41 protein-coding genes, 1 tRNA gene and 3 pseudogenes are annotated in these 43,523 nt (G+C 34.1%); 21 read left to right on the plus strand and 24 right to left on the minus strand.

What is annotated here, in order from left to right; all coding sequences use genetic code 11:
- Positions 1-746 (plus strand): integrase core domain-containing protein (locus OUY_RS03235; RefSeq protein WP_139686673.1); only part of this gene is annotated, 746 nt, incomplete at its 5' end.
- 29 nt (positions 747-775) lie between these two features.
- Here OUY_RS03235 and OUY_RS03240 read toward each other — a convergent pair.
- Positions 776-1,708 carry a glycine zipper family protein gene (locus tag OUY_RS03240; protein ID WP_179949522.1) on the minus strand — a complete coding sequence of 311 codons (933 nt, stop codon included), beginning with the start codon at positions 1,706-1,708 and terminating at the stop codon, positions 776-778.
- A 141-nt stretch (positions 1,709-1,849) separates the two neighbouring features.
- Here OUY_RS03240 and elbB point away from each other — a divergent pair, with 141 nt between their 5' ends.
- From elbB to dapA, 9 genes are all read left to right on the plus strand, one after another.
- Positions 1,850-2,551, plus strand: a complete 702-nt coding sequence (elbB, locus tag OUY_RS03245; RefSeq protein ID WP_139686674.1) for an isoprenoid biosynthesis glyoxalase ElbB — start codon at positions 1,850-1,852, stop codon at positions 2,549-2,551.
- A gap of 136 nt (positions 2,552-2,687) precedes the next feature.
- Positions 2,688-2,996, plus strand: a complete 309-nt coding sequence (locus OUY_RS03250) for a hypothetical protein (RefSeq protein WP_139686675.1) — start codon at positions 2,688-2,690, stop codon at positions 2,994-2,996.
- 66 nt (positions 2,997-3,062) lie between these two features.
- Positions 3,063-3,989 carry a 4-hydroxy-3-methylbut-2-enyl diphosphate reductase gene (gene ispH / locus OUY_RS03255; RefSeq protein ID WP_139686676.1) on the plus strand — a complete coding sequence of 309 codons (927 nt, stop codon included), beginning with the start codon at positions 3,063-3,065 and terminating at the stop codon, positions 3,987-3,989.
- A gap of 270 nt (positions 3,990-4,259) precedes the next feature.
- On the plus strand, positions 4,260-5,699 hold the full coding sequence (locus OUY_RS03260) for a hypothetical protein (protein WP_179949523.1): 1,440 nt from the start codon (positions 4,260-4,262) through the stop codon (positions 5,697-5,699).
- A 4-nt stretch (positions 5,700-5,703) separates the two neighbouring features.
- Complete coding sequence (locus OUY_RS03265; RefSeq protein ID WP_139686678.1) at positions 5,704-6,312, plus strand: hypothetical protein; 609 nt, start codon at positions 5,704-5,706, stop codon at positions 6,310-6,312.
- Complete coding sequence (locus tag OUY_RS03270; protein ID WP_010407002.1) at positions 6,309-7,097, plus strand: hypothetical protein; 789 nt, start codon at positions 6,309-6,311, stop codon at positions 7,095-7,097. Before OUY_RS03265 ends, OUY_RS03270 begins: the two co-directional genes overlap by 4 nt.
- A 12-nt stretch (positions 7,098-7,109) precedes the next feature.
- Positions 7,110-7,183, plus strand: a tRNA-Arg gene (locus OUY_RS03275).
- Positions 7,184-7,251: 68 nt separating this feature from the next.
- Positions 7,252-7,734, plus strand: a complete 483-nt coding sequence (gene ssb, locus OUY_RS03280) for a single-stranded DNA-binding protein (protein WP_006014313.1) — start codon at positions 7,252-7,254, stop codon at positions 7,732-7,734.
- Positions 7,735-7,743: 9 nt separating this feature from the next.
- Complete coding sequence (gene dapA / locus OUY_RS03285) at positions 7,744-8,625, plus strand: 4-hydroxy-tetrahydrodipicolinate synthase (RefSeq protein ID WP_029237692.1); 882 nt, start codon at positions 7,744-7,746, stop codon at positions 8,623-8,625.
- 127 nt (positions 8,626-8,752) lie between these two features.
- On the opposite strand, the gene OUY_RS03290 is transcribed toward dapA, so the two are convergent.
- Positions 8,753-9,730, minus strand: coding sequence for a quinone oxidoreductase family protein (locus OUY_RS03290; RefSeq protein WP_139686679.1), 978 nt, complete (start codon positions 9,728-9,730; stop codon positions 8,753-8,755).
- Between the two features lie 281 nt (positions 9,731-10,011).
- On the opposite strand from OUY_RS03290, the gene OUY_RS03295 reads away from it, so the two are divergent.
- On the plus strand, positions 10,012-10,542 hold the full coding sequence (locus tag OUY_RS03295) for an ankyrin repeat domain-containing protein (RefSeq protein ID WP_010407015.1): 531 nt from the start codon (positions 10,012-10,014) through the stop codon (positions 10,540-10,542).
- 44 nt (positions 10,543-10,586) lie between these two features.
- On the opposite strand, the gene OUY_RS03300 is transcribed toward OUY_RS03295, so the two are convergent.
- The 3 genes from OUY_RS03300 to OUY_RS03310 form a co-directional block, all read right to left on the minus strand.
- Positions 10,587-11,123 (minus strand): cytochrome c oxidase assembly protein, encoded by a 537-nt coding sequence (locus tag OUY_RS03300; RefSeq protein WP_139686680.1) that lies wholly within the window; start codon positions 11,121-11,123, stop codon positions 10,587-10,589.
- Positions 11,124-11,846: a Bax inhibitor-1/YccA family protein gene (locus OUY_RS03305; protein WP_007302228.1), complete on the minus strand. Its 723-nt coding sequence runs from the start codon at positions 11,844-11,846 to the stop codon at positions 11,124-11,126. It lies immediately after the preceding gene.
- Between the two features lie 201 nt (positions 11,847-12,047).
- Positions 12,048-13,235 carry a cysteine desulfurase family protein gene (locus OUY_RS03310; RefSeq protein WP_139686681.1) on the minus strand — a complete coding sequence of 396 codons (1,188 nt, stop codon included), beginning with the start codon at positions 13,233-13,235 and terminating at the stop codon, positions 12,048-12,050.
- 134 nt (positions 13,236-13,369) lie between these two features.
- Between OUY_RS03310 and OUY_RS03315 the strand changes: the two genes are divergently transcribed.
- Positions 13,370-14,068 (plus strand): alpha/beta hydrolase, encoded by a 699-nt coding sequence (locus OUY_RS03315; RefSeq protein ID WP_010407025.1) that lies wholly within the window; start codon positions 13,370-13,372, stop codon positions 14,066-14,068.
- A 246-nt stretch (positions 14,069-14,314) separates the two neighbouring features.
- Here OUY_RS03315 and OUY_RS03325 read toward each other — a convergent pair whose 3' ends face one another.
- Together OUY_RS03325 and OUY_RS03330 are read right to left on the minus strand one after the other, a co-directional pair.
- The gene (locus OUY_RS03325) at positions 14,315-14,989 is read right to left on the minus strand and encodes an ABC transporter ATP-binding protein (protein ID WP_139686682.1); all 675 of its coding nucleotides are present in this window, start codon (positions 14,987-14,989) and stop codon (positions 14,315-14,317) included.
- Between the two features lie 26 nt (positions 14,990-15,015).
- Positions 15,016-15,462 (minus strand): HesB/IscA family protein, encoded by a 447-nt coding sequence (locus tag OUY_RS03330; RefSeq protein ID WP_139686683.1) that lies wholly within the window; start codon positions 15,460-15,462, stop codon positions 15,016-15,018.
- Between the two features lie 47 nt (positions 15,463-15,509).
- Here OUY_RS03330 and OUY_RS03335 point away from each other — a divergent pair, with 47 nt between their 5' ends.
- Positions 15,510-16,691, plus strand: a complete 1,182-nt coding sequence (locus OUY_RS03335) for a deoxyguanosinetriphosphate triphosphohydrolase (protein ID WP_139686684.1) — start codon at positions 15,510-15,512, stop codon at positions 16,689-16,691.
- On the plus strand, positions 16,691-17,929 hold the full coding sequence (gene ribD / locus OUY_RS03340; RefSeq protein ID WP_139686685.1) for a bifunctional diaminohydroxyphosphoribosylaminopyrimidine deaminase/5-amino-6-(5-phosphoribosylamino)uracil reductase RibD: 1,239 nt from the start codon (positions 16,691-16,693) through the stop codon (positions 17,927-17,929). Before OUY_RS03335 ends, ribD begins: the two co-directional genes overlap by 1 nt.
- Before the next feature lie 69 nt (positions 17,930-17,998).
- Here ribD and OUY_RS03345 read toward each other — a convergent pair whose 3' ends face one another.
- Positions 17,999-18,712: a hypothetical protein gene (locus OUY_RS03345; RefSeq protein WP_179949524.1), complete on the minus strand. Its 714-nt coding sequence runs from the start codon at positions 18,710-18,712 to the stop codon at positions 17,999-18,001.
- A gap of 132 nt (positions 18,713-18,844) precedes the next feature.
- On the opposite strand from OUY_RS03345, the gene truB reads away from it, so the two are divergent.
- From truB to pnp, 3 genes are read left to right on the plus strand one after another with little or no spacing between them, the layout of a single operon-like run.
- On the plus strand, positions 18,845-19,933 hold the full coding sequence (truB, locus tag OUY_RS03350; RefSeq protein ID WP_139686686.1) for a tRNA pseudouridine(55) synthase TruB: 1,089 nt from the start codon (positions 18,845-18,847) through the stop codon (positions 19,931-19,933).
- A gap of 7 nt (positions 19,934-19,940) precedes the next feature.
- The gene (gene rpsO / locus OUY_RS03355) at positions 19,941-20,213 is read left to right on the plus strand and encodes a 30S ribosomal protein S15 (RefSeq protein WP_139686687.1); all 273 of its coding nucleotides are present in this window, start codon (positions 19,941-19,943) and stop codon (positions 20,211-20,213) included.
- A gap of 14 nt (positions 20,214-20,227) precedes the next feature.
- On the plus strand, positions 20,228-22,504 hold the full coding sequence (gene pnp, locus OUY_RS03360) for a polyribonucleotide nucleotidyltransferase (RefSeq protein ID WP_179949525.1): 2,277 nt from the start codon (positions 20,228-20,230) through the stop codon (positions 22,502-22,504).
- 100 nt (positions 22,505-22,604) lie between these two features.
- Here pnp and rpe read toward each other — a convergent pair whose 3' ends face one another.
- The 6 genes and pseudogenes from rpe to OUY_RS03390 form a co-directional block, all read right to left on the minus strand.
- Positions 22,605-23,285, minus strand: a complete 681-nt coding sequence (gene rpe, locus OUY_RS03365) for a ribulose-phosphate 3-epimerase (protein WP_139686688.1) — start codon at positions 23,283-23,285, stop codon at positions 22,605-22,607.
- Positions 23,286-23,531: 246 nt separating this feature from the next.
- Complete coding sequence (locus OUY_RS03370; protein ID WP_139686689.1) at positions 23,532-24,998, minus strand: N-acetylmuramoyl-L-alanine amidase; 1,467 nt, start codon at positions 24,996-24,998, stop codon at positions 23,532-23,534.
- A gap of 74 nt (positions 24,999-25,072) precedes the next feature.
- Positions 25,073-25,899: pseudogene (locus tag OUY_RS03375) on the minus strand (EndoU domain-containing protein).
- A gap of 49 nt (positions 25,900-25,948) precedes the next feature.
- Positions 25,949-27,136 carry a phosphoglycerate kinase gene (locus OUY_RS03380; RefSeq protein ID WP_179949526.1) on the minus strand — a complete coding sequence of 396 codons (1,188 nt, stop codon included), beginning with the start codon at positions 27,134-27,136 and terminating at the stop codon, positions 25,949-25,951.
- An 88-nt stretch (positions 27,137-27,224) separates the two neighbouring features.
- Positions 27,225-28,502 carry a serine hydroxymethyltransferase gene (glyA, locus tag OUY_RS03385; RefSeq protein WP_139686691.1) on the minus strand — a complete coding sequence of 426 codons (1,278 nt, stop codon included), beginning with the start codon at positions 28,500-28,502 and terminating at the stop codon, positions 27,225-27,227.
- Positions 28,474-29,709, minus strand: a complete 1,236-nt coding sequence (locus OUY_RS03390) for an MFS transporter (RefSeq protein ID WP_139686692.1) — start codon at positions 29,707-29,709, stop codon at positions 28,474-28,476. The genes glyA and OUY_RS03390 overlap by 29 nt, the downstream gene beginning before the upstream one ends.
- A gap of 386 nt (positions 29,710-30,095) precedes the next feature.
- Here OUY_RS03390 and OUY_RS03395 point away from each other — a divergent pair, with 386 nt between their 5' ends.
- On the plus strand, positions 30,096-30,608 hold the full coding sequence (locus tag OUY_RS03395) for a hypothetical protein (RefSeq protein ID WP_139686693.1): 513 nt from the start codon (positions 30,096-30,098) through the stop codon (positions 30,606-30,608).
- A gap of 16 nt (positions 30,609-30,624) precedes the next feature.
- On the opposite strand, the gene OUY_RS03400 is transcribed toward OUY_RS03395, so the two are convergent.
- The 3 genes from OUY_RS03400 to hemE form a co-directional block, all read right to left on the minus strand.
- Positions 30,625-30,942 carry a DMT family transporter gene (locus OUY_RS03400; RefSeq protein WP_010403511.1) on the minus strand — a complete coding sequence of 106 codons (318 nt, stop codon included), beginning with the start codon at positions 30,940-30,942 and terminating at the stop codon, positions 30,625-30,627.
- A gap of 48 nt (positions 30,943-30,990) precedes the next feature.
- Complete coding sequence (locus OUY_RS03405) at positions 30,991-32,184, minus strand: pyridoxal phosphate-dependent aminotransferase (RefSeq protein ID WP_139686694.1); 1,194 nt, start codon at positions 32,182-32,184, stop codon at positions 30,991-30,993.
- 254 nt (positions 32,185-32,438) lie between these two features.
- Positions 32,439-33,455 (minus strand): uroporphyrinogen decarboxylase, encoded by a 1,017-nt coding sequence (gene hemE / locus OUY_RS03410; protein WP_139686695.1) that lies wholly within the window; start codon positions 33,453-33,455, stop codon positions 32,439-32,441.
- Between the two features lie 404 nt (positions 33,456-33,859).
- On the opposite strand from hemE, the gene OUY_RS03415 reads away from it, so the two are divergent.
- On the plus strand, positions 33,860-34,678 hold the full coding sequence (locus OUY_RS03415; protein WP_010403535.1) for a transporter associated domain-containing protein: 819 nt from the start codon (positions 33,860-33,862) through the stop codon (positions 34,676-34,678).
- Positions 34,679-34,917: 239 nt separating this feature from the next.
- Here OUY_RS03415 and OUY_RS03420 read toward each other — a convergent pair.
- The 3 genes and pseudogenes from OUY_RS03420 to OUY_RS03430 form a co-directional block, all read right to left on the minus strand.
- Positions 34,918-36,105 (minus strand): annotated as a pseudogene (locus OUY_RS03420) (IS256 family transposase).
- A gap of 245 nt (positions 36,106-36,350) precedes the next feature.
- On the minus strand, positions 36,351-36,806 hold the full coding sequence (mlaD, locus tag OUY_RS03425) for an outer membrane lipid asymmetry maintenance protein MlaD (protein WP_139686696.1): 456 nt from the start codon (positions 36,804-36,806) through the stop codon (positions 36,351-36,353).
- A gap of 2 nt (positions 36,807-36,808) precedes the next feature.
- Positions 36,809-37,114 carry an NADH-ubiquinone oxidoreductase subunit NDUFA12 family protein gene (locus tag OUY_RS03430; protein ID WP_010404196.1) on the minus strand — a complete coding sequence of 102 codons (306 nt, stop codon included), beginning with the start codon at positions 37,112-37,114 and terminating at the stop codon, positions 36,809-36,811.
- 64 nt (positions 37,115-37,178) lie between these two features.
- On the opposite strand from OUY_RS03430, the gene OUY_RS03435 reads away from it, so the two are divergent.
- Positions 37,179-38,627 (plus strand): proton-conducting transporter transmembrane domain-containing protein, encoded by a 1,449-nt coding sequence (locus OUY_RS03435; RefSeq protein WP_029237649.1) that lies wholly within the window; start codon positions 37,179-37,181, stop codon positions 38,625-38,627.
- 45 nt (positions 38,628-38,672) lie between these two features.
- Positions 38,673-39,776 carry a rod shape-determining protein RodA gene (rodA, locus tag OUY_RS03440; protein WP_139686697.1) on the plus strand — a complete coding sequence of 368 codons (1,104 nt, stop codon included), beginning with the start codon at positions 38,673-38,675 and terminating at the stop codon, positions 39,774-39,776.
- Between the two features lie 48 nt (positions 39,777-39,824).
- Here rodA and OUY_RS03445 read toward each other — a convergent pair whose 3' ends face one another.
- The 4 genes and pseudogenes from OUY_RS03445 to OUY_RS03460 all read right to left on the minus strand — a co-directional run.
- The gene (locus OUY_RS03445) at positions 39,825-41,066 is read right to left on the minus strand and encodes an IscS subfamily cysteine desulfurase (RefSeq protein WP_139686698.1); all 1,242 of its coding nucleotides are present in this window, start codon (positions 41,064-41,066) and stop codon (positions 39,825-39,827) included.
- A gap of 170 nt (positions 41,067-41,236) precedes the next feature.
- Positions 41,237-42,103 (minus strand): ankyrin repeat domain-containing protein, encoded by an 867-nt coding sequence (locus OUY_RS03450; RefSeq protein ID WP_139686699.1) that lies wholly within the window; start codon positions 42,101-42,103, stop codon positions 41,237-41,239.
- A gap of 119 nt (positions 42,104-42,222) precedes the next feature.
- A pseudogene (terL, locus tag OUY_RS03455) lies at positions 42,223-43,035 on the minus strand (phage terminase large subunit); the annotation flags it as partial.
- A gap of 28 nt (positions 43,036-43,063) precedes the next feature.
- On the minus strand, positions 43,064-43,523 hold a 460-nt coding region (locus OUY_RS03460; RefSeq protein ID WP_139686700.1), incomplete at its 5' end, for an integrase core domain-containing protein.

Consider the following 43,523-nt stretch of genomic DNA (forward strand, 5'->3'; position numbering starts at 1 on the left):
ATCTTGAAAATTTTAAAAAGAGGTTAAAGGCATTAGAAGCAAAAGTAGCTCAGGATGGTATCATTTTAACAGAAGAACAGATAACAGCTCTAGAAAAGGCTAAGGAAGAAAAAGAGGCCCATGGAGAAATTGAAACAGAGCATCCAGGATACTTAGGTAGCCAAGACAGTTATTATGTTGGTAATATCAAAGGTATTGGACGAATTTACCAGCAAACCTTTGTTGATACCTATTCCAGAGTTGCTTTTGCTAAGCTTTACACAGAAAGGACTGCTATCACAGCTGCAGATCTTCTTAATGATAGGGTAGTACCGTTCTTTGATGAACAGAAAGTATCATTGCTACGTGTTTTGACGGATCGTGGTACAGAGTATTGTGGCAGACCTGAAAATCACGCTTACCAGCTATATTTAGGGGTAGAAAATATTGATCATTCTCGAACCAAAGCTCGTTCTCCACAGACTAATGGCATATGTGAAAGGTTCCACAGAACTATGCAAGATGAATGTTACAATATTATCTTTAGAAAGAAAATTTACACCTCTTTGGCAGAACTTCAGTTAGACGTAGACCATTGGGTGCATTCTTACAATAGATCTAGACCGCATTCAGGTAAATATTGCTATGGTAAGACTCCTATGCAAACCTTTTTTGATAGTATGCATATTGCTTATCAGAAAAATATTGATAGCATTAAACAGGATGCTGATTTTGGTTTTGACTTTGTTAATTCTTCTGTCAGTTAATTCATGCTTGTCAGATTAAGTCTAGACTATTACACTTTAGCTTTATTATTCACCTCTTGTATAAAATCTTCTACTGTTTTGCTATCTGAAGTAATTGCAGCTTTTAATTCTTCTATAGAATCCTCAAGTGCTTTCTCATCACTCTCATGAGTACTGAGGCCCTTTTGTAGAAGTCTTTCCATATCCTTTTCTGAAAATTCTTTAATGTCTCCATCCTTTACTAACTCTCGTATAGCAGATCGCTGCTCTTCATTTCGGAGCATTTCTATTATTTTTACTTTATTATCAAGAATTGTTCTTTCTTCTCCAGTAGCTTTAAGATCCTGTTTTGTCACATTGCTTATTAACTTTCCAAAATTATTCTCTCTTGCTTGAATCGTAGGTAATTTATCGATCACATCTTTCACAAAACTTTTCACCGCTTTTCCTGCTTTAATCGCTCCTTCTTTTATCTCACCTCTATGCTGATATATAGCATAACCAATAGCAACTATAGCAACTAGTGCTACAAACCCTACGAATGCTGCCCCACCACCAATTAATGCACCAGTCACTCCTCCTACTGTTAATAAACCTGCTAGTACACCTGTTAGTGTTGTCACTGCTGCTCCACTTATTACCCCTTGAGCTAACAGTTGATTGCCTAAAGTTTCAAGCTCTTTCTCCATGCCTTTTACTTTATTTCCTTGTTCCAAAAATTCTTTTGATTCAACTTTGTTTTTCTCAAAATTCTCCAATATAAGACCTATTACACTCCCAAAAACATTTTTATTTTCCATCAGAAATTTAGACATATCATCGATAGGTGGTGTATTAGAAATTTCACCTTTCTTTTCAAAGCCACGTAGTTTTAATAGATCCTGCAATTTTTGTAACAAATCTCCTTTTTCACTAATATATCTTACTACATTTTCAATGAACTCGTCCGAATTGGTTGGATTTGTTGTACCACCTTGTACCATATTCAATTCCTATCAATTATAAATATGCCTAATTATATATGCTAATTATTAATTATATTATAATTGACATAAAATAATTACTCCTTTCCAAATATGGAATTTGTATTACAATACCTAGATTATATGAAATCAAGGTATTTTATGGGTGAGAAAAAATTAAGAGCCGCTGTGGTTTTATCAGGATGCGGCCACCTCGACGGCACAGAGGTGAGAGAAGCAGTCTTAACTCTGCTTGTGTTTGATCAGCAGGAAGTTGAAGTCATGTGCTTTGCTCCTGATGTTGATATCACACAAGTTATGAATCACAAAACAAAAGAAGCAGTAAAAGAAAAAAGGAATGTACTTGTAGAATCAGCAAGAATTGCAAGAGGTGAGATAAATGATTTAAGAGAAGCTAAAGCTGAAAATTTTGACATGCTAGTCGTACCTGGTGGATATGGAGTTGCGAAAAATTTATCTGACTTAGCTGAAAATAAAACAGTAATGCCTGAGTTTGAAAGATTAGTCTCAGAGTTCTTTGTTGCAAAAAAGCCAATAGGAACTATATGTATATCTCCAGCCATTATTGTTTTAATTTTAAGTAGCAAGATAGGTAAAGAAGAAAGTAAGATTAAGGTAACTATAGGAAACGACAAAGACCAGTTGATAGAGAAGCTCGGCGGCGAACATATAACATGCGATACAGAGTTATCAATAGAAGATGAAAAACATAATGTATTTTCCTGCTCTGCTTATATGCATAATGACGAAAGTATATACTCTGTATATCAAGGAATAAAACACATGATTGACAGTATGGTGAAAAAAATTAATAAAAAAACCAAACAACAACCATTTCTCTAAAGTGTAGTTTCTTATACAATTAATTATGTTATACTTCCAGTTGCATTATTGCTGTAGCCAAAGTAATCTATAGTTGCTTATTAATGATGAATTGTATTTAGTATATAAATTTAGTTTTTTTTTTATAGATTTAAATATGTTAGATCTTTTTTATATTAAAAGTGAGTGTTGTATAGATGGTCAGTGTGATACTTGTGCAGGAGAAGTGAGTATTAATGATGTCATGTTGGGCAAGTTTAGCCTAAATTCACAAAGTGGGAAAAAGGCTATGGTAAATCTAGACATCGTTACATTCGATATCCATATTGCTATGGATGGCCAAGATGGAAGGACAATAAAAAGAGACCTTAAGGGTCCTGAATTTGTAATTAAAGATGACGGTTCCTGGTATATTAACAAAAATCTTGGTAATGATAAATTTGAAATTATAGTAAAGCAGTCATGATATGAAACATAGTGAGCGGAGCTTGCTTTTTACCAATGTTTATATACTTACTTGATTTGAAAAAAAATGGAGATTATCTTAGCTGAACCACGCGGTTTCTGTGCAGGGGTTAAAAGAGCTGTAGACATATTAGCAATTACTTTAGAGAAATACAAAAATGAACGCCAAGTTTATGTACTACACGAAATCGTTCATAATAAGTATATAGTAGAGGACTTCAAGAAACAAGGAGTGGTTTTTGTAAGCAGCATAGAAGACATTAAAGACAATAGAGGAATATTGATCTTTAGCGCACATGGAGTGTCGAAAAGTATAGAGGATGAGGCAAAAAGAAAGGGTGTTCAAGTGATTGATGCAACATGTCCATTAGTTAGCAAAGTACATAAAGAGGCAAAAAGGTATGAGGATAGTGGTAAAGAATTAATTCTAATTGGACATGAAAATCATCCAGAAGTTAAAGGAATTATAGGAAGAGTAAGTAATCCTATATCTCTAGTGCAAACTATGCAAGACGTATACAATTTACAAATCAAAGATCCAGATAATTTATCTTATGTAACACAAACCACGTTAAGTATTGACGATACCAAAGAAATTATTGCTACACTGAAGCTCAGATTTCCAAGCATTACAGGCCCCGACTTAAAAGATATATGCTATGCAACACAAAATAGGCAGAACGCTGTTAAAAAATTGGCTAAAATTACAGACGTAGTGTTAATTGTAGGAAGCAAAAACAGTTCAAATTCAAACCGTTTATTAGACCTGTGCATTTCCACAGGAAAAAGAGCCTATTTGATTGATAATTATAAATGTATGAACAAAAATTGGTTGCAGGGCGCAGAAAAAATAGGAATTACTGCAGGTGCTTCTGCTCCTGATATATTAGTTGATGAGCTAGTAAATTACTTAAAAATAAATATGAATACAAAAGTTTCAGTCATGCCAGATGGATTCACTGAAAATGTTCAGTTCAAGTATACTAAATGGTAATGTGCAACAACGTGCGTCAAATCAAGTCTTTAGCTCAATTCAATTTTCAGTCTGCTGGAGAATAAAATATCAAGCTGAGATATAATTAATCCTCGTTTGTCAGGTTAAGTTGTGTCTAGCACAAATATAAAAAACCTTCATCATACAAAAGGGTTAATATTACTACTAATTTTATCAAAAACTTATAATATAAGTAATATTGTCATCTAATGTTTAATGAATTTCAATAAATTACCTTTTTAATTCTAGATGAGTATACACTTTGTTAATATGTTTGGGTCAAAACCCAAAAGTAAGTTTATGCTTTCTATAGGAAAAGAAGGCACAATGTTACTATATTTTAAAAATGATACTTTAAATAAAAGATATTTTGCTAAGGACAAAAATAATAAAGTTGTTTCTGACTTAATTTCATGTCTCTCATCAGATAAAAAAGCACCCTTATATCTGGTTCTCAATCACACTGATCAGAACTATTTGCTACAGTCTATCCCAAGAGTAAATAGGATTAGTGCTTATCTATCAGCAAAAACAAAAGTAGAGCATTTTGCTCATAATAACGATATAAATTCTATTCTCTTGGTCGAAAAGCCGAATAAATTTAATCAAAACTGGTGGTATCTATTTGTTTCATCAAAAGCAAATCATTTAATAGAATATTGGTTGGACGTGTTTGTTGAAATAGGCTCTAACTTTAAAGGAATATTAATGTTTCCTATAGAACTAGTCAGTATAGCAAAAAAGATTCTACACAAAGATCCTAGTAACTGGAAAATTATAGTTGCTGCAACTAAAACAGGTGGCTATAGACAAGTGGTTCTTAAAGAGAACAAAATGATATTTACACGTTTAATACCATTTACTAATGATAATTTACCAGGAATCATTGCTGGTGAAATATATCAGGAAGTGAAAAATACAATTCAATCTTCAACTAAGTTTGGATTTGAAAAAAATGACCCTATCGACCTTTGCATCATAGTATCAGAAGCTATTAAATCTAGTTTATCAGTTATAAATTTTTCAGAGAATAGTGTGAACATATTGACTCCATATGAGCTAGGTAAACTATTGGGAGCAGAATTAGCTATATGCGAAAAAGATAGCTTTTGTGATACTACAATTTTGTTCCATAGCTTTAAGAATAAGCCAACAGATGTTTTTAATACAAAAGAAACTAAAGAATTTTATCTATTCAATTACCTTTATTTAAACTCTCCTCGGATTTTTCTATACCTCCTTTTGACTTTAATTGTAATTAACACCTTTTGTTTGCGGAATTTGTATTCGAATTTTAATATTGCTGATAATTTATCTGCAAAGCGGAGTGCTTTAAATAACAAACTAATAAAACTTAGCCAAAGCTATAATGTAAAAAAGATAGATGAAGTTTACGATTTTATTAATATCAATAATATTTTATCAAAAATAGAGTACTCTCCTCTCACACAAGTTAAGTATGTAGAAAAGCTAAAAGTACCAGATGTAGAGCTTCAATTATTTGAGTGGAATTATAATGAGGCAAAAAGTTATATTACCACAACTTTAAGGTTTAATTTTCAATCTGGTAAAGACATTTCTTATCAATACGAGAAACTACAGAAAAATTTAAACGATAATTTCCGTACTCATGATATTAGTATTTCTAGCTTACCTACTACTAAAGAGAAAAATCTATCTATTGATGTTGAAATAGGAGAGGCAATGTAGATTGATGACTATCTCTCAACTAAAAAGAAAAGCTACAATTCAGTGCATATATTACTTATTGTTATCTATTGTATTAATAGGGTTATCAACGTGTTTTATTATCTATAACAAAAAGGTTTATAATAAAAATCAAACTGCAGCTGAGGAAATACGCTCTATTAATTTACAGATCATTGAAATTCAAAAGAAAGAAGTCGTTCTAAATAAAAACCTAGATTTATGGAAAAGAATTTCTTCTTCAAACTTACATAGTAGAAGATACATTACAAATTTAAATTTTGAGCTTAACAAGCTATATAAAAAACACTACATGTTAGAACCTGAAATATCAATTTCTATACCTGAAGAAGCTGAACTCCACAATAAAAGTGAACATACAAAAGTAATAAGAAGTGAAGTGGTTCTAAGTTTAAGCTCAATTAGCGATAAGCATATTTTTTTATTTCTACAGTCTATTCCAAATCTTCCTGGTTATGTTATGATCAGATCTCTTACCTTGAATAAGCATAGAAATATAGATGCTAAAGTTATAAACCAGATTTTAAGTGGTAATATGATAGAGATAGTGAGAGCTAGTATAGTTTTTGATTGGTATACCATATTAAGTAGATGAATATAAAGTTGTTTTTTATTTTTACGCTGCTATTTTTTAATTTTAGTGCATATTGCAATTGCGAAGATCTTGTAGAAAATATAGGGATTTGTAAAAAATATTCTTGCCAACAGCATATTAGTAATGAAGATTTTATTGAGCATAAAATATTAGGGTTAAATAGTGAAAATTTATGTGTATATATAGAAAGACAAGGCAATGATGAAATGGTCTGTCATCATTCTAATGATGGAATGATTATAGAAAAGAAGTACTTAAAAAGTATTTTAAAAGTTGGAAATCAAGAAATAAATGACTTCATTGATATAGCAAATTTGCGTGCGAAGGAGTGTTTTTTTATCAACAATTATTATATAGATCGAGACGATATAATAAAAGAGGCAGCAGAGAGTACTTTATCGCAATATGGTAGCATAAAAAGCATTTTTTTTGATGAAGAGCAGGTTAATAGAATAGTTAGTGAGATGGAAAAGTTTAACTTACAGTCTTCAGGAGTTACAGAGGAAGAAAATTTCAATTGTAAAGTAGTCAGTTTAGATTCAATTTTATACTTTTCCCCCGATACATGGAAAATATGGGTAAATGGAAAGTTGTTTATAAATACTAAGGATTTAAAAGTGCACTCAGTAACTGAAAATTATGTAACTTTTTCATGGGCTGTAAACCAAAAGATAACAAAAGAACGGATAAGCAATTCTAAAAATGTACATTTTGGACATGGAGGTATTATGTTTACGCTTTATCCAGAACAAAAATTTGATTTAGATAGTTTATCTATTAAATAATCTAATACATCTGCGCTTGTAGCTCAGTTGGATAGAGCGTTGCCCTCCGGAGGCAAAGGTCGTGGGTTCGAATCCCTCCAAGCGCGTTTTTAATTAAATTTGACAATAATACTCTCACATAAGATAATAAAGAGATTTATTTTAAAGCATAATTATGTCTAGTGGTACTATAAATAAAGTCATATTAGTTGGTAATTTAGGAAAAGATCCTGAAATTAGGACTACACAAAATGGAAAAGAGATGGCAAGTTTTTCGATAGCCACATCTGAAAGTTGGACTGACAAATTTTCTGGTACGCGCTCTGAAAAGACAGAATGGCATAATATTGTAATTTTTAGTGAAGGATTAGTAAAAATTGTTAAGGATTTTGCGCGCAAAGGTAGTAAAGTTTACGTTGAAGGTTCTCTGAGAACTAGAAAATGGACTGACCAAAATGGTAGCGAAAGGTATACGACAGAGGTGGTGCTATATAACTTTAATAGTGCCCTTACCCTTTTAGATTCACGAAACAGTATGTCAAACTCTGATTACAAGCCAAGTGAATACAAACAAAATGAAACAGAACAAAAAGATAAACACGGAAGTTTTGACAACGATATAAAAGACGAACTAATCGATGATGAAATACCATTTTAATAACTTCAATTGAAATCTACATTTTTATGGACTGCTTGTGTTACTCCTTTTAATTGCAGTGGAGATAGTATAGATTACCAAAGCTTGCAGCGTTTACTAACAATGCAAGCTGAAGCTGAAAATGGTGTAGTGTTGCTAGGTAGCACAGGTGAAAGCTTATCACTTACTGATTCTGAAAAGCGCACATTAGTTGAATTTGTATGTGAGCTAAAATTAAATACGAAAATTATAATTGGTGTACCAGGAGTGAATCTATATCAGACTCTTGAATGGCTTGATTTTTGCAAGGGTATGCCTATTCATGGCTATCTAATGACAACTCCCATTTATGCAAAGCCTGGAATCATGGGGCAAACTTTATGGTTTGAAAAGCTGCTTGAAAAAGCACATGTGCCAGCCATGCTTTACAATATTCCATCAAGAGCAGGAGTGAGTCTTCACGCTGAAACTGTACGCAACTTATCCAGCCACGAAAAATTTTGGGCTATCAAAGATTCAAGTGGCACCGTTGATACTTTAACTCAGTATAAGAAAGTTGCACCAAATATTGAGGTCTTTTGCGGAGATGATAATATGATACCCGATATGGCTGCTAAGGGTGCGGCTGGTCTGGTTTCTGTTGCTGCCAATGTTTGGCCACGTGTAGTACATGAATATGTTAAGCAATGCATGAGTGGCGAGAACCCTCAGGCAGACAGTTGGCAACAAGCTTGCAAAACTCTATTTACTGCCAGCAATCCAATACCTACTAAAGCACTCTTGCATGACATTGGGCTTATAGAACACAAAACTGTTCGTCTACCACTAAGCACAGAAGACTTGCCTTCTATTGAAACATTGAGGCAAGCTAATAAAATGATTCTTGGATGGAAAGAATTGACTAATAGCTAAAGCTAGGAACACACATCATCAACTTCTACACCTGCATCAAATAAACTAACTTGTTATAAGAAAACTAACCATGTGAAATTCTTGTTGATATGACTTAATGAATAATTATTTTAGGTTACTAAGTTATTTAAGAAACTTTGATAATATTTAGCCCACTTACTTTCCTATTTTCCATGTCACAATGAGCCTCTATTATTTCATCAAATTTATATTTTTTATTAATTCGTACAATTAAAAGTTTTTTTCTTATCATTTCAAAAATTTCCATTGCAGTAAGCACTAACGTAAGTCTATTGTGCTTGTAGTGATATATCAAAGTTCCAGCTGCAAATAACGAACGCGAACTAAGTAAAGAGAAATTAATAGGAGCATTACCTGATATCTGCCCATAGGAAACATATATGCCAAACTTACCTAAAGATTCAAAAGAGAGCTTGCTTGTAGCGTAACCTATAGGGTCATACACCGCACCTACTCCTCTATTTTTCGTAATCTCCATGATTTTAGAAACGAAGTCTTTATCATTGTAGTTTATTGCGTATGTGCAGCCACTTTGTAAAGCTATCTTCATTTTTTCGTCAGAGCTTATAGAACCTATCACTACACCTTTTTTATCCTTTGCCCATTGGCATATTATTTGCCCCAAACCACCATTAGCTCCATGAACTAGTACAAAAGCACCAGGCCTGATTCTATAAGATTGATTAACTAAATAGTGAGCTGTCATACCTTTAAACAATACTGCAGCAGCAACTTCATCAGGTATATCATTCGGAATTTTTATCAAATATTTCTGGTGTACAATGCGCTTTTCACAATATGCCCCTGGAGGAGCTGTGCAATATCCAACTCTATCTCCAACCTTAAGTCCATCACTAATTTTTTTACCAAGCTTTTCAACAACTCCTACTGCCTCTACTCCAAGTACTGATGGCAGATCTTTAATTTTGCGTGTACCTTTTCTGTGTTCTAAATCATAACGATTTAAGCCGATAGTTGTATGACGTATTAAGACTTCCTCATCTTTTGGCTCACCTATGCTCTTATCTACAAATTCTAATACTTCTGGCCCCCCAGTTTTTTTAATTTGTATAGCTCTAACCATGATAAATGTAAGACAAAAACTTTAATTATGTTATCTAGCAATTAATATTTTGCAAAATGTTATTTAGAGTTTATACACTACATAAGCGTATTGTTAATAGTTTTGAGGCACAAATTATGACAAACAGAGAAACTTGGCTTTATGGTGTTTTATTCAATGTGTTGTGTGAAGTGGATGAAGATGACGATTTAGATACCAATAATAAAAATAAAAGAAAGGTTAAAATGTAAAATGCAAAAATCAGATAAAAAAGGAGACTATTGTAAATATTTATATACTTCTTGGGAAAAAAGGGATTTGATATTAATCACAGATTTGACTTGAAAGATTATGATGGCTTTCCAATAGATAGTCTTTTTTCCATCGCCATTAACTATAAACCGTACACTTTAACAAATCTAGCGCAAGTTTTAATAAAAGCAGGAGCTAATGTGCAAAACGAAAAAGGATATTTACATACCTGTGTTTTGACCCATTCTCCGGACATATTAAAGGCTCTCATAAAAGCGGGAGTGAATGATAGCCCAGATGAAAACTACAATGGAAACACTGCTTTAGAGTGTGTTGCTGAATTATATTGTAAGGATAAGTCAATTGAACGCAAAAATTGCTGTGAGATTCTAATTAAGCATACATTAGAAAAAAATCCCAACATAGAAATACCAGATTCTGTAAAAAATAATAAGGAGTTGGCTCAATGTTGGAATGCTTGTGAAGCAAATAATGAAGGATGGGAATTAGCAACAACGAACACTGAAACACAAGTAGTCAGTGTGCAAAAAGCAAATAAGAGCTCCTGCTCAATTCAATAGATGTATCGTACAACCTTGTTCGGATTACAATAGGAAAAGGTTTGTTATTTAAGCTTAAAAAACGTATATGATAGTGTTATTTCACTTAAATCTTTTGTACTATTGTCACGCATTATTTCAGGGTCTACGTAAAAGGATACGGGCATAGCCGCTTTTTGTTTTGGTAGCAGCATTTGCTCTTCAAAACAAAAGCATGCAACTTTATTGAAATATTTACCTGCTTTAAAAGGTGTGACATTATACACTGCCATTCCAAAAGAAGGCTGATCAGATAAATTTTTTGCATAATAAAATACTAAACTTTGTTGCCCTATATTTGTATCGATGTAGTTAGTTTCTGATTTAAATTCCCAAGGCAGACCTGATATTATATCAGCATTAAGGTGAACCCTGATTTTTTGGTGAGTTGCATTTATTGTTGCATTAGTTACTTTTCTCGTTGTGCCACCATATCCAGTAGCTTTACAAAAGATGCTATACAACGGTACTGAAGCATATGCAAGACACAGCATCAATACCACTAAAGATATTAGGAGGAAAACTATAGAACTTTTATTGTTTCCCCTTAAAAAGGAAATCATCTAATCCTTATTGTTGAACAAGTTAAGTAACCTGAGTAAATTGAGGAATATATTGATGAAGTCAAAGTAAAGATTAGTTGCACCAAGTATTGCCAGCTTAGTAGTTGCAACTTCTGAGCCATCATTATATCTATAATAAACATCTTTGATTCTCTGAGCATCGTATGCGGTCATTAAAGTAAACACTATCACTGATACAAACGATATTGCAAAATAGAGAGGACTGCTTCCAAGAAACAGATTAACTATAGATGCAATGATTAACCCCCAGATTCCCATAATCAAAAAAGAACCCATGCTGGTAAGATCTTTTTTTGTAGTATTACCATATAAAGCCATAGAACCAAACATGATCGATGTAATGAAAAATGCTCTCGCTATATTTTCTGCAGTATAAATTATAAAAATATGAGATAAAGAAATTCCCATTAAAACTGAGAATAGAAAAAATACAGTAAGTGTTGACTGAGCACTTAGGTGTTGAAGCCTAAAAGACATATAAAACACCAATGCAACTGGAGATAGCATTACCACAAGCGATAGAACAGGATTGGAATAAATCACCTGGAAAAGACCAGAAAACACTGTTAAAAACGCAACAAGCCCTGTAACACCTAAAGCTAAAGCCATATAATTGTATACTTTAGTTAGGTAACTCCTGAGTCCAGCACTATAATAAACGCCCTGAGAGCGAATATCCTGTTCGTTTTTCATATAAGACATATGTAACTCCTTATTATCTCTTGATGATATATTATAATACAATACAGCGTTTTTATCAAGTATAAAATGACATACTACAATTGAATGGTGTGGTATGCAATTAGAGAATTTCTTCCATAACTATAAGCAAATCGGTTTTCAGCAGCATTTAACTATTATAACAACCTCTGGCAATAGAAATTACTTTCACCATTCCCTCTATCATGATTTAAGGGGAATGGTGAAAGTAGTTTTTGCATTTACTAAAGCATTCTTCTTATAGATACTATACCAACAATCCACTATTTTTTCTATGTCTCGCGGTTTAACCTCCGGACCTATACTGATTCTAATTGAACATTCTGCTTGCTCTTTTGTTGCTCCCATTGCAAGCAAAACATGAGAAGGCCCAACTTTTCCAGAAGAACATGCAGAACCATTGCTGACTGCAATATTATTTAAGTCAAAGCACATGAGCTGCAGATCATTCTTCACTCTCGGCATATAAATGAAACTTGTATTTGGCAATCTTTTAGAATTTCTGCCAAAGATCTTGATATCACTGACAAGACTTAATAACCCATACTCCAATTGATCACGCAGCTTCTCTACTTCATCCATCTTTGATAGAAGATCTGGAATGTTTTGCAATGCAGCAGAAAGACCTACTATTGCAATAATGTTTTCTGTACCACCACGCAATCCTTTTTCTTGCCCACCACCTATTATAGTAGGTTCTATTACAAGCTTTTTGTCAAATATTAAAACTCCACTACCTGCTATACCACCAAATTTGTGAGCAGATAAAGTAAGTAAATCCACTCCTAAATCTTCCATATTTACTTTGATTTTCCCAACACTTTGAGCAGCGTCAGTGTGACAGATTGCCCCGAATTTATGTGCCATTTTAGCTATTTCCTTAACAGGCTGGATAACTCCAGTTTCGTTATTAGCCATCATCACTGAAATTGTTACTTTATTCCCTTCAAGTTCGCTTAGAATTTTCTCTAGCTCTAAAAAGTCAATAATACCCTCTTGATTAACGGGTATTATATGTCGATTACATGCAGAATTAAGAATTGAAGGATGCTCTATAGCTGAAATTACATGCAGATAGCCTTTCATTCCTCTCATGACGAGGTTGTTTGCTTCAGTTGCACCAGACGTAAAAACTATTTCTTTATCATCTGGAATGCTAAGAGCATCACGTACGTTATCTCTTACCTCTTTAAGAATCTTCCTCGCTTCTTGTCCTCTTTTATGCAGCGATGATGGATTTAGTGTTTGTTTCGACAAAATCTCAAGTATACTTTTTTTTACATTTTTACTCACTGGAGCAGTTGCATTATAATCAGCATACACGCAACTACTGTCTTCCAGAGAGAATAAACTCACAGGCTTATTTGTCACTTACCATCAACCAATTATGTATGTTAACTTTAACACGATAAAAATTTATTGCAAAAACAGGGAAATTAATACATAATTAATAAACAATTTACATTATCAACACCTGTCAAAACAGGTTTTTATTAGGAGTTATCATGGTAGAAGTCTTTTTAAATAATTCAACAAAAAAGATAGAAGGTAGATACCATCAAAGCAAAGATACCAATGCACCAGTTGTGCTAATTTTACATCATCACCCTCAATATGGTGGTAGTATGGATAGTAAGATTATACATACTATATATGAATCTTTTATCGATAATAACTTTTCTGCATTGACAATTAATTTTCGTGGTGTCGGAAAATCTACCGGAACTTTTGATAAGGGTATAGGAGAATTAACTGATGCTGCAGTAGCTATTGATTGGCTTCAGGAGCATAACTCTAACAATGTTCCAATTTGGATAGTTGGTTTTTCTTTTGGAGCATGGGTAGCTATGCAATTGACAATGCGCCGTCCAGAGATAGTAAGTTTTGTTGCCCTTTCTCTTCCAGCAACTAAGTACGATTTCTCTTTTCTCTCTCCTTGCCCAGTTCCTGGACTTATAATACAAAGTAATAATGATACAATTTCAGAAGAAAGCGATGTAACAGAATTAGCACAAAGGTTAATAAATTCGGTAAAAAATAACCATATGGAATACCATATAGTAGACGATACTAACCACTTTTTAAGGGATAAAGAAGAGGAAGTAGCTCAAATTATAGATAATTATATAAAACTACGCTTAAACAGTGCAGTCACTTCCTCCAAAAAAGTTAAAAAAGAGATAAGGGTAAAAGAATATGCCTAACTTTACAAATGAGAGAAATGAACGTATTAATATAAATAAAAAAAGTCTTGTTATGTTTAGGCAATTATTATTTCTCGTTTTAGCAATGTTTATGCTGTCAGGATGCTTTCTAAGTAAACAGCGTAAGTTAAAGAGTCCGTGTATAAAAAATAATGAAAGCATTTCATGCGAATTACACTCTGTTAATGACCATTGGTTAAATAAGTACAAGTTATAGGTAGCTTTGTATTGTACTGTTTCTTCCATTTACAGCTTTACTAATGATCGGTTTTTTAACTGAAAAATGTGATCTGCTTTTTCTGCAAGGATATAGTTGTGTGTTACTATAAGCATAGAGCTGTTATTTTCCTTTACATATGAATGTAACAGCAAAAATACATTCAAAGAATTTGTTGGGTCTAAATTTCCCGTTGGCTCATCTGCAAGTAAAAGCTTTGGAGAGTTTACAATGCTTCTTGCAATTGCAACCCTCTGCCTTTCTCCACCAGAAATTTCAGATACCATGCTACTTGCTTTATTTTCCAGACCAAATTTTTCTAATATTGCTTGCGATTTTTTTTTTGCTTCAGCTTTGCTTCTTCTTGCAATAAGCTGAGGAAGCATAACGTTTTCCAACACTGATAACTCTTGTAATAAATAGTGAAATTGATAAACAAAGCTAAGAAAATTTCTTCTTACATGAGTTTTATATTTATTGCTGGCTTGCGTACAATTTATTCCATCTATTGTCACTACACCTAAAGTTGGCTTATCCAATAGGCCTGCAATTTGCAATATAGTTGTTTTTCCTGATCCTGAACTGCCGATCAATGCAACTACTTGCCCTCTTGTAAGACTCAGATTGATATCTTCTACAATAGCAGGACTTTTTTTGAAGCTCTTACTTACAGAAGCTAGCTCTAGTGTTACACCACCACCCATATTATAAAAAGATCCAGGAGGGAGAATTAGACCGAGAAACTGTTACCACACCCACATCGAGACTTAGCGAGAGCATTCTTGATTTGAAAACCAGAACCACTTAGATCTTCAGTATAATCTATAGTTGAGTTATTTAAAAATTTCGCTGAACAATTATCAACCATTAATACAGGGTTTCCATTCTCATCATTAATTACTATATCTTTACCTTTTTCACTAAAACTGGAGTGGCTTCTATAATCCTCGCTATCTTTGTCATCGTCAAAATCGTCGTCTTCATCATCGTCAAAATCGTCATCCAAAGACATCTTCTTATTTATTTGATCCATAAGAAAATTATACTTGAAGCCAGAGCATCCACCACCTGAAACTGCAACCCGCAAAATAGAACTCTCATCTCCTTCCTGTTCTACAAGGGAGTGGATTTTCCTTAATGCATTGTCAGTTAAGCTAATATTGTAATCTGTTGACATAACAACCACCGTTCATTATTGATAACCTATTATAGTAGAAATTTTACATGTCAAACAATAATTTTCTATTAAGTTACGCGTGCTTTCCAAATAAAACAAAAGGAAGAAATTTTAAAGAGCCAGAAGATGAAAATCGCAGCTGCTTTCAGCGTGATAGGGACCGCATTATTCACTCTAATGCGTTTAGGAAATTGGGGTACAAAACACAAGTTTTTATCAATTATGAGCATGATTACTATCGTACTCGGCTAACTCATAGCCTTGAAGTTGCACAAATTGCAAGATCCATCGCACGCAGGCTCAGATTAGATGAGGACATCACCGAATGCATAGCGCTTGCACATGACCTTGGTCATCCTCCATTTGGTCACACAGGTGAGAATGCTCTAGTTCAAATTGATAACGAGAAGTATAAGTTTGATCATAACGTTCAAGCTATAAGGATTTTAACTTATCTTGAACAAAAACATGCTGACTTTAATGGTATGAATCTAAGTTGGGAAGTGATTGAAGGCGTTGCAAAGCATAACGGTCCTTTACTCTGTCAAAATACGGTATCCCACACAAATAATCAGCTACTATTAGAATACAATGAAAAATATGATCTAAAGCTTGAAGAATTTTCAAGTCTTGAAGCACAAGTTGCTTCGATTGCTGATGACATTGCTTATAGTGTTCATGATCTTGATGATGCACTCAGGGCAAATTTAGTAATAACCGAAGATTTGCTCGATGTTCCTTTAATTGGCAAAATGTTCAAAGAAGTAAAAAGCGAATATTCAGAATTGGCTCAAAGCAAACTCATACATGAATCACTGAGTAGAACTATAGGAATTATGATAAATGATGTCATTTTTCAGACTGAAAGAAATATTAAAGACTACAAAATAAAAAGCGTAGAAGATGTAAGAGGTCTAAATACAATGTTAGTCACATTTTCACCAGAAATTGCAAATGCCACAAAAGAGATGAAAAAATTTAACATGGAAAAAATATACAGAAGTTATAAACTGACCAGAACAATGAACAAAGCAAAACGTATAGTACAGGAGCTTTTTCAATGTTTTTATGAAAACCCAAGGTTATTACCCACAGAGTGGAACAAGCTTGCTTGTGAATCTCAGCGTTCAGTAATAATATGTGATTATATCTCAGGTATGACAGATAGATTTGCCATACACGAGCACAGAAGAATTTTTGATACCTCATACGAAATGACTTCTTTCTAATGACCGATGATTATTTCATGTCGATCGCATTAAAACTTGCAGAAAAAAGTCTTGGAAGTGTTGCACCAAATCCCGCTGTTGGATGTATCATTGTAAAAGATGGTATGATAATTGGTGAAGGCTACACAGGAATCGGTGGACGTCCACATGCAGAAGTAATTGCTCTACAAAATGCTAAAGATTTAACTCATGGTGCAACTATGTACGTCACTCTTGAACCATGCTGCCACTTTGGAGTTACAGAACCTTGCACTGCAGAAATCATAAGATCTGGAATAAAAATGGTGGTGATTGCAACAATTGATCCAGATAGTAGGGTTTCAGGTAGAGGGATAAAAGCTTTAGCAGATGCAGGAATTGAAGTAAAACAAGGGATTATGCAGAAAGAAGCAGAGAAACTAAATGTTGGCTTTTTTACCACTAAGAAACTCCATAGACCATTTATAGCTTGCAAAATCGCAACAACTCTCGATGGAAAAATCGCAACGTTTACAGGTGATAGCAAATGGATAACAAGTGAAGATACGAGAAATTGGGTACATGAGCTCAGAGCAAAATATGATGCAATTATGATTGGCAGTAGTACCCTTATCAATGACGATCCACTCTTAACTTGCAGATTACCAGGACTCGAAGACAGGTCGCCAATAAGGCTAATTATCGATAGCCAAGGGAAATTGAAGAAAGAGCATAATATTGCAAAGACTGCAGACAAAGTAATAACTTGGGTAATCACAAATAAGGAAGTAGAGAGAGAAATAAAAGACATTAATTATTTGATAGTCAATTCAAATCACAAACCTCCTGTTATTCCAGATGTTACCCCAACACACTCTCCTGTCATTCCAATGCCTTCTCCTGTCATCCCAGTGCCCAGACACTGGGATCCAGAAAACTTCAAGCAATTGCGTAGTGAAAACTGGATTCCAGTGTCAAGCACTGGAATGACATCAGATCGAAAAGTCTGCCTAAAAGACATGGCATCAAAACTTGTTTCAGAAATTGGTATAACAAGGTTATTAGTTGAAGGTGGAGGAGTGTTGATTACAGAATTATTAAAGCACAATTTAATCGACAGGTTGATAATCTGCCGTAGTGGCAAGATTTTAGGTAATGATGCCACTCCTTTTGTAGGAGATTTAGGAATTCAATCCATCAATGAATGTTATCAGTTCAAAAAAGCAGAGATAATAGAGTTTAGTAAGGATGTAGTTGAGATGTGGGATAGATTACCGTAACCTTTACATACTTGAACGACAGAGAAAAGAAGTAGAGATGACCCTACCTCTTTTTTTCTCGATTTAAAACTACTTACCAATAATAACTTTGGATATAGCTGCATTTACTACAAACTCTCCTAATTTAGTTGAAACTCCATTTTTTAAAGATTCAAGATCTTTATCACTTACCGCAACTTTTAATGGATTAGAATCAGTCATACATAACTCTGTTTTCATATCAGCAGGCTGATCTTTACTATCTACGCTAGTTAATTCCACTTTATAATTATCATTATCGTCAGCAACAGCAACGTGTTTAAATTTAACTTCAACTGATTTACCTTCTGATAATACGTGCAGGACCACTTCACTACCCTCTTTTTTATCATTTGTCAATGCTTGATAATCATCTTTTGAAAGTTTCAGATTTAATTTCTGATTTTCTTCAACAACTGCACCACTCTTTACCACATCACCAAGAAGAACAGAGAAATCTGCATCTTTACCATTCGCGCCGTCTTTACCATTCTCACCCTTTTCACCTTTAGCATTTTCTATTGCATGCATTTGCTGATATGAAGCATAAGCTGCTGCGGCAAAATATACAGCGGCAATAAATAGAACTGCAATTCCAGCAGGGCTAGCAATAAGTGCTAAAGACGCAGGTCCAGCAATTACTTTAGTAGCAATCAATACTGTTGTTATTGCTGCTGCTAAAGATGCAGTTGCAACTGTACTTTCAATACTCATTTTTGTTATATGTGCAGTGTTTTCCCACTTCAATACGTTTTTTATAGTCATAATAGTCCCCTTATAATAAGGCTAATAAAAAGATTGAGTAGTGTGTATTAATAATGCATGTTGGTCAAGCTACTTTTCGCATAAAGTATATATTTCAAGCTAAAATGTTATCAGTTGTATATAATTAAACGTATGAAACATGGTTGGCTGAATCTTGATAAACCAACAGGAATGAGTTCTGCACAAGCTGTAACTCAAATTAAAAGGATTTTTGGAATAAAAAAAGCCGGACATTTGGGAACACTTGATCCTTTGGCTTCAGGTGTATTACCAATCGCTCTTGGTGAAGCAACAAAAACTATACCGTATTTATCTTGTGACTTAAAGGCATACAATTTCACAATAAAATGGGGAAAACAAACAACTACGGATGATTTGGGTGGTGATATCATTAGAACTAGCGATATAAAACCCGAATATAACCAAATAAACTGTGCGATTAAGGATTTTATTGGTGAGATAACACAAACTCCTCCTCAATTTTCAGCAGTGAAAATCAAGGGAGCAAGAGCATATAAATTAGCAAGAAGTGGGCAAAAGGTAAATATAAAGCCCCGGCAAGTCAAAATACATGAACTGAAGCTGATATTCTTGGACACTATAAATAATAGTGCTGATTTTTCTATGACGTGTGGTGGCGGCGTATATGTAAGATCAATTTCAAGAGATCTTGGAATTGAATTAAATTGTTTTGGACATATTACACAATTAAGAAGAACGATGGTAGGTGATTTTAAGGAAGATGAATCAGTGACAATTGAGCAACTTACTAAAAAAAACACAACAACTTACTCTCCCCAGTGCTTGACACTGGGATCCAGATATACAAATACTTACAAATCATGTAATGGACAAAAGATTCTAGGAGCATATGTCAAAAACAATGTTCGTGATGAAATAGGCTTGATCCCAGTGTCAAGCACTGGGATGACATCGGAGGGTGGGGTAACAGAGGGAGGTGGGATGGCAGAAGATGATGGAGGTAATACAAAAAGTTTCATCATCCCCATTGAATCGGCTTTAAAATCGATGTTCAAAGTTGAAATTTCCCTAGAGGAAGCGAAGAAAATCAGAAAAGGTCAAGAAATTATATTAAATAACTTGCGTAATTTAAAGAACTATGATATTTTTTGTACGATAGTGGGTAATGTACCTATTGCAATTTGCAGTTTTACTCATGGTTATGTGAAGCCTATTCGTGTTTTTAATATTTTGAAATGAGGTTTAGATGTCAATAACATCCCAAAAGAAAAAAAGTTTGATTAGTACATATGCAATTAAAGAAGATGATACAGGTTCATCTTTTGTACAGTGTGCAATTTTAACCAAGAGAATCAGTAATTTAACTGAGCATTTTAAAACGCATAAGCATGACCATAATTCTAAGCGCGGTTTACTTGTATTGATAGGTAGAAGGCGCAAGCACTTAAATTATATAAAACGTAAATTTGGTAATGAAGCCTATCAAGAGTTAATAGAGAAGTTAGGCATTAGAAAATAATCGAGGAATTTTGTATGTTTGAAATTATAAAAAAATCTATAGATTGGGAGGGGCGTACCTTATCTTTAGAAACTGGGAAAATAGCACGTCAAGCTGATGGTTCAGTAGTTGTAAATTATGGAGATACTTCTATCTTAGTCACTGTTGTACGAAAAAAGAAGGAAGAAAGTGTTGATTTTCTCCCTTTAAATGTGCAGTTTATTGCAAAAAGTTATGCCGTAGGTAAGATTCCTGGTGGTTTTTTTAAAAGAGAAGGAAAACCATCTGATAGAGAAACTTTAATTTCAAGAGTAATAGACAGAAGTATAAGGCCGTTATTTCCTGAAGGTTTTCATGATGAAATTAGTGTAGTATGTAATCTATTAACTTACGATACAGTCAATTCTCCTGAAGTACCAGCATTGATAGGTACCGTCGCAGCTCTTGCAATTTCTGGTGTTCCTTTCCACTTTACTATAGCTGGAGTTATGGTCGGTTGTGATGAAAATAACAATTATATACTCAATCCTTCCGTTCAAGAGATGAAAGCAAGCAACTTGGATCTGTTTTTGTCTGGTGATGAAAATTCGATCTTAATGGTCGAATCGGAAGTCAAAGAGCTCTCTGAAGAAAATGTTTTGAGTGCAATAAAATTCGGCCATGAACACCTTCAACCTGTTATTAAGCTCATAAAAGAATTTGCTGATACAGTTGGCAATAAACCTGAAAGCTTTGCTCCTATTGATATATCAGATATAACTCAAGGACTTGAAAAATATCGAAAAGACTTTCAAGAAGCATATTCAAAAACAGTAAAACAAGAGCGAGTTCAAGCTCTAGAAGTAGTCAGGAATAATATATTGAATACTCTTAAAGAGGCTGGAAAAGACGAAAAGTTAATTACTTATGCAGTAAAAAGCTTTGAAAGATCTTTAGTGCGTGAAATGATTAGAAGGAAAAGTGTGAGGATAGACAGCCGTAAGTATGATGAAATACGCCAGATAGAAATTGAGGCTGACATTCTACCCAAGACTCACGGTTCTGCGCTATTTACAAGGGGTACCACTCAGGCACTAGTTGTTACTGCTCTTGGTACTACACAAGATGAGCAAATTGTGGATGACATTGAAGGGGATAGACGTGAACATTTTATGTTGCATTATAATTTTCCTCCATTTGCTGTTGGAGAGGCTTCTGCTATACGCGCACCAGGAAGGAGAGAAATTGGTCATGGTAAACTTGCTTGGAAAGCAATTCATACTGTTTTACCTGATAAATCTGAATTTCCTTATACAATAAGGGTAGTATCTGAGATTATGGAATCTGATGGTTCTTCTTCTATGGCAACAGTTTGTGGAACTTCCATTGCATTAATGGATACAGGTGTGCCAATAAAGGCTCCTGTTGCAGGAATTGCTATGGGTCTCATCAAAGACAAAAATGAGCATATAATACTTTCTGATATACTGGGCGATGAAGACTATCTTGGTGATATGGACTTCAAAGTAGCAGGAACTAGCGAAGGGATTACAGCACTGCAGATGGATATGAAAATTCCTGGTATAAGCTTTGAAATTGTTGAAAAATCTTTAGAACAAGCAAAAGTCGGAAGATTACATATCTTAGAAAAAATGAATGCAGTAATTTCAGAACATCGTAAGGATATAAAAGATCATGTACCAAGAGTGTTATCGTTTTATATAGATAAAGATAAAATTTCTGCAGCTATTGGTGCTAAAGGAAAAAATATACGCAGTGTATGTGAAAGAAGTAATGCAAAAATTGAAATAGGGGATGACGGTAAAGTTTCTGTTTTTGCCATTAGTAGTACTGAAGCTGAAGCTGCAAAGAATATGATGATTGATTCAATAACAGAGCTAGAACAAGGTTCTATAATTGATGCTAAAGTTGTAAAGATAGAGAAGTCTATCGTAGAGCTAGAACTTCTTAATGGAAGAAAAGGAAAAATGCATATAAGCGAGGTAGCTAATCAACATGTAGAGTCCATTGAGGATATACTTAAACAGGGTGATACCTTCAAAGCTTTGATAATTGACTTTGAAAAAGGTGGATGTCCAAAATTATCAAGACGTCGTGTTGATCAAGAAACAGGTGAATTTTTTGAAGGTAAGCTTTACAATGAAGAAAGGAGAGATGGTTTAAATAATAGGGATAATTATTATAACAACTCGTTTAATAAAAAACCTGGAGATAATTATCATAGTAATAGACCTACTCGTCCTCGTTCTGGTTTTAGTAATAGAAACAGACCAAAATTTGGTAATAATGACTCATCATCAGGTTTCTATTGAGGTTGAACTTACTTTCTATTATCTCAGTGTCGAAGCACTGGGATAATAGGAATTTTTAAAACTGACAAGATAACAAAAATGGTTTGTGTTATCTGTAGGGTTATAACGAAAGATTTTTAAGATCGTTTATAGCCTTTTTCATGTCTTCAGCTTTAAATATTGCTGATCCAGCAACTAATATATTTGCACCTGCTTTTATTATATCAGCTGCGTTAGAAAAGTTAACTCCACCATCTACTGAAACTTGCGTTTTAAGGTTACGGTCCTGTATAATTTTCTTTATAATAGATATCTTGTGCAGCTGCAAATGAATAAACTCTTGTCCTCCAAATCCAGGATTGACTGTCATAATTAGTACAATATCTAGCTCATGTATTATATACTCAAGCACGCTTGGAGAAGTTGAAGGGACAATTGAAACTCCAACTTGTATTGTTTTTTTTGTATCATTTATGTTTTTATATGATTTTATCCTTTTTACTAGCCTCTCAAGATGTATCTCTGCTTCTGCATGTATAGTGATAATATCAGCACCAGCATTTATAAAGCTTTCAATATGGTCACCAGGAGATTTAATCATTAAGTGTACATCAAAAGGAAGATTGCTATATTTACGTATCGCAGAGATAACATTCGGACCTATTGTAATATTTGGAACAAAATTTCCATCCATAACGTCTATGTGTATATAATCTACATCCAAGTCGCTAATTCTTTTTACTTCCTCTCCTAATTTTGCAAAGTCTGCTGAAAGTATAGAAGGTGCAATTTTTATACCCATGGGTTACTTTCTACCAAAAATAAAAAGTAACTTATTTTTTAAACTCTGTCATCCCAATACCACATGAGTCTCATTTAGAAATTTTTTTATATCCTACGTGTAATTGCAACCTTTGAATTATCTTGTTCAGGTTGAACCATAAATAGTTTTCACCACAAAAAATTGTTAGCATAAGTAAAAAAACGTAGTGCTTGTAATTCATCCAATATTTTCCTCTGCCCATACATCTGGCCATTGTAATACTCATTAGACTTCTTTCTTCGACTTTTCTAAATATTCCAACACAGTTTCATGCAGCGCAGTCCAAGACATTTTCTTTTCCATATTCGGTATAAATTTTTGTTTCCAAGTGTCCTTAAATTCTTGAAACCACTGCTTCTCAAAGTTTTGGAAATCAGATAAAACTTCTGACCTAAACCCATTAATTAAATTCGAGACTTCTATAGCCTTTTCAGGGCTTATAGACTTAAAAGACAATATTTCATTCTTTAAAACATCTAGCTTCTCAAATGAATTAAGCTTAAATGGAATATAAAGCGAGGATCTTATATTATACCTTAGATAAGAGTCGTAATATAGCTTAATCTTGTACATGAGCGTAGCAAATGCACTAGAAGAAATATTATTTTCATATTCTGCAAGAGAAGATAATAAACGCTTGTAATCCTCTTCATTCAAAAATGGTGGTTGTAAACTTGATTCAATTTTATTATTAAAAGATGTGAATCTGTTGAAAATACAATTGCCATATTCGCTTAAAAATTCAGACAAAATATCTTCCTGTTCTAATTTTAGAGGCAAGTCTTTTCTAATCTCTTTCGGCAAATGATGCATTGAAAACTGATTAATAACCCACGCAAAATTCTCATCAAACTCATTTGAGTAATCAGCATTATTGTCAGCGTTACCTTCTTTATCATTCCAAGGCAGTATTTTATAAAAAAAATTGTTCAACCTTTTTTTTAATTTCAAAATACTTTCACTCTTATCGCCTACCTTATATAAAACCTCTTCTACTTTTTGTCTTGCGTCTTGAGAACTGATTCTATCACCTATATGCAGTCCAATGCCATTTCTCTCCAATAACTCCCAATCAAACAACTTATGTGGGTCAGATTTAAGCATTGCGTAGCCTTCAATGGCTGAGTTATATACTATAGTACCTATTTCAGCGTGACTAAATATCATATCTTTTCTAATCTTAAAGCGCTTCATGAGGTACAAAATCAGATCTTTGACAGATTTCATTTGCTCTTCTGGAAAAGGCTCAAGCCCTGTGTTTACAATCTCTATACCCATAGAATAATCATTCAGTTTTCGTAGCTCTTCAACCACATTATCTACTTGAACTTTCGCATAACTTATACCAGCATGCCATGCTCGTTTTTCGAGTGGAACCATCAGAGTAATGCTACCATCCCTATCAACAATAAGCTGTACTGATATACCTGAAGAATTTAATGCGCATTTTGTGCTTTTTAATGTTGGAGATTCGGTATGATGCACTACCACCATCAACACTTTTTTGCTTTCTCTATCATCATAATTTGAACTTGGTGCAGGATCTAAAAATATTGGATTCTTTAATGATGTTTTCAAATCTTGAAAATCGTTCTCGATATCAATTAAGCAAGATTGCTGTCCATATACAAGAGGCGCTACAAGCAGCAACAGAAATAAAACAGACAAACATTTTTTTACTATAAGTCTCATGCAGCTTTACAAATTGCCCACAATATAACTAAATTAACATAATACGCATAAAATGTTTACTTTTTTTCAGCTAATCAAGGCTTGCTACAGCTACAATTAGTACTTTTATCATTACATTTTGGTGTTAAGTCAGGATAGAACGTAAGTATAGCGTCATTCTTTCTCACAAACACTGATTGATAATTGGCATCTTCCATTTTATACAGACACATTCCATCTTTTCCCAATTCCTTAAACGCCTTAGTTGCAGAAACTAAAATATCATCAGCATGAAGGTTATGTGCATACCCATTTGGGCACTTAACTTTTACTTCTCCACCCTTACCTAAGTATTTCATTCCAAACGTGTAAACAGGTGGCTTAATATCTAATTTATTGCACAGAGATTTATTACCCCAAATTGCACCCGCCCACTTATTTTCTTGAGCCTCAACATATCTACCTACAAAATGCATACCACCAAGTCCCAATCTATCTGGTTCACCACAAAAAATATGTCCAAATCCTATAGTTTCTTTCTCAACTCCGCTATTTGTAAACCAAATCTTAGTCAATTCATCTTTAAATAACCCCAAGCCTGCATTTGGTGTAGCCACTTGATGATCGAGCTTATCGTATATCCTTTTCAGCACTTCTTGATGCTGCGGACAATCAAGTAAAATCTGAAATCTTCTTCATCAGGGTGTGTTCCCCAATCTCCACAAACTCTTAATACTCCTCTATCAAAATCAGTCAGCTCCGGAAGTGGTGGAATATAGTCTGGATCTGAAGAATCTGTTTTGAAAAACGGCTCAAAACTAATTCGTGAATTTGTACCATCAAGATAGTGCTCCTTAATGTAAAAAACAAATCCTATTACTGGTATTATCAAGCACAAGATTAACTTAGCTATTTTCGACATAATCATATTCATAAAGAAGCTAGGGTATAAGCAACAACTTAAAAAAGTTTTAATCTAATGTTGATCGCAGTCCTGGCATCTCATCACCACTTAGCCAACTTAAAAACGCTCCCCCACCAGTTGAAATATATGTAAAATCTTTATCGGCAAGACCTGCAGCATTTACTGCAGATAGGCTATCTCCTCCCCCTATTACACTGGTTAATTTTCCTTCGTGTGTCAAATCACTTACTACTCTCATCACCTCTACTGTACCATTTGCAAAAGCTGAATGTTCAAAAACACCAATAGGTCCGTTCCACAGCAGAGTTTTACTGCTTGCTATTATACCGCTTATTGTGCTTAAAGTTTGAGGTCCGATATCTAAAATTATATCACCGTCCAAAATGGATTCAGTTTTTCTTAAAACGCCAGTGCTATAATCAGAATTTACTGCAACCAAAACGTCTTCTGGCACAACTATTTTGCAATTGTTTTTATTTGCCGTCTCAACAATATCGTGCAGAAGATCATCAACGCCATTTTGAAAAAAAGACTTGCCTATATTAACTTTATTAAATAACAAAAAATTATTAGCAATTGCGCCGCCCAGAATAAGGTAATCAACCTTTTCTGCTAGCTTTATAAGCATTTTTATTTTAGTTGATATTTTAGCTCCACCAACTATCGCAGTAATAGGTTTAGCGTCAAACGATATAGCTTGCTCAAGATACTTTAGCTCATCTTGCAAGCAAAATCCTGCATAAGAAGGTAAAAATTCCGTAATGCGTGAAATAGAAGCGTGAGCTCTGTGAGAGCAAGAAAACGCATCATTTATATATATATCTGCTAGAGATGCTAATTGTTTAGCAAAATTTGAATCATTCTGCTCTTCTTCTTTATAAAACCTCAGATTCTCTAGTAATATTATATCTCCTCCATCCATCGCATTTATTGCTCTTTGTACTCTCTCACCAATACAATCATCAATAAATTTCACTTCTTTGCTTAGCAGCCGCAATAAAGTTTCAACTACGTTTTTTAGCGATAGGTTACTGTCTTTTGCTTTTGGACGCCCAAAATGTGAGATAATAATAACTTTTGCACCTGCATTTGCTAAATATTGAATGGTAGGTAGAGCTCTAAAAATACGAGTGGTATCACAAATTCTTTCATTTTTTATAGGAACATTGAAGTCGACCCTGAGTAGAACATTTTTATTGTGAAAATCACAACTCTCTATGCTAGGTACATTTATCATAAAATTAAAGAGCTATAAAGTTACTATATAATAGTTTAACCCAAAGCAAAGTATACAAATGAAGAGATCTTAAATGCCAAATAAATTAATAAATAGGAAAATTACTACAAATACTTTCAACTTTATTTTTTACTGCTCTTTCAATATCAGGGCTATTTCCATCAATTAATCCCTGAATTACTTCATTTATTAGATTAGCTACTTCTCTAAAATCTTCTTTCTCAAGTCCGCGTGTTGTCTCAGCAGCGGTACCAAAACGGAGCCCTGAAGTAATGGTTGGTTTTTCTGTGTCAAACGGCACGGAGTTTTTATTGCAGGTAATGCCAGCTCTTTCAAGGCTATTCACAACGTCTTTTCCAGTCAATTTCCGTGATCTTAAATCAACTAGCACTATATGAGAGTCAGTGCCACCGGTTATAATGTTCAGCCCATGCCCTTGCAGCGCTTGAGCTAACACTTTCGCATTTTCCAAAACTTTTTTACTATAAGTTTTAAACTCTGGCGCTAATGCTTCCTTAAATGCAACAGCTTTTGCAGCTATCACATGCATAAGCGGTCCACCTTGCAACCCTGGAAAAACTGCAGACTGAATTTTTTTATGTAACGCTTCATCATTTGTCATTACCACTCCGCCACGAGGACCTCGTAGAGTCTTGTGAGTTGTTGAAGTTATAACATGCGCATATTTGGCAGGTGATGGGTAACAACCTGCAGCAATAAGACCTGAATAGTGAGCAATATCTGCAAGCAGATATGCACCAACTTTATTCGCAATTTTGCGAAAGCGCTCGAAATCTATTTCTCTTGGATAAGCAGAAGCACCAGCAATGATTAGCTTCGGTTTATGCTCCAGCGCTAGCCTTTCCACCTCATCCATATCAAGCAGGTAAGTGTCTCTATTAACTGTATACTGGATCGACTTAAACCACTTACCAGAAAGGTTTGGTGCTGCACCATGAGTTAAATGTCCACCGCAGTTCAGTGACAATCCAAGTATTGTATCACCCGGAGCAAGCAGTGAAGCAAACACTGCTTGATTTGCCTGAGAACCAGAATGAGGTTGAACATTTGCAAATTTAACACCAAATAGCTTACAAAGCCTTTCTATAGCCAGATTTTCAACTTCATCTACATACTCACAGCCACAGTAATATCTTTTACCAGGATAACCTTCTGCATATTTATTAGTCAGAAAAGAACCCTGTACTTCCATCACTGCTTTACTTGCAAAATTCTCCGATGCAATCAATTGCAACTGCGATCTTTGACGCTGCAGTTCCTTCTCTATAGAGAGATAAACTTCATTATCACAAGACTTTAAATTATTTTCAGAGTTACAAATCCTTTCTGAAGCAATTGTCATAAGACCTTTTCCTTAACCACATAAATCCAAAAACAGCCAAAAGCAGACATACAGGAATAATTGATATTGCTTTTACCAGCAAATCAGTACCATACAAAGGATTTCCTTGTATTACCGTTCCATCCCAACATAAGTCTATTATTTTTGCAATTCCAGTATGAAAAAAATAGCCAAAAAACATAACTATCATGTTTGATACAGCTGTGGCCAAGCCTACCAAGTTATTGTTTACATAACTTATTGCCTTGTAAATAGTAATTACCTGATACCCAGATGCAAAGCCGATAACAAGAAGTGTAGGTAATGCAATATATAAACCGCCAACTTGTGTAAAAAGCAAAAGAAAGCTAGCGATCATTGCAAAAGAACACGCAATAATCACCTCGTAATGTTTGTCTGGATACTTCTCCAGTAAATAAGCAAGAAAGAATGATCCAGCCCCTATGCCTATGAACATGAGAGAGGAAAGTGAAGATGCCAAATCTCCGGTCATTTGATATGCTTCACATAAGAACGCTTTTGCCCAACCATCAGCAAAACCTTCTAGTGGCCCAACCATCAATCCCCCAAAAAAGCTGATTAGAATGATATGTTTATTGAAAAGTACAGTTTTTAAATCTTGAAGTATGTTGTCATTTCTACTCTCCTCTATGTTACTGTTTGGCGTTATTAAAAGCAATAGCAGAGCAAGTAAACAACCAAATGCTGAGAAAGTGTATATAACATAATTCCAACCAAATTTATTGAGCAAAAAGTCTAGAGGTAATCCACCATAAATAGCTCCCAGTAACCCTATTATTATAGATAAACTAGCCATCCTTGCTGATTTTTCTTGTGAGAAATACATACTTGCAACTTTAAAGAGCCCAATTGCCGAAGCAGATGACCCAACTCCAACAATTATTCTACCAAGTATTGAGTAATGCCACTCATCAAAGCATATTAGTGGTAATGTCCCAGCAAACGTTAATACAATACATGCAGGCAAAACAAACTTTGGCCCAAATCTATCAAGGGCAAGACCAACAGGTATGTGAGCAAGCGTATAGCCTATATAATATAGCCCACCAAATTGACCAACATCTGTAATACTTATGTTAAATTTCGTTATTAATTCAGGCGCGATTATATTTGGAATTACACGTAATATATACTGGTATGTATAAAATAGTGATGCTAGCAACCATATGAAAAAGTTTCTCTGCAATTCTAATTACCTAAAAAACAGAATTATAGGTATTTTATCAGCAAGAAGCAACACTTTTGTAAATAGCTACTCTAATCCGAGTATCTTTCTTAAAAGAGACCTTTTAGCATATCTATAACTGGTTCATGGATAAGGTATATGAAAAAAATTATACCACAGATGATAAGGATTTTTATAATTTTACCCTTGTTAATCTTAAGCTTTATTTTTTTTACTATAAGTTTTAGTTTTGTTACAAAATTCATTTTACTTACGCTTTTATTTCGTGATAACAATTATATTTTAAATAATATAATTTTTAGTAAAACTTGGCTTTAGAGACGTCTAAGTTAACTTAATATTAACCTTTTCGCGTGTAAAATATAACATAAAAGCAAGGTGAGTGAATGAACATAGATACAATAGACAATACGCTACAAAACTACATAACAAAATACATTGAACAAACATTTGCCGCACACACAGGCAATAGATACGACAAGTTATACAGGAAACTTTTAAGTAGTGCAGAAGAAATAATAAAACTTACTGTAAACGAAGCAAAACAATATGATAAAATCCTAGAAGAATTACATAACAATTCAATATTTCACGATAAGAAATTTATTCAAGCTGTTGCTAAACACCAGATATTAGAATTTCTGAATACTCATCCAAAGAAGAAAGAAATCGTTGCAGAATTTAAAAATGAACATCATATCAACGAAAGCGATTTAAAAATTTTAAAGGAAGGAAAAGATTTAGTGAATAAGATAAACGACATTAACTTAACTCAACAAAATGAGAAAAATGAAATATTGAACATTAGAAAGGTACTTTCTAAATCAATAGGAATGCCCTCTTCGAGAACTGAAAAATCCAAAGCAACTTTAGTAGAAATTCCTGAGGTGGTAAAATAGACGTACTTAACTTTTCCTAATTGGAAAATACTTTTAATCCTATGATACCCAGCACTACCAAAGCAAGGGAAAATAAACGCCCAAAATTTACTGGGTCATTAAAAAACATTATTCCTATTATCGCTGCACCTATAGAGCCTATACCAGTCCAAACTGCATAAGATGTTCCAAGAGGAATAGACTTCATTGCTAACGATAGCCAGTAAAGACTCACAGAACCGCTAACTAAAATAATTACTACAGGTATAACACGAGTAAAGCCATTGCTATATTTCAGTGCTGTGGTCCATATTATTTCAACCAAACCAGCTAATAGCAAATACACCCAAGCCATAAATCAACTCTATCTTACTGAAATATTATATATAGGAATATTAAAAAGTTAACTTAGCATTTCGCATGCTTTAGTAATACTATCACATCCAATTTCTAATTGTTCCTGAGAGGTTGCATAAGAAATTCTGATAAAATTTTTCAGACCAAATGCAATTCCTGGAACAACAGCAACTAAATGATCTTCTAATAAATATTCGGCAAAATCAAGATCACTATTTATTACTTTATCACTTTTCGTACTCTTACCCAATAAACCTTCACATGAGACAAACAAATAGAATGCACCCTGCGGAATAGATACTGACAATCCTGAAGCAGAATTTAGCTTTTTTACTACAAAATCTCTACGATCCTTAAAGATTTTTGTTCTTTCTTTCAAAAAACTATGATCACCGTTTAACGCTTCAACTGCTGCTGCTTGTGCTATTGAATTTGGGTTAGAAGTACTTTGAGACTGCAGTGTAGAAATAGCTTTTACTATATCACTCCTACCTGCAATATAACCTATTCTCCAGCCAGTCATTGCATAGGCTTTTGATACTCCATTGACCACAAAAACCCTATCGTAAAGCTTTTGCTCAACCTGAGCAATGGTAAAAAACTTTTCATCGTATACTATGTGCTCATAAATATCATCTGTAACAATATTTACATGTGGATATTCAAGCAATACTTGCGCTATGCTTTTCAATTCATCATATGTATAGACAATTCCTGCTGGATTGTTCGGTGAATTAAGAATTAACCATTTAGTTTTCTTAGTTATCTTGCTCTTCAGTAATTCTGGTGTCAGCTTAAAGTTTTGCTTGCACTCTACAACAACTGGCAGTCCGCCAAAAAGATTTACCATATCAACATACGAAACCCAATAAGGAGCTGGTATTATAACCTCATCTCCAGGGTCAATTGTTGCCATAAATAAGTTGAATAACACCTGCTTAGCGCCTGCGCCGACACAAATTTTGTTCAGTGTATATTCTAGATTGTTATCCCTTTTTAACTTATTGATTATCGCCTCTTTAAGCTCATGCGTTCCATCAACAGCAGTATATTTAGTTTTGCCTTCATTTATCGATTGAATAGCTGCCTTTTTTATATGATCTGGAGTGTCAAAATCCGGCTCTCCCGCAGCTAAAACGCAAATTTTCTTTCCTTCGCTTTTTAATCTGTTTGCCTTATCGGTCACAGCAATTGTAGGCGACGGTTTTATCAGAGACATCCTCTTTGCAAGGTCTGACATAATCTCACTAAAGTTAAATAAAAATGATAAACTCTACACAACAAAAAAGCTAGAAATTTTATTATTTTACATAAAGGTTGGTATTTTTGTATTCTTAAATATAGATATTAAAAAGCTTAATAAATTGAAAAAGGCAAATAAATCCCTGTATAGCGAGTTTTAATAATGTAAATTGGCACTGTAATAATGTGCTAACGCTTAAAGTAAGAGCGATTTGGCTGACCACCCTCATAAAGGCTTTTCATAAAAGAGTTTTAGTAGTTTCTTACTAGGTCCACTAATGCAGCAATATTTTCAACTGGAGTATCAGGAAGCACTCCATGTCCAAGATTAAATATGAAAGGTAAACCTCTAAAACAATCTATTATGCGCTTTGCTTCTTCAATTGCTTCTGCCTTATTGTAGGCCAAAAGACTAGGATTAAGGTTCCCTTGCAGAGGAATCTTTAGATTTGCTTTCGCCCATTCTATTGGAACATTATAATCTATACTTACTGCAGATACGCCTGTTTTCTCATAGTAATCCTTATAAAGATTTCCAGCAGAGCGTGGAAAACCTATTATAGGAAAATCAGGAAACTTATTCTTTATTGCTGAAACAATTTCCTTTGTTGGCTTGATGATGTATCTTTCAAACAGTTTTTCCTTCAATACACCAGCATTGCTGTCAAATAACTGAATAACATCTGCTCCAAACTCTATCTGTTTGATCAGATAAATAATTGTCGCTTTCGTTATTTTGTTTATTATTTCCTCTAGTGCCAATGGACAGAAATTTAGCACCTTGGAAAAAGTTTTACTACCACCACCCTCTATGATGTATGAACCTACCGTCCACGGCCCTCCAGCAAAGCCTATAAGCGATTTTTCTTCTGGCAACTGGCTTCTTACTTCTTTTATAGCATTTAGGATTGGTAATGTGTTAGATTCAATTCCTTGTAGACTCTTCAAGTCTTTAGCACTTTCTATAGGTCTTATTATTGGACCCACACCTCGAATAAAATTTACATTACAGCCTAAAATGTCAGCTATTATCAAAATATCAGAAAAAATTATCGCTGCATCCATATTGAACCTTCTTATTGGTTGTAACGTTAACTCTGTCACCAAATCTGTGCTATAACATATCTCCATGAAATTATTCATGTTTTCCACCGCCTTCCGATACTCAGGAAGAGACCTACCAGCCTGACGCATTAACCAAATAGGAACTTTTTCATCTGACTCGTTCTGGCTGATGATTCTTGCTATTTTTGCTTTACTTCTTTTCAATCTACTTTATCTAATTTTTATTTAAACTAAAGTATAACAGTAGTAGTAGTTCTATCAATAAATTGTTATTAACTTAAAATTCAGTAAAAATTAGTATTACTTAGCTTGTGGATAAATATGTTAATAACTTCTCTATACTATTGATTTTCATTTATGATTTATGTGTATAAGTAAGATGTCTAGAATGTTAGTAATTTTCTTTTATGGAAAAAAGCTTTACTATCATGGATTGTTATATAATTATGTATATGTCATTGAAAAAATTGTTGATCAATTGTTAGTATTTTATGTCAACAAATAATTCACAAATTAATTTGACATTATTCACATGATTATTAAACATTTAATAACAGTTTTCTTGATAGACCTTATCTAAAGATATTTTCACCATTAAAGGGAATAAATTGAATAAGAAAAGAACTTTAGTAGAAAAAATAGCATACAGAATTTTTCTCTTTCTCTTCAACAAAACTTCTGTGTTAAAAAAATGTGCGACTGAGTCATTAATGGGTGATCTGTCAGGTCTTGACATACTTAATAGTCTATTAAAATTCCGTGATTGTAGTATCATGGATATAATGACTCCACGTAAGGAGATATGTGCAGTAGACATTGAATCGAGCAAGGATGAGGTAATAAAGAAGGTGAAAAACACTTACCATGCTAAGATACCAACTTATATGAATAACTTTGACAACATAATAGGCTTTTTTTACGTAAAAGATATCATTTTCAATAAGAATAAAGATTTTAATCTGAGGAATATTATAAAAAATGTAATATTTGTCCCAGCCTCAATGAAAGCAACAAATCTTTTTGTTAAAATGAAATCTTCCAAGTCATATTTAGCTATTGTACTGGATGAATATGGCGGAACTGATGGTTTAATTTCGATAAATGATCTTATAGAAGAATTGATACCAAATATTGATAACGAGAATGAGGTAAATTCAGAACACACCATTACTGAATTATCTCAAAATAAGTTTGAAATATCGGCAAGGGCCCTTATAAAGGATATAGAGGAAAATCTAAAAATAGAGTTGTGTGAATCTGAAGAGCATTATGCCACACTTAGTGGTTTGGTTCTTTCAATTGCTGGTAAGGTACCTTCTGTAGATGAAGTTATAAGATATAAAAATGGTATAAAATTTATCATCAAGGATGCAAATGAACGATACATTAACAAAATAATACTAGACTTAAGTGATTACAAAAATTAAATTCAATATTTTTTAGTGAAAGGTACTTTATCTTGGAAGTAGGGGACATAGTAGCCAGGTATACAATTTAAACAATTTCTTAATATACAAAAGTTTGTAGTTCTATACGTTACTGTTTTATAATTAAGGTGGGAATAGTTTTATTGGTACAAAGTTATAAAAATTAGTTGTTTAAATATTTTTAGCGATCTGTAACTTTCAAAAAGGGAGTGTTAAATAAACTGTGTCAAACCGCATTTTTAATTCAACTCAATTTTTAACCTACAAGAAAAAAAAGATATCAAGTTGAGAGATAGTTAAAGCCCAATCATGTATAGGCATAGTCCATTTCTCTCCTGCCTTCTTTATAGCACAATATACCTGTTTATACAAGGCATTTGTGCTAGTAAATGAGCCCTTGGTTTTAGTAAATTTTCTGATCTGTCTATGTAGTCCCTCAATAGGATTTGTGGTATAAATTAACTTTCTTACAGGGCCAGAATATTTTAAATAACTAGACAAATTTTCCCAATTATTCTCCCAAAACTAAAGTATATTTTTCTCCCCATTTTTCCTCTAGCTCAAGCAAATAATTTTCGGCTATTTCTCTACTTGCACGGTATATTTTTTTCAAATCATTCATGAAAATTTTAACATCTTTGCTCGATGCATATTTCAGTGAATTTCTTATCTGATGTACAATATATAGTTGTATTTCTGCTTTAGGAAATACACTGTTTATTGCTTTAGGAAAGCTTTTTAGCCCATCTACACATACAATCAGGATATCTTCTACTCCTTTCTCTTTTAAGTCATTTAACATCCCTAGCCAAAAGTTAGCTCCCTCACTTTCTGCTATATAAAAGCCTAAAACTTCTTTCCTTTCATTCTGCTAATATATTCTACATATATTTACTTACGCAATGCCCGTCTTCTTTGACCTTAAAAAAACATAAACACTATTGGATACACTGATTGCAGTGGACGACTACGCCACTCATTTATTACAGGCAATAATTTATCAGTAATACTTGATATCTCCGCTACAGATATTTTATATCTCTTCTACATGCGACTCTATCTCTATATACCATGCCACTGGCATATGTACTTAAAACCTTTGCTTCAAGTTCGGTTGTTTGCCTTTTTCTGACTACTTGTGGCTCAAAGCTTCCTTCCCTATCTCTTGGTGTCAATAACTCAAATGAACCTGCACTTGTCCGTAAAGTCTTTGAATTTCTTCAATTTCTTCGATTATTTTCTTCGCTTTTAGCCGACAAGTGATTTTTTATTTCACCTTCCAGAATCGCTTCCAGTAGCCTTTTTACAAACGGTGTTAATGCACCATCTCTTTCCGTCAATGGTCTTCCTTCTCGTATAGACGATAAGATATTTGTTTCTAATTCTTTATAGTCTACCAAACCGGTAGTTCTGTTTGCTTGACTGATTGTCAAACCTCCATTTTTTGTTTCTATTTTATTTTTACTTCTCGGTTTGACACAGTTTATTTAACACTTCCCTAAGTACGTAAGAAAAAACACTCCTATACTGAAAGTACAAGCATTTGTTGAGATTATTAGGAATGTAAAACCTAGCAGAAATCTTGATAATTCAAACGCTGAACAACTTCAAGCTATTGATAGAAAAATCCCTTAATTGTACATAGGCCAAGTTGGCTTATGTGTTCTTATTCTCACTTTGTAAACATGCCAATAATTTTATCCATTATTCTGCCCATATTTACTTCAGCTTGAGTGTGTGCTATCTTACCACCGTGTGAAATTAATTTGGGATCTGCGCCAGGTGATATATTAACAAATTTACTACCAACAACTCCACTGCTAGTGATTAGGGCTGAGCTATCAACTGGGAGTTTTATATCCCTACTTATACACATGTCGATTCGTGCTATGTAGGTAGCTTTGTCGAGTGATACACCAGTTATGCTTCCGACTTCCACACCAGAGATCTTGACACTATCACCAACTCCTACACCGTTAGCATCAGTAAAAAGGCCATGTATTTTATAACAATCCTTATAGTTTTTCTTTATGTAAGATAATTTATCAATAGCGAAGGAGATAAGAAAAACAGTAAAAATTAATACAAATGAACCAGCAGTTATTTCAAGTATATTTGACCTTCGCATCTTTAGTTATTAGGATTCCAGCTTTCATAGTAATTTTTCACCTTTTGGTTTGGGTAGTATGCATCTTTTGTACCTGTTAAATTAGGAATTTTTCTTTTGTTATTATTCACTGGTACTGCATTATCAGTATAATGCAGCCATATATGCCATGCTGGAGGAATTGTTGTAGGCTCAGAAACATTGTCATATATTACCCATCTTTTTCCTTTACTTGATTCATAGTAAGAATTTCCGTTTTCGTCCCTTCCTATAAGTTCACCTTCTCTCCGCAATAGGCTCGTTACTGCATTATAAATTTTAGACAACATAAAGGTGTTAAAACAAAAAGTATTATATATACTAATACTTTAACGATGTATTAACAACAGTTTAATGCAATTACCAATTCTACAAGTTATTATACCAATAATTGCATCGATGTTCTGCTTTCTTACCAGGAAACATAGGGTGTCCTGGTTTATCTCTTTTTTTACAACGGCAGCTACTTTCTTTATTTCATTAATGTTGCTAGTGAAAACATACAATGGTGAAATTATAACTTATTATCTTGGAGATTGGGCTCCTCCATACGGAATAGAGTTGAGAATCGACATATTGAACTCCTTGATTCTAACTTTGGTGAATTTTATAGCGCTGATTAGTGTGCTTTATAGCTTTCATATTAATGAAAAAGAGATTAGCAAAAACAAAATCATTGGTTTTTATTCTCTATTTTTACTGTGCTTGAGTGGATTACTCGGAATTTTAGTAACAAACGATATATTCAACCTTTATGTCTTTTTAGAAATTTCATCTCTTTCTTCTTATGTTTTAGTTTCAATGGGAAGGGATAAGAAAGCTTTAGTTGCAGCATTTGAATACCTCATTAGTGGTACTGTAGGAGCAACATTTTACTTGTTTGGCATCGGCCTTTTATACTCTATGACCGGAACGCTCAACATGTCTGACATGGCTGAAAGAATAGTACCATTATACGATAATAACATCATAAGACTTGGTACATTATTCATTTTTGTTGGTCTCTCAATCAAAATGGCACTGTTTCCACTCAGTAAATGGCTAGTTAATGCGTATAGTGAAGCACCAAGTTTCATTAGCGTATTCTTTTCAGGTACAGTAACCAAAGTGATGATATATGTTTTTATCAGAATCTTTTACAATGTTTTTCAGCAAAATTTTTTCTTACCACTGCATAATGTGATAATTATCCTCGCACTTTGCGCTATTGTATTTGGATCAATATCTGCAATAATCGAAAAAGATATAAAAAGACTGTTTGCTCACTCCAGTATCAGTCAGATTGGCTATATACTTTTAATGCTGGGTTTAAATTCAAAATCAGGTTTGTTTTCAGCAGTTCTTCACATAGTAAATCATAGCATGATAAAAACGTCTTTGTTCATGGTTGCGGGGTGTATTTCTTATAAATTTGGTATGACAAAGATAGAAAATTTGTCAGGACTAAAAAAGTCAATGCCCTATACAACACTCGCATTTACTCTACTTAGTTTAGCATTAATCGGTGTACCCTTGACAAATGGCTTTGTAAGTAAGTGGTATATGATGCAAGCAATTCTTGAATCTCATGCATGGATTTCCCTTGCAGTTTTTGCTGCTGGCTCTTTTCTTGCACTAATATATATGTGGAGGGTGGTAGAGAAAATGTATTTTGAAAATAGCGCAGCATCAAACACTGAAATGACACTTAATGAGGTACCATTACTTATGCTCTTTTGTCTATTATTTATGGCAATTTTAACGATAATAACTGGGATATATAGTAGTCCAATTCGTTTGGTAATTAATAAATTTGCTTTTTGATTTTCTTATGTTTTATTGTATCTAAAAGTCTGTAAAGTTTTCGCTGTGGATAAGCTGAAGAAGATTCACTTATTATTAGTCATGAACGTAATAGCTCTGTTTTGCGTTGGCATTGTTGTTCAATATTCTTCTGCTGGAGGAAAGTGGGCTCCATTTGCAATTCACCAATTGGTCATATTCTCTTTCTTCCTTTTGCTTGCTATAGCTATGTCATTTATAGAGCTAGATTTTTATTTGAAGCACGCTTATTTTTTTTACATAGCAGCAGTAATTGCGCTGTTAGCAGTAAATTTTTTTGGCTCGCATATAATGGGTGCAACGAGATGGATAAGAATTGGGTCAATTAGTTTACAACCATCAGAATTTGTAAAAGTGGGCTTAATACTTGCACTTGCTCGTTATTTTAATAAACAAAGTGTGTATAAAATGATGAAATTTCAAAGTTTATTTAAGCCACTTATAATTATTTTCTTACCTGTATTCCTTGTATTGAAGCAACCTAATTTAGGAACAGCTGTAATAATATTGTTTATAGGAGCATCAATTATATTCACAGCAATAATGGAAAGACCTCATTTAATAATTTTTGGAACGCTTGGCATTTTCGCAATACCAGCTATTTTGCCTTTTTTGCGCCCTTATCACAAGCAAAGGATATTATCATTTTTGGATTCATCAGTAGATCCACTTGGAATAGGTTATAATGCACAGCAATCTCAAATAGCTATTGGTTCAGGAGGTTTGTTTGGTAAGGGGTTTGTTAATGGGAGTCAAACTCAACTTGGATTTTTGCCAGAGAAACGCACAGATTTTGCTTTTGCGGTACTTAGTGAGGAATGGGGGTTCTTAGGCAGCATGGCTTTGATTTTACTCTATACCACATTGCTTGCTATAATATTCTCCATTGCTTACAGGTCAAAAAATTACTTTTCTAAGTTAATATCTATCGGGGTTTTCGCCTTTTTTGGTGCTCATTTCTTTATAAACATTGGAATGACAATAGGCCTATTACCTATAATAGGTGACCCACTTCCATTTCTATCCTATGGCGGAAGCACAACTGCTGCGAGCTTAATATGTATAGGATTGCTACTTAGTTCCGTGACATCTACAAAGGACTTAAAGCTAAGTTTCCGATTTCACCCATAGAAAGAGCTTAGACAACCATCACTCTGCTAATGGCTAACGTCTTATTCTTCAATGAGAATCCCATTTTACGGTGCTTAAATCTATTCCCTCTTGTACCATTTCCAAAAGTGGGCTCATCTCTCTTAGCCGTCCAACATTTTTAGTAACAAGATCTGCCGCGTATAGAACTTCATCTTTAGTTGTAAATCGGCCAAGGCCAAATCTAATTGATGAATGCTCAAGATCGTGTCCATTGTTTAGTGATCTTATGACATAAGAAGGTTCAAGAGATGCGGATGTGCATGCAGAACCAGAGCTTACTGCTAAATCCTTGATTGCCATGATAAGAGACTCACCCTCAACATAAGGAAAACTTAAGTTAAGGTTACCTGGAATCCTATTTTCGTAGTTACCATTTAAAACAACATCAGGAAATGCCTCTTTTATTTTGTTGTACAAAATATCTCTCAACTCTTCTAATTTGCTTGCTTCTATTTCCATTTCTTCTTTAGCGATACGTGTCGCTTCACCAAAACCAACTGCAAGGGGAGTAGGAACTGTTCCAGAGCGCATGCCTCTCTCCTGTCCACCACCACTAATTAGTGGTGTCAACCTAACACGAGGATTTTTTCTACGGACATATAATGCACCTATTCCCATAGGTCCATAAATTTTATGGCTAGAAAGGCTCATAAGATCAATGTTCATTTCATTTACGTCTATTGGAACTTTTCCAAAGCTTTGAGCAGCGTCTGTATGAAAAAATATATTATGCTTTCTACATATTGCACCAATTTCTTTGACAGGTTGCATTACTCCGATCTCATTATTTGCCATCATCACTGAAATCAGAATTGTTTTATCAGTGATTGCCTCCTCAAGTTTCAACAAATCTATAATTCCGTTTTGCTTAACGGACAAATATGTAACTTTGAAGCCTTCATTTTCCAGATGTCGACAAGAATCTAAAACGCACTTATGCTCTGTGCAGACAGTTATTATATGATTTCCCTTATTCTTATAAAAATGAGCAACACCTTTGATAGCCATGTTATTTGATTCGGTTGCACCCGAGGTAAAGACGATTTCTTTGCTGTCTGCATTCACTAAATCAGCAATGTGCTTCCTTGCTTTTTCTACTGCTTCCTCAGCTGTCCAACCAAATGAATGGCTACGAGAGTGTGCATTACTAAACTCACCAAAATAAGGTATCATCACCTCTAAAACACGAGGATCTACTTTAGTAGTAGATTGATAATCGAGAAATATTGGTAATTTTATTTTAGCATTACGTATTTTTTCCATATTCATAGTCAGGTTTCAGCATAGAAGTTACAATATTTAGTAGCACTAAAGCTTAATTTTTTCAAGATATAATCTTGCCTAAACGAAAGTTGTCAGCGCTCTCTTCTACGTTATTCCAGTTCTCCTGTAATGTCATTTCCTATGATCAGTGTTTATGCAGCTAGGTCGAATACGCGCTAGGTAACCCTATTAGTGCTAGCAGCTTCTTGACGCCCATTCATTAAGACTGCTACTCCATCAACTTTAGTACTGGGCTTTAACATCATATATGTAGCACCACCAACTGCTAGTGCTACTGCTATAACTGCAACCACTGCTATAGCAGTGCCTAATAATGCAGTTTTTACAGCGGTAGCAATCCCTTTATTAAATGCTTTCACAAAAGAACGTCCTCCTGCCTTTAATAGAACTTCTACGTTTTGACCCTTGGCATAATCTAAAGGGGTCATTCCATGTGTATTTACTGCATTAACATTTGCTCCTTTTTCGAGTAAAACATCTACTGTCTCTTTGTGACAATAAGAAACAGCATAATGTAAAGGAGTTCTATACAAATGTTGCGCATCAACATTTGCTCCTGCTTGGAGTAAAACCTCTACTATCTCTTTGTGATCTTTATGAACAGCATTGTGTAATGGGGTAAACCCATGTTCATTCCTTTCATCAATTTTAATTCCTTCGATCTTTAATAGAGCTTCTACTGTTCCTATATGGCCATGTTTAGCTGCTAAATTTAATACAGGAGTCCAACCTTTTCCACTCTTATCGCTAATGTTTGATCCTGATGATATTAGAGCATCCAACACATTTGCATAGCCTACCTCAGCAGCTATCCTTGATAACGTAAACTTTAAATATTTAGGATGATCTGAGGTAAATTCATGATTTATATCGAATTTCTCATCAATCCACTCTTTATGTAAATCTTGATCCTGCCTCTCTAGTTCTTCTTGTATTTTCTCAATTATGTTATCTTTATTAAAATCTTGCTTATTGTTAATTACATTCAATACTTTTTTCAGTGTTTCATATCCTTTTGCCATAACTTTACCTTTAAACTAGAGTAAAATATCTAACTATCACATATTATACTAGAAAATAAATATTTATTTTAAATGAGCTTATAATCGAAATTGTGGGTAGCAAATTATTGCCTCTTGGATCACAATGTTCGTATAGCTGCAACCCTGAAGCTACTATCTCTCATCCACTGAAGGTATTGCACAGCGCTATCTACTTGATCGTCGTGGCGGGTTTCTGGAAACATTAAAATCTCATACTCAAAATCGCTGAGCCATACTGCTTGGTGTGGCAGAAAAACCTTGCCAGATTCTATTATCGGAACAATCTGGTGGAATCGAGCAAGTTTGCCACCGTGTGGCACTATCCCGATAATAGGTATTGCCTTGAGCTCTTGAATCAATTGCTGACCGCTTGTTTTTGCTTCGATTAAAATTGCGTGTGGCTTCCATCTTGCAGCTAGTGATAGAACTTGTTCTTTAAGTTTTGGATACTCAAGCTTTGCACGGTACACATCGAGTAAATAAAACTTATTATTCACCTTTGTCCAGGTGGTGCAGACACTAAAGCCGCTAGAATCGTTTGTTGAAACAGCAGTGTCCCAGCTCTGAGTTATATGTGAGAGATTGTCAGGAAAATTTCTATAGCGTTTCAACCATTCTTGCTTAATTATACCACTTGAAAGTGGCAGAGGATTTTGTTGATATTGAGCAGCAAAAGCGTAACTCCCAAGTTCAGCCTTTATCATTTCAATTTCTCCTCCATCTAGGGGATATAGCAGCTGACCTTCCTTTTTTAAGTATAAAATCCTTGAAGATGTAGCGCCTGTTGAGCTTTTGCACTCATTTGTAGTTACTCGAATAATAGGAACAGGAGAAGGGAGAATTGATCTTTTGATTGAATAGATAATTTCCTTATTTTCAGAAATCATCGGTAAACAAACATGATGTGTAATAGTCTAGACTTAATCTGACAAGCATGAATTAACTGACAGAAGAATTAACAAAGTCAAAACCAAAATCAGCATCCTGTTTAATGCTATCAATATTTTTCTGATAAGCAATATGCATACTATCAAAAAAGGTTTGCATAGGAGTCTTACCATAGCAATATTTACCTGAATGCGGTCTAGATCTATTGTAAGAATGCACCCAATGGTCTACGTCTAACTGAAGTTCTGCCAAAGAGGTGTAAATTTTCTTTCTAAAGATAATATTGTAACATTCATCTTGCATAGTTCTGTGGAACCTTTCACATATGCCATTAGTCTGTGGAGAACGAGCTTTGGTTCGAGAATGATCAATATTTTCTACCCCTAAATATAGCTGGTAAGCGTGATTTTCAGGTCTGCCACAATACTCTGTACCACGATCCGTCAAAACACGTAGCAATGATACTTTCTGTTCATCAAAGAACGGTACTACCCTATCATTAAGAAGATCT

Source organism: Wolbachia endosymbiont of Leptopilina clavipes, from assembly GCF_006334525.1.
Classification (GTDB): domain Bacteria; phylum Pseudomonadota; class Alphaproteobacteria; order Rickettsiales; family Anaplasmataceae; genus Wolbachia.

What these genes read in the sequence shown, in the direction of transcription:
- OUY_RS03240 (WP_179949522.1), bottom strand. Translation starts at nt 1,708, where the DNA reads ATGGTACAAGGTGGTACAACAAATCCAACCAATTCGGACGAGTTCATT.
- elbB (WP_139686674.1), top strand. Translation starts at nt 1,850, where the DNA reads ATGGGTGAGAAAAAATTAAGAGCCGCTGTGGTTTTATCAGGATGCGGC.
- OUY_RS03250 (WP_139686675.1), top strand. Translation starts at nt 2,688, where the DNA reads ATGTTAGATCTTTTTTATATTAAAAGTGAGTGTTGTATAGATGGTCAG.
- ispH (WP_139686676.1), top strand. Translation starts at nt 3,063, where the DNA reads ATGGAGATTATCTTAGCTGAACCACGCGGTTTCTGTGCAGGGGTTAAA.
- OUY_RS03260 (WP_179949523.1), top strand. Translation starts at nt 4,260, where the DNA reads ATGTTTGGGTCAAAACCCAAAAGTAAGTTTATGCTTTCTATAGGAAAA.
- OUY_RS03265 (WP_139686678.1), top strand. Translation starts at nt 5,704, where the DNA reads ATGACTATCTCTCAACTAAAAAGAAAAGCTACAATTCAGTGCATATAT.
- OUY_RS03270 (WP_010407002.1), top strand. Translation starts at nt 6,309, where the DNA reads ATGAATATAAAGTTGTTTTTTATTTTTACGCTGCTATTTTTTAATTTT.
- ssb (WP_006014313.1), top strand. Translation starts at nt 7,252, where the DNA reads ATGTCTAGTGGTACTATAAATAAAGTCATATTAGTTGGTAATTTAGGA.
- OUY_RS03290 (WP_139686679.1), bottom strand. Translation starts at nt 9,730, where the DNA reads ATGGTTAGAGCTATACAAATTAAAAAAACTGGGGGGCCAGAAGTATTA.
- OUY_RS03300 (WP_139686680.1), bottom strand. Translation starts at nt 11,123, where the DNA reads ATGATTTCCTTTTTAAGGGGAAACAATAAAAGTTCTATAGTTTTCCTC.
- OUY_RS03305 (WP_007302228.1), bottom strand. Translation starts at nt 11,846, where the DNA reads ATGTCTTATATGAAAAACGAACAGGATATTCGCTCTCAGGGCGTTTAT.
- OUY_RS03315 (WP_010407025.1), top strand. Translation starts at nt 13,370, where the DNA reads ATGGTAGAAGTCTTTTTAAATAATTCAACAAAAAAGATAGAAGGTAGA.
- OUY_RS03325 (WP_139686682.1), bottom strand. Translation starts at nt 14,989, where the DNA reads ATGGGTGGTGGTGTAACACTAGAGCTAGCTTCTGTAAGTAAGAGCTTC.
- OUY_RS03330 (WP_139686683.1), bottom strand. Translation starts at nt 15,462, where the DNA reads ATGTCAACAGATTACAATATTAGCTTAACTGACAATGCATTAAGGAAA.
- OUY_RS03335 (WP_139686684.1), top strand. Translation starts at nt 15,510, where the DNA reads ATGTCAAACAATAATTTTCTATTAAGTTACGCGTGCTTTCCAAATAAA.
- ribD (WP_139686685.1), top strand. Translation starts at nt 16,691, where the DNA reads ATGACCGATGATTATTTCATGTCGATCGCATTAAAACTTGCAGAAAAA.
- OUY_RS03345 (WP_179949524.1), bottom strand. Translation starts at nt 18,712, where the DNA reads ATGACTATAAAAAACGTATTGAAGTGGGAAAACACTGCACATATAACA.
- truB (WP_139686686.1), top strand. Translation starts at nt 18,845, where the DNA reads ATGAAACATGGTTGGCTGAATCTTGATAAACCAACAGGAATGAGTTCT.
- rpsO (WP_139686687.1), top strand. Translation starts at nt 19,941, where the DNA reads ATGTCAATAACATCCCAAAAGAAAAAAAGTTTGATTAGTACATATGCA.
- pnp (WP_179949525.1), top strand. Translation starts at nt 20,228, where the DNA reads ATGTTTGAAATTATAAAAAAATCTATAGATTGGGAGGGGCGTACCTTA.
- rpe (WP_139686688.1), bottom strand. Translation starts at nt 23,285, where the DNA reads ATGGGTATAAAAATTGCACCTTCTATACTTTCAGCAGACTTTGCAAAA.
- OUY_RS03370 (WP_139686689.1), bottom strand. Translation starts at nt 24,998, where the DNA reads ATGAGACTTATAGTAAAAAAATGTTTGTCTGTTTTATTTCTGTTGCTG.
- glyA (WP_139686691.1), bottom strand. Translation starts at nt 28,502, where the DNA reads ATGACAATTGCTTCAGAAAGGATTTGTAACTCTGAAAATAATTTAAAG.
- OUY_RS03395 (WP_139686693.1), top strand. Translation starts at nt 30,096, where the DNA reads ATGAACATAGATACAATAGACAATACGCTACAAAACTACATAACAAAA.
- OUY_RS03400 (WP_010403511.1), bottom strand. Translation starts at nt 30,942, where the DNA reads ATGGCTTGGGTGTATTTGCTATTAGCTGGTTTGGTTGAAATAATATGG.
- OUY_RS03405 (WP_139686694.1), bottom strand. Translation starts at nt 32,184, where the DNA reads ATGTCAGACCTTGCAAAGAGGATGTCTCTGATAAAACCGTCGCCTACA.
- mlaD (WP_139686696.1), bottom strand. Translation starts at nt 36,806, where the DNA reads ATGCGAAGGTCAAATATACTTGAAATAACTGCTGGTTCATTTGTATTA.
- OUY_RS03430 (WP_010404196.1), bottom strand. Translation starts at nt 37,114, where the DNA reads ATGTTGTCTAAAATTTATAATGCAGTAACGAGCCTATTGCGGAGAGAA.
- OUY_RS03435 (WP_029237649.1), top strand. Translation starts at nt 37,179, where the DNA reads ATGCAATTACCAATTCTACAAGTTATTATACCAATAATTGCATCGATG.
- OUY_RS03445 (WP_139686698.1), bottom strand. Translation starts at nt 41,066, where the DNA reads ATGAATATGGAAAAAATACGTAATGCTAAAATAAAATTACCAATATTT.
- OUY_RS03450 (WP_139686699.1), bottom strand. Translation starts at nt 42,103, where the DNA reads ATGGCAAAAGGATATGAAACACTGAAAAAAGTATTGAATGTAATTAAC.